This window comes from Streptomyces sp. NPDC056486 (genome assembly GCF_042795295.1).
Lineage (GTDB): Bacteria > Actinomycetota > Actinomycetes > Streptomycetales > Streptomycetaceae > Streptomyces.
The window spans coordinates 116,730-173,136 of the sequence record NZ_JBHTSF010000003.1 but is presented as its reverse complement, the minus strand read 5'-3'; the positions used below and the strand labels follow the sequence as shown (position 1 = coordinate 173,136).

Here is a 56,407-nt window from a genome sequence, read left to right as displayed (position 1 = left end):
CGACGTTCCGCCATCCGATGCTGATCATGAATCCGCGTTCCGGTGGCGGCAAGGTGCGCCGGTTCGCGCTGCGCGAGCGGGCGGGCGAGCTGGGGGCCGAAGTGGTGCTCCTGGAGTGGCGCGGCGAGACCGATGTGGCGGCCCTCGCCCGCAAGTGCGCGGCCGAGGGCGCCGATCTGCTCGGGGTCGCAGGCGGCGACGGCACGCAGGCGTTGGTCGCCGAGGTCGCCGCCGCCCTCGACCTGCCCTTCCTGGTGATACCGGCAGGCACCCGCAACCACTTCGCCCTCGATCTGGGCCTGGACCGCGAGGATCCGTCGAAGGCGCTGGACGCGTTGCACGACGGGGTGGAGCTGCGGGTGGATCTCGGCCGGGCCGGGGGGCGGCCCTTCGTCAACAACGTGTCGTTCGGCGCGTATGCCGAGGTGGTGCAGAGCCCGGCCTACCGGGACGACAAGACGCGCACCACGCTCAAGCTCCTGCCGGATCTCCTGGTGGGCCAAGGGGGCGCGCGGCTGACGGCGCATGCCGGGGGCCAGGAATTCTCGGACCCGCAGGCCCTGCTGGTGAGCAACAACCCCTACGGCACCAACGACGTCGCCGGGCTCGGCCGCCGGACGCGGTTGGACGGCGGGGTCCTGGGGTGCGTCGGCGTGCGGGTCACGAGTGCCGCACAGGCCGCCGGGCTGCTGCGTGGAGGGCAGGCCGCCGGACTGACCTGGGCGAGCGCCACCTCCGTGGTCGTCGACGCCGATCAGGAGGAGATTCCGGTCGGCATCGACGGCGAAGCGGTGCGTCTGGGCGTACCCGTGCATTGCGAGGTGCGGCCCGGGGCGCTGCGGGTGATCGTGCCCCGGCTGCGGCCCGGCACGTACCGGGAGCGGCCGCGGCTCGACTGGCGTCTGATCAGCAGGCTCGGGCTGACCTTCCGGCGCTGAGAGGGCGCTGAGGGGGGGTGTGGGGGGCTGACCTCCGGATGTAGAGGCTACAGAGGCGCCCCGTAGACCTTGTGCGCCTCGGGGTGGCCGTACATGGTCAGCGACCAGATCACCAGGATGTCGAGGGCGATGAGGATGGCCGACCACACCGGCTGGTACGGGGTGAAGAAGAAGTTCTGCACGGCGCTGAGCGCCGCGACGACGATCCCGACGACGCGGGCCCAGGTACGGCCGGTGAAGATGTTGAACGCCGCCGCGACGATGACGACACCGGAGAGCATCTGGATCCAGCCGCGGACGTTGACGTCGAAGTCGAAAGCGTAATCGCTCTGCGACTCGTAGTAGTTGTCGCCGAGGATCGCGGAGAGCCCCGCGATCGCGTTGAACGCGCCGACGATGCCAAGGACGCACACGGCGAAGACGACTCCGCCGACGGCGACCGGACTGATGTGGGGCTGCGGTTCGGGCGCGCTGGAACGCCCCTCGTCCGGCGAGATCTGCTCTGCCATGGCGAAACCTCCTCCTCGGTGGATCCGGAGCATCTGCCCGCCGCCGCATCGCCGGTTCACCCGCAACGGATGAGCCCGGGAGCCCAGGTGGGGGCACCGTCACCCGCGCAAGGTGATGCCGTCGGCCATGCCGCCACGAGAATGGCGGCCGGTGGCCAGGCCGTCGTACAGGAGGTGTCGCCATGGGCGGGGCACAGGAGGAATCGGGGCCCGGACCGGCCGGGACACCACCCGGCGGCGCCGACTTCGAGATCCGTGTCCGGGGCAGGATCGGCGAGGCCTTCCGGTCGGCGTTCGGAGAACTGACGGTCGTGCTGCGCCCCGCCGAGACGGTCCTTGTGGGCGCGGGTCTCGACCAGGCCGCGCTGTACGGGATCCTCGACCGCATCCAGGCGCTTGGCCTCGAACTCCTCGAGGTGCGCCGATTGCCCGGTGCAAGCACCTAGTCCGTCGAAAAGAGCCGACGGGCGTCTTCCGTAAGCGCGCCGGCCGCCCCAGGGTGTAGGGGTAATGCCCTGCACATGGGGAGGTGAGGGGCATGTCCGTGGCGCTGTGCGCGGAGCCGGGGAGCGGCTCGCGGGGAGTGGCGGGCGAAGTCTCCGTCCTGAACGGGCGGTTGCATGTGCTCAGCAGAGAGGAGCGGGCGGCCGATTCGTCCGTGACGACCTGGCTGGTCTGGGTCGCGGGCACCCTGGTACGGATCGCGGGGGACGTGGGTGATGTACGCAGCGCGGGCGTGCTGATGGGGGAAGCCGCGGCTGTGCTCGCGATGGTGCCCGCGCAGCCGGAGCGGCGGCCCGTGCCGCAGCCGACAGAGCCGTTGACGCAGTGTCAGCTGGCGGTGCTGTGCAGGCTGGAGCAGGAGGTACCGCTGCGGCAGATCGCCGACGACTTGTATGTCTCGGTCAACACGGTCAAGAGCCACGTCCGAGCCGTGTACCGGAAGCTGGGCGTGGGATCCCGGTCCCAGGCCGTGGAGCGCGGTCGATCGCTGGGGCTCGTCTAGGCGGTGGCTACAGGAGTTGGAGTTCGCGGGCTCGCCGGACAGCGGCCGAGCGCCGGGTCACGGCGAGCTTGCGGTAGACGCTCTTGAGATGTGTCTTCACCGTGTTCACCGAGAGGTACAGCTCCTCGGCGATCTCCTCGGTGGTCATCATCTGCGCCAGCCGGTCCAGGACGTCGCGCTCCCGCACGCTGAGCCGCTCCATGGGAGCCGACGGGACGGCGACGAGGGTCAGGGCGGACCGCGCGGCCGCGTGCTGCGGCAGGGCGGCGGCGGTGAACCTGCGGCGGGCGGAGTCGAGCAGGGAGGCGCAGGCCGGCACCACGGCCCGCAGCACGGGACGGGGCAGCCGGGACGCGGCCACCACATCGCCGATCGGCGCGGGCGCCGAACCACCTCGCTCCACCGCTGTAGCAAGCCCCGCCACCAGGGAGCCGACCTCGGAGAGGAACTCGTCGGGCAGGCTGTCCAACACGGCCCTGACCCTGGTGAGTTCGTTCCGGGCCCGGCCGGGTTCGGCACGCGCCAGTTCGACCCAGGCGCGCACGAGGTGCAGGGACGCCTGCGAGCGCTCCGCCGAGGACCAGGACGGCAGGGGCGGTTGGGTGGCCTGGGCGGTGAGTTCGTCGGCGCCCCGGAAGCGGCCGCGGAGCGCTTCGAGGAGCGCGAGCTCGACGAGGCAGTCCCGGCGCAGCGCGCCGTTCCCGGCGACGCCCGCGGCCTTGAGCCCTCCGGTGAGGGAGGCCTCGGCGGCCTTGAGACTGCCGGCCCGCAACTCGCCGCTGCCACGGATCGCCAACGTGAGCGCAAGGATCTCGGGGTGCTGCGCCAGAGCTGCCTGCGGCAGGTGAGAGAGGGCCGACTCCGCGTCGGCCGCGGCGGCGCGTGCCTCCTGAGGGTTCCGGGAGCGCAGCTGCTCCATGCGGATCACGGCATGGGCCAGACGGCAGCGGGCGATGCGGTCGTCGTCGGCCGTCAGGTCCGCGAGGAGCCGGTCGCAGAGGTCGAGATTCCGGCAGCACCCCGGGTCGTCGTCGCGGACCCGGGCGACCGCCGCGGCGAGCAGTACGGGTTCGGGGCTCTTCGGCGGCAGCTGCTCGGGCATGTGCCGGGTCAGCTCGCCCGGCAGCCGCAGTTTGGTCAGACCGAGCACCTGGCCGATCGCCAGACGGTCCACGATCAGCCGTCCTGCCTGGTCCCAGTCGCCCGCGGCGAGCAAGTGCCGTACGGCGTCGGCAAGGAGGCCGTGCTCGCCGAGCCAGGCCGCCGCGCGGCGGTGCAACGGCGCCACCAGGCCGGGCTTCTCGTGGCGCAGGCACATCCGCAGTACGTCGGCGAACATCTGGTGGCAGCGGTACCAGCCCTGGCCGACGGGTTGCAGGAACGAGTTCTCCCGGACGAGAGCGGCGAAGTGCCGGCCCGCGTCCTCGCCGGAGAGCTCGACGGCCAGTTCGGCGTTCACCTGGTCAAGGACACTCGTCGTCAGGAGCAGTCGGCGCATGCCGTCGGGCTGCAGGTCGAGCACTTCCTCGACGAGGTAGCTGGCGATGGCCTCGTCGTCACCGGCGAACTGCGCCACGAACCGCTCGGGATCGCGTCGCTTCTCCATGGACATCGCGGCAAGGCGCAGCCCCGCCGCCCAGCCGTCCGTCCGCCGCCGCAGCGCGCTCACCGTCTGCTTCGGCACGTCGATCCCGTGCTGGGCGAGGAGCGCCGTGGTCTCCCGGTCGTCGAAGGCCAGGTCACCGGTCCGCAGCTCGGTGACCTCGCTGGTGAGCCGGCCGCGGTGCAGATGCAGGGGAGGGTCCCGGCGTGCGAGCACCACCAGGCGCAACACCCCCGGCAGATGCCGCAGGAGGCTGCTGACCCCTTCCGCGATCGGGGAGCCGGGAGCGGGCTGGAAGTCGTCGAGGACAAGCACCACCGGCTCACCGTGCTGGTGCAGATCGGCGGCGAGCGCCGCCACGAGCAGCGGTTCGGTCTCCGAAGCGACGGGCTCCGACACGTCCACGCCGGCCTCGCGCAGCGCGCCGATCACGCGTGGCCAGAAGACGCAGGACTGCTCGGCCCGGCCGTCGCAGGTGACCCAGGCGAGCGGGCCCGGCAGGCGCCGGGTGTGCGCCCACTCCAGGGCGAGGGCCGTCTTGCCTGCGCCCACGGGGCCCACGATCACGGTCAGCGGTCCAAGGACACCTCGCGCCAGGCGGTCCGTCAGACGGGGCCTGGGTACGAGCCACGTGGGCAACGAGGGTGCCGTGTCGACGGACGCCATGGTGGGGCCGGTATCCCGTGAAGGGCTTGAGCACTCGGCCATGGGCGGCATGGGCGGCACCTCGCTCTCGGAGCAAAGTGTTGCGGCTGCGGCAAGTATGGGGTGGCCAGGACCGAGGGGGCACATGGCAAGCGCCATCTCACCCGGGTGAAATCCCGGTGGGAGACGGCGCCTGTCGCGGCGGCCAGGACCGGAGCGCCGGGCCGCCCGCGGTCACTTCTCCTGCAGGGCCTCGATCAGTTCCTCCTCCCGGTCCTTGGTGAGCGACGTACGGATCACGGTGGGGTTGAAGGGACGTACCGCGTCACGTACGCGGTCGGGTGTCGAACGCCGGACGAGGGCGAAGAGAGCCGCGCGTCCCGGTTCGAGCGTGCTGGCGATCTCCTTGACGAAGGCGTCGTTGATGCCGATGTCGGTGAGCTTTCCGGCGATGGCACCGGTGGCGGCGCCCACCGCGGCACCGAACACGGGCATCAGGAAGAGCATGCCGAACAGCGAGCCCCACAGGGCGCCGCCGGCCGCGCCGGTGGCCGTGGTGTTGAACGTCTGGTGCACATGGATCTTGCCGTCCATGGTCCGCCAGGCGATCGCCGCGTCCTCCAGGTCCAGCAGTTCCTGGCGGGACAGTTCCTTGGCGAGCCGCAGAACTCCCTCCGCCTTCTCCTTGTCCGAGAATCCGAGCACGACGAGATCGGCCATCAGGCCCTCCTCCGGGGGTTGCGGTTCTTCGGGTCCGGCCGGACTTCGGGTGTGACCGGGTCACCCAACTTCTGTGCCATCGCCGTGAGTTCGGCGAGTACGGGGGCCAGTGCCTCATCGGTGAGGAATCCCTCGGCGACAGGGACGGCACCGGCGTCGCGGAGGGCCTTGCGCAAGTACTTGGCCCATACGTGTTCCAGCAGGATGAAGGCCGCCGCGGCCCCCGGGTCGAGGGACTCGGCCATTTCCCGGATCTCGGCGGAGGTCAGGCCGAAGGCGTTGCCGTCGGCCAGGCTCGGGTACACCTCCTGCGCCGCCCTGACCTGCTCGCCCGAAATGCCGAGCAGCGCGGCGACCGTCTCGCCCATGCCCTCCGCCTGGAAGTCGAGGGCGAACAGATTCCCGCCGGGCTCCTTGCGGACGAAGAGCATGTCGAGGACGCGGATCTGTCCGTTCGCCTCGAGGATCGCCAGTTCCTCGATGATCCGTCCTTCGAACTTGGCGTCGGGTCCGAACTCGACCGTCAGGAGTTGTACCGGTCCGATCCCAGCCATCGTGTCTCCTCTCGGGAAAGTGCCGCCGTCACGCCGTCATCACAGCGTCGGCAGCCGGTGCGGCGCGTCACCCGCCGAAGGTGAGGGAACCCGGCGCGGGCGCCGTGACGGTGGGAGGCGGAGGTGCGACGCCCATGACGCATCAAGAGACACCGGAAGGGGACGCCGCCGGGCCCGCCCGTGCCGGCGCCGACGAGGCCGAACTGGAGCGCCTGCGTGCGGAGGTCGGTGAGCTGCGTGACCGGGCCGGGACCGAGCGGCGACGCCGGGCTCGTCTGCTGTCCGTACGGCGATCCGTCGCGGCCGTTCTGATCGCTCTGGTCGCCGTCCTCGCGGTCACCTCGGTCGTGGGCGTGTGGGGCGCGCGGACCACGCTGAACACGGACCGCTGGGCCGCCACGGTGGGGCCGCTGCCCGAGGATCCCGACGTGAACGCCGCCGTCTCCACCTATCTGACGCGCGAGATCTTCGACCGGGTCGACGTCAAGCAGCGGCTGACCGAGGCGCTGCCGCCGCGCGCGTCCTTCCTGGCGGCGCCCGCCACCGGGGCCGTCCACGACTATGTGCGGGACTCGATCTCCAAACTCATCGCCGCGGACCGGTTCCAGGATCTGTGGCGTGCGATGAACCGCCGCGCCCACGAGCGGATCGTCGAGGTGCTCGAGAAGGAGAATGAGAACGTGCGGGTGAGCGGCGACACGGTCACCCTGAACCTCCTTCCGATGGTCAACAACGTGCTGCGGTCCCTGGAGGAGCAACTGCCGACCATGTTCGGCAAGAAGCTCGATCTGCCGGCCCTCTCCTCCGGCGAACTCCCGCCGGGCCTGCACGACCGCATCGAGAAGGCGCTCGGCGTTTCGCTGCCCGCCGACTTCGCGCAGATCCGGATCTACAACCGGCACGAGCTGGGCCAACTGCAGGAGACCGTGCTGCTGTTCAAGCGCGCGGTGGTGGGCCTGGTGATCGCCGTGCCGGTGCTGTTCGTGCTCGCCCTGTGGATCTCGCCCCGGCGGCGACGCACCCTCCTCCAGTTCGGCCTGTGGCTGGTCGTGAGCGTCACGGTGCTCTCGACCGTGCTGAGGGCGGTCCGGGATCAACTCCTCGACCAGGTGCCGTCGGGCGTCTACCGCGACGGCGCACAGGCCGCGATGTGGACCGTGTTCACGACCCTGCGCGATCGGGGCGACCAGCTGCTGTGGCTCGGTGTCGGCATCGCCGTCCTGGCGTATCTCGTGGGGCCCGGACGCCTGCCGAAGGCGCTGCGCCGGTACGTGGCGCAGGGGGCGCGGGCCACCGGCCACCTGCTTGCCAAGGCCGGTGACCGGGTGGAGGGCGCGCGGGTGCGGCCGTGGCTGGCGCAGCACGCCGATGTGCTGCGGGTGGCGGGCGTGATCGTCGCGGCCGTGGTCGCGCTGCTCCTGTCGACGTGGACGGGCCTTTTCGTGGTCGGCGCGCTGCTTGCGGCGTACGAGATCGCGCTCACCCTCGTCGCCCGAGCGGAAGGTGCACCCGCGGAGGGCTCACCCCCGGTAGGTGAGGCGGGTCGACAGACCCCCGCGAAGACTGGCGCATCCGGTTGACCGAGGCAGGGAGACGCGCATGAAGACGCGGACGCACGCCGGGCGGATCGGACCGAAGGGGGACGGGAGTGGACGGTCGCGCCTGTGGGGCCCGTATCTGAGCGAGAGGCAATGGGGCACGGTCCGGGAGGACTACAGCCCCGGCGGCGACGCCTGGTCCTACTTCCCGCACGATCATGCGCGATCACGCGCCTACCGGTGGGGCGAGGACGGCCTCGGCGGCATCTGCGACGAGAAGCAGCGCCTGTGCCTGGCCCTCGCCCTGTGGAACGGCCGCGACCCGATCCTCAAGGAGCGCGCCTTCGGCCTGACCAACGGTGAGGGCAACCACGGCGAGGACGTCAAGGAGTACTACTTCTACCTCGACAGCACGCCGAGCCACTCCTACCTGCGGTACCTGTACAAGTACCCGCAGGCCGAGTTCCCGTACAACGATCTTGTGTCCGTCAACCGGGACCGCACGCGCCAGGAGTTCGAGTACGAGCTCATGGACACCGGTGTGTTCGACGACGACCGTTACTTCGACGTGACGGTGGAGTACGCCAAGGCGGACCACGACGACATCCTGATGCGGGTCACCGTCGACAACCGGGGCCCCGACGAGGCGACCCTGCACGTCCTTCCGACGCTGTGGTTCCGCAACACCTGGTCCTGGGGCGAGCACCACGAGGGGGAGCCCAGGCCGCGGCTGCGGGCGGCCGACGGGCCGGGCTCGACCGTCACGATCCGGGCCGACCACCCCGAGCTCGGCAGTTACGACCTGCGGTGCGAAGACGGGATTCCGCTGCTGTTCACGGAGAACGAGACCGACAACGAGCGGCTGTTCGGCTCGCCCAACGCAAGCCCCTACGTCAAGAACGCGATCGGCCGGTACGTCGTCGAGGGGGAGCAGAGCGCCGTCAACCCGGCGCGGGAGGGCACCAAGGCGGCCGCCCTCCACACGCTCGTCGTTCCCGCTGGAGGATCACAGACACTGCGGCTGCGGTTGGGCCCCACGGGCGGCAAGCTCTCCCTGTCCCGTGACTTCGACACGGTCTTCACGGACCGCATCGCCGAAGCGGACGACTTCTACCGGGAGTTGACCCCCGAGCGGGCGACCGAGGACGAGGCACGCGTCCTGCGCCAGGCCCTCGCCGGAATGCTCTGGTCCAAGCAGTACTACGGTTTCGATCTGGAGAGGTGGCTCGGCGAGCACGACATGACCCCGTGGAGCCCGCCGCGGCCGGGGATGCGCAACAACGAGTGGTTCCACATGGTGAGCGACGACATCGTCTCCATGCCGGACAAGTGGGAGTACCCCTGGTTCGCCGCCTGGGACCTGGCGTTCCACGCCGTGGGCCTGGCGGTCGTCGACGTCGGCTTCGCCAAGGAGCAGCTCGAACTGCTCCTTCGTGACGCCTACTTGCACCCCAACGGCCAGATCCCGGCGTACGAGTGGAACTTCGGCGACGTCAATCCGCCCGTGCACGCCTGGGCCGCGTACTTCGTGTACACGGTGGAGAAGGGCACGACGGGCCACGCCGACCACGCCTTCCTCGAGCGTACCTTCCAGAAACTGCTCACCAACTTCACCTGGTGGGTCAACCGCAAGGACCCCGGCGGCCGCAACATCTTCCAGGGCGGCTTCCTCGGCCTCGACAACATCGGCGTCTTCGACCGCAGCGCCCCGCTGCCCACCGGAGGCACCCTGGAGCAGGCGGACGGCACCGCCTGGATGGCGCTGTACTGCCAGTCGATGCTGCAGATCGCGATGGAACTCGCCGAACAGAACGAGGCCTACGAGGAACTGGTCCTGAAGTTCGTCGAGCACTATCTGTGGATCGCGGCCTCGATGGACCGGGTCGGGGACCTCCACGACGAGCTGTGGGACGAGGAGGACGGGTTCTACTACGACGTGCTGCGGCTGCCCGACGGGCAGGCGGTCCGGCTGAAGGTCCGCTCCATGGTGGGGCTCCTTCCGCTGTGCGCGTCGACGGTCTTCCAGCCGGAGCAACTTGCCCAACTGTCCGGTCTGCAGGACCGGTTGCGGCGGTTCGCCGAGCGTCACCCCTCGCTGTCCGTGACGCTGACCTCGGCGCAGTCAGGCACCGCGGGCGGAGCACGGCTGCTGTCCGTCCTCGACGAGAAGAAGCTGGTGCGTGTGCTCGCCCGGCTCCTGTCGGAGGACGAGTTCCTGAGCCCCTTCGGGATCAGGGCGCTCTCCCGCGTCCACGCCGAGCACCCGTACACGTTCTGGGTGCACGGCGAGGAGTACAAGGTCTCCTATCTGCCCGCCGAGTCGGACACCGGCATGTTCGGCGGCAACTCCAACTGGCGCGGCCCGATCTGGATGCCGATGAACGCCCTCGTCATCCGCGGGCTGCTCAACCTGTACGGCTTCTACGGCGACGACTTCACCGTCGAGTGCCCGACAGGATCGGGGATCCAGAAGAACCTGTACGAGGTCGCCGAGGACATCTGCTCCCGCCTCACCCGGATCTTCCTGCGCGGCGAGGACGGACGGCGGCCCGTGTACGGAGGCCAGGCGAAGTTCAAGGACGACCCGCACTGGCGTGACCTGGTCTCGTTCTACGAGTACTTCCACGGCGACAACGGCGCGGGCATCGGCGCCTCGCACCAGACCGGCTGGACCGGTCTCGTCGCGGCCCTGATGAAGATCTTCGGCACGTTCGAGCCGGACGACTTCCGCTCCGGCTCCGCGAGGAGGCAGAAACGATGACCGAGTTGCCCGCGCAGCCCGTCGTGCACGAGGTCAACACCCGCGTATGGCTGAGGGAGACGGCGCTGCGCACCGGCGGCCCCGCCTCGCTGGCGGACGTACCCAAGGACGTGTGGGACGAGATCACGCCCGCCGGGATCGACGCCGTCTGGCTGATGGGGGTGTGGGAGCGCAGTCCGCAGGGGCGCGCCATCGCCCTGGAGAACCCGGCGCTGCGCGGCGCCTTCGCCTCAGCCGTCCCGGACATCGGCGAGGAGGACATCGCCGGATCGCCGTACTGCATCCGCCGTTACGAGGTCGACGAGGCGCTCGGCGGCGCCGCGGGCCTCGCCGCCGCCCGGGCCGAACTCGACCGCAGGGGAGTCGGCCTGCTGCTCGACTACGTGCCCAACCACGTGGCCCCGGACAGCCCTTGGGTGAGCGCGCACCCCGAGTACTTCGTGCAGGGTGACGCCGAGGACGTGCGGCGTGATCCGGCCGGGTTCCTGGACACCGGGCGCGCCGTCCTCGCGCGGGGCCGCGACCCGTTCTTCCCGCCCTGGCCGGACGTCGTGCAGCTGAACGCCTTCGCCCCGGCTCTGCGGCGGGCGACCGAGGAGGTACTCGAAGGCATCGGCGGGGTCTGCGACGGAGTGCGCTGCGACATGGCGATGCTGATGATGAACGACGTCTTCGCGCGGACGTGGGGCGAGAGGGCGGGGGCCCGGCCGCAGGAGGACTTCTGGTCCGAGGTCGTGACCGCCGTCCGCCGCCGCCACCCTCACATGATCTTCGCCGCGGAGGCGTACTGGGACCTCGAATGGGCCCTGCAGCAGCAGGGGTTCGACTTCTGCTACGACAAGCGCCTCTACGACCGGGTGCTGAACGAGAGCGCCGAGTCCGTCCGGGGGCATCTGCGGGCCGACGAGGAGTACCAGCGCGGACTCGTCCGCTTCCTGGAGAACCACGACGAGCCGCGGGCCGCGCGGACACTGCCGCCGGCCAAGGAGCGGGCGGCGGCCGCCCTGATCGCCACGCTGCCGGGGGCGACCCTGTGGCACGAGGGTCAGTTCACCGGGCGCCGCGTCCACCTGCCGGTCTTCCTCGACCGCCGTCCGGACGAGCCGCCGGACCCCTCGCTGCGTGCGTTCCACGAGCGGCTGTTGTCCGCCGTGCGCCGCAGCGGCATGCGGACGGGGCGGTGGCAGCTCCTCGACTGCGAGGGCTGGCCCGACAACGACTCGGGGCGCGACCTGGTGGCCTCGTGCTGGTCCGGTGAGGCGGGCCGGTTCCTGACCGTGGTGAACCTCTCCGATCACCGGGCGCAGGCGCGTATCCGGCTGCCGTGGAGCGAACTGGGCGAGAAGGTCTGGGAGTTGGTCGGCCTCCTCGACGCCGAGCGGTACGAACGCCCGGGTACGGAGCTTACGGAGAGCGGGCTCTACGTCGATCTGCCGCCGTGGGGCACGCACCTGCTCTCGGTCGTCGCGACCTCGCCGTAGCCGGGCCCGAACGGACCCGGATCGGCCTCTCTGTTCAAGGGGGCCTGGTCACCGGTCACCCGGTGTTCCAGGGCCCCACTCCGCGCCGCTGTCCGACCGGAACGCCTCCACGGCGGCCTCCACGGTGGGATAGAAGCGGCGCGCGTCGAAGGTACGGGCAAGGCCGTAACGCTCGACCTTGCGCCGCACCGGGTCTTTGAGCTCGGCGAAGACCAGGCCCACGCCCAGCTCCTGGAGCGCCGCGTCCAACTCCTCCAGGATGTCCGCCGCGGTCGTGTCGACGTCGGTCACCGGTTCCGCCGCGATCAGTACGCGCCGCGGCGACTGTTCGGCGTGTGTGTACCGCAGAACTTCGTCGCGGAACGACTTGGCGTTGGCGAAGAACAGAGGCCCGTCGAACCGGAAGATCACCAGGCCCGGCAGGCGTTGCGCAGCCGGGTGTGACCGCACGTCGTGGTAGCCCTCCAGGCCGGCCACGCGACCGAGGACCGTGCTGTAGGGCCACCACGCGCGCCGGAAGACATTCAGGATGGACAGGCCCACCGCGACGGCGATCCCCGGCAGCACACCGAGCAGTGCCACTCCGAGCAAGGCGGCGATGGACAGCCAGCACTCCCCCTTGCGCTGGCGCCACAGCCGCGTAGTGCCCGCGATGTCGGCCAGGGACAGGGAGGCCGTGATGACCACCGCGGCGAGTGCGGGCTGGGGCAGATCGCGGAAAAGGCCCGGCAGCAGGACGAGCATGAGGAGAATGAGCGCCGCGCCGACGACCCCGGTGAGCTGGGTCTTGGCTCCGGCCCGCTCGGCGACGGCCGTGCGTGACCCGCTGGTGCTCACGGGGAAGCCCTGGAACAGGCCGGCGGCCACGTTCGCCGTGCCGATCGCGATCATCTCGTCGTTGCCGCGGACTTCCTGCCCGGTGCGGGCCGCGAAGGCGGAGGCGTTGGAGATGGTGTCGGCCAAGGACACCAGGGCGATCCCCAGCGCGCCGACGAACAGTGGCCCCAGATCGGCCAGGCCGATGTGGGGGACCGTGAACGGCGGAAGGCCTTCAGGGAGCCGCCCGACCGTCTTCACCCCGTGCTCGTCCAGATCGAGAACGACGGACGCGGTGATGGCAAGCACCACCATGACCAGGACGGCCGGGACCTTCGGCATCAGACGCTGAAGCAGCAGGATCAGGAGGATGCAGCCACCGCCGACCGCGATGGCGGCCGCCACCGTCCGTCCCTCCGCCACCGCCCGGACGAAGGCGTCCACCTCGCGGATGAGCCCGTCGGCATCGGTCGAGAAGCCGAACAGCTTCGGCAGCTGCCCGATGAGGATGGTCAGGGCCAAGCCGTTCATGTAGCCGATCATGGTGGGCTTGGAGATGAGATCGGCGACGAAACCGAGCCGCGCCACCCCCGCGAGGAGCGTGATCGCGCCGACCATCAGGGCAAGCATCGAGGCGAGCGCGATCGCGCGTGAGCTGTCCCCGTCCGCGGCGAGCAGCGGCAGGATCGTCGCGGCGATCATCGGGCCGAGCGAGGAGTCGGGGCCGAGCACCAGGACGCGCGAGGGCCCCGCCACGGCGTACGCGAGCAGACACAGCACGGAGGTGTACAGACCGGTGATCGGCGGCAGACCGGCCAGTTCGGCGTACGCCATGCCCTGCGGTACGAGCAGCGTGCTCAGGACGACGCCCGCGATCAGGTCCTTGAGCAGCCATTCACGGCGGTAGGTGCGCAGCGTCCTGATCCCGGGCGGCGTCCAGCGCACCGGCCTCTCACCTCTGCCCGGCGCCGGACGGCAGGTGACGGCGGCGGGTGACGAGCTTGCCCAGTTCCCACAGGGCAAGGAGTGCGAGGGGAGGGAGCAGGGCCCAGCCGAACTGACCGATGCCGAGCGGCGTGGTGTCGAGCAGCCGGTTGAAGGCGTCCATCTGGGTCACCAGGACGGCGAGCACGAACTCCCCGAACACCGTCCAGTTCAGCTGCTTGCTGTCGAAGGTGTCGGCCGTAAGGACCGTGTCCGTCTGGCTGCGGCATTCGAGGGCGGCCACGATCAGGCACAGCGCGAACGAGGTCAGGGCGATGGAATTGCCGACGCGGACGCTGTCGTAGCGGGTCGCGCCGATCTGGATCATGGTCAGGAGTCCGGTCGCCACCGCCGTCCCCGCGAGCCCGACCGTCAGCATCAGACCGCCGGTCATCACGGGCTCGCCGCGGGGCCGCGGGCGACGGGACATGAGGCCGGGGCTGACCCGGTCGAACCCGAGGGAGAAGCCGAAGGCGGCGTTGACAACGAAGTGGATCCACAGCACTTGGGCGGGTGTGAACGGCTCGCCGTCGGCGATGTCGAAGAGCGCGGCACCGAGGAACGTCAGGACGAACACGACGAGCAGCACCAGGACGAAGCGGATGTACTTGGTGAGGTTGTCGTAGATCTTGCGGCCCTGTTCCACCGCGTGGACGATCGTGGCGAAGTTGTCGTCGGACAGGATCATCCGGCCGGCGTTCTTGGCGACCTCCGTGCCCGATCCCATGGCGATGCCGATGTCGGCGGCCTTGATGGCCGGGGCGTCGTTGACGCCGTCGCCCGTCATGGCGACCACATCGCCCTTCTGCTTCAGGGTCTCGGCAAGCAGCACCTTGTGCTCGGGAGCCACCCGGCCGACCACACCGATGTCATCGATGCGGGCAAGGCGTTCGTCCTGCGACAGGGCCGCGAAGTCGGCGCCGAGGATCGCCTCGCCCTCGATGCCGACCTGTCCGGCGATGGCGGCGCCGGTGATGACGTCATCGCCGGTCACCATCCGTACGCGGATATGGGCGGCTTGGGCGGCGGCCACGGCGTCCCGGGACTCGGCGCGCGGCGGATCGGCCATACCGACCAGACTCGTCACGCACAACTCCGTGACCTGGGCGAGGAGATTCCCGTCCGGCGCGAATCCGGCGGGGTCGAGGTCGCGGGTGGCGGCCGCCATCACACGGCGGCCCGCCTGTTCCATCCGTTCGAGCTCGCTCTGGGCCCGCGTCCGCAGCGTGGTGTCGAAGGGGATGACCGAACCGTTCGCCAGGGCGGTGGTGGTGAGGGCCAGCACGGCCGGTGCGGCTCCCTTGACGAAGCAGCGCACGACCGGCAGGCCCTTCGCGTCACGGGCCGTGTGGAAGGTGGCCATGAGTTTGTACGCCGGGTCGAACGGCAGAGTGGCGAGCCGGGGGAGCCCCAGGCGTGTGGAGTCGACGTCGAGGCCCGCCTTGTGACCGAGCACGAGCAGTGCGCCCTCGGTCGGGTCGCCCACCACCCGTCCGTCCACGAGTGAGGCGTCGCTGGCGACGAGATACGGCAGGATCGCGTCCTCGATGCCGGGTGAGCTGCCCGCGGCATGGTGGATCCGGCCCTCCAGGGCGTAACCGGTTCCCGAGACCGTGTAGCGGTCGAAGGGGTCCACCACTTCGACCACGGTCATCTGATTCATCGTCAGCGTGCCGGTCTTGTCGGAGTTGACGGCCGAGGTGAAGCCCAGTGTCTCCACCGAGGGCAGGTCCTTGACGATCGCGTTGCGTCGGGCCAGGTCGAGACCGCCGCGCGAGAGGATCGTCTGCGTCACCGTGGGCAGTGCCTCCGGGACGGCGGCGATCGCCAGGGACACGGCGCTGACGAAGAGCGCGTCCCACGGCACACCACGCCCGCGCCCCAGGGCGAACATCAGGACCATGGTGATGCCGGCCGCCCCGACGATCCACAGCGTGAGGCGGTTCAACTCCCGGGTGAGCGGCGATTCCTCGCGCCGCGTGGCCGACAGCATCCCCGAGATCTTGCCCAGTTCGGTGGAGACGCCGGTGGCCGTGACCACGAGAACGCCGCTGCCGTGCGTGACCGGGGTGTTCATGAAGGCCATGTCCGTCTGGTCGGCAGGTCCGAGCCCGCTGACCCGTACCGGCGCGGAGTCCTTCGCGGCGGGAACGCTCTCCCCGGTGAGAGCGGACTCGTCGATCTGCAGAGCGCTCGTGGCGACGAGCCGTCCGTCGGCGGGCACCTCGTCCCCCGCGGTGAGCAGGACGATGTCCCCGACGACCACCTCCTCGGCGGGAATCTCGGCCTCCGTCCTTTCGCGCCGCACCCGCGCGGTGGCCTTCGTCATCTCCTTGAGGGCGTTCATGGCGCTCTCGGCCTTGCCCTCCTGCCGTATCCCGATGACCGCGTTCAGGACGGTCAGGCTGAGCAGCACCACCGCGGTGCCCCACTCCTGGATGGCGAGCGACACCGCGGCGGAGGCGACGAGGATGATCTGCATGTACGAGGTGTACTGACCGAGAAACCGGACCCAGCCGCCGGGCGTCCGCTCCTCCGGCAGGGAGTTGGGCCCGTCCTTGGCGAGCCGCGCGGTCACCCGCGCGGCGTCCAGGCCCACGGCCGGGTCGACATCGAGTTCCGCGGTCACCGAGAGGGCTGTGCGGGCGTACCAGGCGTCGGCCTGTGCGAGATGACCGCCGTGGTCGGGTGCCTGTGCGGTCATCGCACCCGCCTCCGCTCGCCGCCCGGTCGCCGGGCGCCCGCGGCGGCCCGTGCCGCGTACGGGTCCGAAGCCGCCCCGGCAGGCGCCTCGTCCTCCAACTTCCGCTTCTCGAGCTCCAGTGCGGCCCTGTTCTTGTCGTCGATCTCCGGATACTGCGGGTCGATGTCCAGCAGGGTGTGGACGAGCACCGCCGCCGCGCAGGTGCGTGCGAACCATTTGCGGTCCGCGGGCACGACGTACCAAGGTGCCCAGGACGTACTCGTCGCGGACAGCATCTCGGAGAATGCCGTCTGGTAGTCGTCCCACATGGTGCGTTCACGGGCGTCGGCCGCCGAGAACTTCCAGTTGCGCTCCGGGACGTCGATCCGTTTGAGGAAGCGGACGCGCTGTTCCTCTTTGGACAGGTTCAGGAACAGCTTGACGATCCTGAAGCCGTTGTCCGTCAGATACCGCTCCCAGTCGTTGATCTCCCGGTAGCGCCGGCGCCAGATCTTCTTCCCCTCGACCTTCCCGGGCAGCCGCTGACGGGTGAGGTGTTCGGGGTGCACCCGAACGACCAGGACCTCCTCGTAGTGGGACCGGTTGAAGATGCCGATCTCCCCGCGGCGCGGCAGGTCACGGGAGTATCGCCAGAGGTAGTCGTGGCTGAGTTCCGCGGCCGACGGCACCTTGAAGCCGGCCACGCGCACGCCCTGGGGATTCACCCCGCTCATCACGTGGCGGATCGTGCCGTCCTTGCCCCCGGCGTCCAGTGCCTGAAGGCACAGCAGGACCCCATGAGTGCCCTCGGCGGCCAGCCGCCGCTGGTAGTCGGCCAGCAGGGCGACGCCGCTGCGGAGCAGTTCCTGTCCGTCCTTCTTCTTCTTGATCCCCTTCTTGTGCGTGGGATCGAAGTCCTTGGACAGATCTACTTTCGAGCCGGGTTTGACCCGCAGCGGCGCGATGAACTCAGCGATCCGTTCCGCCCGATCGTCTGCCGTGTGCGCCCGTCCGTCCTTCATGGGCCACCTCGGCTAGTAGACGGAATCCTTCTCCACGACACACAGGGCCCAGATGATGAACCCGTCCATCGCGATCAGGGTGATGGACCAGATGGGGTGGTACGGGAGGGACAGGAAGCTGGCGATGATCATCAGTGACGTGATGACGATGCCTGTGACCCTGGCCCACGTCGCGGCGACGAACAGGCCGAAACTGACGACCACCGCGATCGTGCCGATGATGATGTGGATCCAGCCCCAGGTCGTCAGGTTGAACTCGAAGGCGTACCCGGGTGTGGTGACGAAGACGCTGTCCTTGAGGACGGCCATGAGACCCCGGCAGAAGTCCATGGATCCGGAGAGGAACAGCAGAACCCCGGCGAAGATGGTCAGCCCGGCGGCTGCCGTCTGTGTCGCGCCCGGGGTGTGGCGCCGAGTGGTCGAGGTGGCCATGACAGGACCTCCGTACTCAAGGCCGTACTCGATGAGGGTGCCGATCGCACCGCTGTGCCCCGAGTGTTGCCCCCGGCCGGTGCCCCCGGTCGTCACCCTCCGAGGGTGACGCCGCAGGGCGGGCCGCCCAGGAGGCTGGCCGTCGTCCGGCCCGCGAACGGGGGCGCAGGACCGCGAACGGAGGCAAGGCGATGACCGTGCCGTCCACCCCAGACGGAACAGGCGCCCAGGACGGAGCAGGCGCCCGGGACGGAGCAGATGCCCGGCAGGAGAAGCGCCCCTGGCCGCGTCAGGTGCTCGTGCCGCTGGCCCTCGCCCAGTTCGTCTGCAGTTTCGCGGGCTCGAACATGAACGTGATGATCAAGGACATCAGCAAGGACCTGGACACCACGGTGCAGGGCGTACAGACCACGATCACGCTCTTCCTGCTCGTCATGGCGGCGCTGATGATCCCGGGCGGCATCCTGACCGACCGTTACGGCCGCAAGCGCTGCCTCGTCATCGGCCTCGCCGTGTACGGAGTCGGCACCGTGCTCAGCGCGGTGGCACCCGGCCTCGGCATCCTCATCCTGGGCAACTCCATCTTCCAGGGCGTCGGTACGGCCCTGCTCATCCCGCCCGTCTACATCCTCACCACCCTCGTGTTCACGAACGTGGCCGACCGTGCCCGTGCCTTCGGGGCGATCATGGCGATGGGCGGGATCGGTGCCGCCGCGGGGCCGCTGATCGGCGGGCTCATCACCTCGGCGATCAGCTGGCGGGCCGCCTTCGTCTTCCAGGCCCTGGTGGTCGCGGTGATCATCGTCCTCACGCGCCGCATCGACGACCCGGTCCCGCCGGACCCCGACCGTGTATTCGACACCGGTGGCGCGGTGTTGTCCGCGACCGGTCTGGTCCTGCTCGTCATGGGCATCCTCGTCGCCGACGACAACGCCTGGCTGATGGCCGGTCTGCTGCTTGCCGGTGGGCTGACGCAGCTGGCCTTCTTCCGCTGGGTACGGGCGAAGGAACGCGCCGGGGCCCAACCACTGCTGCGGACCGAGCTGTTCCGCAACCGCACGTCCAACCTCGGTCTGATCACCCAGCACACCCAGTGGCTGATGCTCATGGGGGTGTCGTTCGTGGTCGCCGCCTACCTCCAGGTCGTCCGCGGGTACAACGCGATCGACACCGGCGTGATCTTCAGCGCGTCCACGATCGGCCTGCTCGTGTCCTCGCTGGGCGCCTCGCGCTTCGCGAAGAGGCGTGAGCAACGCACGCTGGTCATGGTCGGGTTCGCCACGACGATCTGTGGCATCGGTCTGCTGCTCACTTCGGCCCACGGTTCTCCGAGCGCCTGGATCTTCGTCCCCGGGCTGCTCCTCATCGGCCTGGGAATGGGGGTGATGCTGACCCCCTCGGTCAACGTGGTGCAGTCGAGCTTCCCCGAGGACCAGCAGGGTGAGATATCGGGCCTCTCGCGCAGTGTGTCCAACCTCGGTTCCTCGGTGGGCACCGCGATCGCGGGCACCATCCTCGTCGCGGACCCGTCCGCGGGGCCGTACGCCGTGGCGCTCGCGGTGCTCGGCGTCATCGGGCTCGGCGGGTTCGGCGCCGCCGCGATGCTGCCCCGGACCCCGCCCCCCACCCGGCACGGGTGAAAACGCGTGGGCCGTACCGCTGGACGGCGTCAATGCCAGTCGTAACGGACGGCACTGAGGACCACCAGGTCCTGGACCGACGCGCGGCGTCTGCTGAGCGGTATCCAGCACAGGCCCAACGGGAACGTCACGCACAGAGCGGCACGCACCAGGGAGCGCGGCCACCCGAGAAGCCGTCCTGCGCGGTCGGTGACGCGCAGCCCCATCAGCCGGTCTCCCGCCGTGCGCCCGATCGCGGCCCAGGAGCAGGCGAGGTACAGGACGGCGAGGGTCCAACCCGAGGCGCCGGAGAGCCAGACGGACGGATTGGGGAAGTGGAACGGAGGACCGGTGACGAGCAGTCGCACACCCCCGACGCCCGCCTGGATCGCGAAGCCGATGACGGCAAGGACCAGCGCATCGAGTACCGCGGCGATGCCACGCGAGACGATCCCGGCAGGATCGGGTGCGGGCCCGCCCGCCGGCACGGTCACCGGGCACGCCCGGGCGGCGGACCGGCCCCGTTGTCCTGAGGCGGCCCCGCACGCTTCAGGAGCCGGTCGCTGAACCGGTTGACGCTCCGGTCCCCGCGCTTGCCGAGCAGCCGGATCGCGTCGGCGGTCTCCGCGGCCATCCCACCCCCGGTGTCGCGGACGATCCGCCCGACGTCGATCTCGGACAGCACGTCACGGGTGAGCCCCACCAGATCGATCCGCACGATCACCGCGTCGACATCGACCCGATCGGCGACCTGGTCGACGTCGATCCGGTCGGCGACCCGATTGACGTCCACCCGTTCCGCGATGCCGTTCACGTCGACGCGGTCGGCGATCGCCTCGACGTCCACCCGGTCGGTGATCCGGCGTATGTCGATGCGTTCGGCGATACGGTTCACGTCGACGCGGTCGGCGATCGTCTCCACGTCCACCCGGTCGGCCACCCGCCGTACGTCGACCCGGTCCGCGATCCGGTTCACGTCGACACGTGCCACGAGGTCGTCAAGGTCGATGCGGTCGAGAACCACGGCAGTCAGCGCACGGATCACCGTGCCCGCCGCCTCATCCACGATGCCAAGGACACTCCGCGCCCGTCGGGCGACGAAGGCCACAGGGCCCCACGCGTTTTCATCAGCCATCCGGTGATCGCAGCGGTAACCGGCGGCTCTGGCATCCTCCGCCGCGGGTGAGTCGCCCGCGGCGGGGTGATCCATCAGTAGTGCGGGACGACGACCACCGGGCAGTCGGCTTGGTGGACGGCCGCGTGCGTGGTCCGTCCGAGGTGCGGCCCGACAGGTACACGGCGGCCGATGACCAGCAGCGCGGCGGTCGAGGTCGCCTTGACCAGGTGATGGCCGGCCAGACCGTGCACGAGCCGGTCGGTGACCAGCGTTCCGGGGAACTTCCGCCGCCAGGGGGCGAGTTCGGCGGTAAGGCGGTGCGCCTTCTCCGGCATGGGGTCGATGGCGTCGGCGGAAGGGATCAGCGGGGCGGTCCAGACGTGCACGACATGGAGGGGTGCCTGGCGGGACGCCGCCGCGTCGAAGGCGTACTCAAGGAGTTCGTCGCCGGGATGGGCGAGGTCGAGACCGAGCACGACCGGATGATCCGGGCCGACCGCGGGGTCCCGGTCCTCGGAGTGGTCCGAAGCCCGTACGAGAGCGACGGGACAGGAGGCACGTGCGGTGACGGCCAGCGCGACCGAGCCGACCAGGGCCCTGGCGAGCGCGCCGGAACCGCGTGAGCCGAGGACGAGCAGAGCCGAAGATCTGGCTGTCGCCAACAGCGCACCCACCGGTGATCCGGTGACCTGCTCGTCGAGGATCCTGAGGGTGGGGTGCGCGTTCGAGAGTTGCAGGACGGCGCGCCCGAGTGCTCCGCTCTCGCGCTGGGACGGGACGTCGATCTCCGGCAGCCGGCTGCGTTCCGCCGGCGGGTCGAAGGCTTGGACGAGGTGCAGGGGCAGGTCACGTCGTAGGGCTTCGTGGGCCGCCCAGGCGGCGGCGTCCAGGCTCTCGGGTGAGCCGTCGACGCCGGCGGTGATGGTCTGCTGCGCGGGCATGGTGCGCACCTCCGCGGTGTGGTCGGGGCGTCAGCCGATCCAGGTCCAGTCGGCGACCTCGGGGAGGTCGGTGCCGTGGGCGCGGATCCAAGTGTGGTGGCGGGAGCGGGTGTCGGCCATGGCCTGGCGGAGGGAAGCGGTGCGGACGGCGAGATGGGGGACCCGGTCGATGACGTCCATGACGAGGCGGTACCGGTCGAGGTCGTTGCGTACGACCATGTCGAACGGCGTGGTGGTGGTGCCCGCCTCCTTGTAGCCGCGTACATGCAGATTGCTGTGCCCGGTGCGGCGGTACGCGAGGCGGTGGATCAGCCAGGGATAGCCGTGGTACGCGAAGATCACCGGCTTGTCGGTGGTGAAGAGAGCGTCGTACTCGGCGTCGGGCATGCCGTGCGGATGCTCCTCGTGGGGGAGCAGGCGGGTCATGTCGACGACGTTGACCACGCGGACGGCGAGTTCGGGCAGGTGCTCGCGCAGAAGACCGGCCGCGGCCAGGACTTCCAGCGTGGGCACATCGCCCGCGCAGGCGAGCACCACGTCGGGCTCGCGCCCGCCGGCATCGGATCCCGCCCACTGCCAGATGCCGGCGCCGCGCGCGCAGTGGACGCGCGCCTCGTCCAGGGAGAGCCAGTCGAAGCAGGGCTGCTTGCCCGCGACGACGACGTTCACGTAGTCACGGCTGTGCAGGACGTGCTCGGACACGGAGAGCAGGGTGTTGGCGTCCGGCGGCAGATAGACGCGGACGACCTCGGGGCTCTTGTTGAGTACGTGATCCACGAACCCGGGGTCCTGGTGCGAGAAGCCGTTGTTGTCCTGGCGCCAGACGTGCGAGGTGAGCAGGTAGTTGAGGGAAGGCACCGGTGCGCGCCACGGCAGCAGCCGTGAGGTCTTGAGCCACTTGATGTGCTGGTTGACCATCGAGTCGACGATGTGGACGAACGCTTCGTAGCTGGAGAACAGGCCGTGGCGGCCGGTGAGGGTGTAGCCCTCCAGCCAGCCCTGGCAGAGGTGTTCGGAGAGGACCTCCATGACGCGCCCGCTGCGGGAGAGGTGCTGGTCGGTGTCGAGGATCTGTGCCTGCCAGGCCTTGCCGGTGACGTCGTACAGCGCGTCGAGGCGGTTGGACGCGGTCTCGTCGGGACCCACGACCCTGAAGTCCCTGCGCTCGGACGTGTCCGCCATGATCCGGGCGAGCAGAGAGCCGAGGACCCGCGTGGGCTCGTGCTGGGTCGTACCCGGCTTGTCTACGGGGACAGCGAAGTGTTCGAGCGGCTCCACGGGCAGATCGCGGGTGAGCAGGCCGCCGTTGGCGTGCGGGTTCGCCCCGAGCCGTCGAAGGCCGTCGGGGACGCAGTCGAGAACCTGCGCGCGGGGGCGGCCGTGCTCGTCGAAGAGATCCTGCGGCCGGTAGGAGCGCAGCCACGCCTCCAACTGGGCCAAATGGTGGGGGTCTTCACGTACGAGAGCGAGCGGCACCTGGTGCGAACGCCAGGTGCCCTCGACCGGTTCTCCTTCCACCGTCGTCGGACCGGTCCAGCCCTTGGGAGTGCGCAGCACGATCACGGGCCAGCGCGCCCGGCCGTGCGCGCCGCCGCTCCGGGCGGCCCGCTGGATCGCGACGATGCGCTCCAGGGCCTGGTCCATGGCCCTGGCCAGCGACTGGTGCACCTTGCGCGGGTCGTCGCCGCTCACGTGCAGCGGCTCGTGGCCGTACCCCTTGAGCAGGGAGTCGAGTTCGGCCTCCGGGATCCGGGAGAGCACGGTCGGGTTGGCGATCTTGTAACCGTTGAGGTGGAGGATCGGCAGGACCGCGCCGTCGTGGGCGGGATCGAGGAACTTGTTGGAGTGCCAGGAGGCCGCAAGGGGGCCCGTCTCCGCCTCGCCGTCGCCGATGACACACGCGACGAGCAGCCCGGGGTGGTCGAAAGCGGCTCCGTAGGCGTGCGCGAGGGAGTAGCCGAGCTCGCCGCCCTCGTGGATCGAGCCGGGCGTCTCGGGAGCCACATGGCTCGGCACACCGCCGGGGAACGAGAACTGGCGGAAGAGCTTCGCCATGCCCGCCGCGTCCCTCGTGACATCGGGGTACGTCTCGCTGTACGAGCCCTCCAGCCAGGAGTTGGCGAGTACTGCCGGGCCGCCGTGCCCCGGCCCCCACACGCACAGAGCGTTGAGGTCGTGCTCTTTGACGACGCGGTTCAGATGCGTATGGATGAGGTTGAGGCCGGGCGAGGTGCCCCAGTGGCCGAGGAGGCGTGGCTTGATGTGTTCGGGTCGCAGCGGTTCGGTCAACAGAGGATTGCCCAGCAGATAGATCTGACCGGCGGCCAAGTAGTTCGCCGCGCGCCAATGGGCGTCGAGGGCCGCTGTTCGTACGAGTGCCACGGTGCCTCCTGCGTCGGGGTGTTCGGAGGTGTTGCGTGAGCGATCAGGCGTGCGCGGGCGGGGCCATGCCCCGGCAGGGGCCGTGCTTGGGACGGTTCCACCGAGGAGGCCGGTCGGGGAGGGGCGAACCGGCCTCGGTGGGCGGCCGCGGATCGCGGCGCATCGCCGTACCGGCATATCGAGGTACCCGGCGCATCGCCGCCCACACCTCGTCGGAGCCCGGTCCAGGCGAGTGGCCACAGTGGCTGACAGACACCTGTTCGATGTTGTCGAGTCCCTCTATGGTGGCGAATGCCCCAGACCTCGGCGTTCTACCTTTTCGTGTCGATTTCAATTGACAGCGGGGGAGCCGAGATGTCGCGCCTTGGGGCAGAGCACCTGCAGAGCGCCGCGGACGGCAGCAGACCGTCCGGCCCGGCGTCCATGCCTCACGTCGCCACCACAACGCCTCGCCCGGCGATCGCCCATGGCGCTTGCCCGCCGGTGCGAGGGCGGCGGCCTTTCCCGGTCCGGAGAGCATCTTCGATGTTCCGAAATCCCCGTGCGGCTCCCGGGAAAGGCCGTACCTCGGTCTCAAGGTCACGCCCTGGAACCGGCGCGTGTCCACGTCACGGAAGAGGAGCTATGGAATGAACATCCTGGTCGGCTACACCGGGGTGCACGGCTCGACGCACGGCATCGCGGAGCGCCTCGCGACCCGGCTCGCGGAGTGCGGGCACGTCACGGTCGTCGTGCCGTTGGCGGCGGAGCAGAAGACGGGGGGCTATGACGCCTTCGTGCTGGGCAGCGCGGTGCATCACGGGGCCTGGCTCGGGCAGGCCACCGACTTCATCCGCAGCCACCCCAGCACCCTCGCCACGCATCCGACCTGGCTGTACAGCGTCAGCGTGCCGCCCCACGCGGGACACTGGCCCGTCCGTCGCAGCGTCGAGCCCCGGCAGCTGGCCGGGATCCGCTCCCTCATCCGCCCCTGGGAGCACCAGATGCTGGCCGGAGCCGTCTACCGCGATCATGTTCCGGGGTGGCGGCATCTGGCCTTCCGGGCGCGCGGCGGACGTTACGGCGACCACCGGGACTGGAAGGCCGTCGACAACTGGGCGGAGCGTATCCACCGCGGGCTCGCCAGTGCCGACGCCGCCGACACGGGCCTGTGACTCCGCGGAACACGACTGGTCGACGCGGACCGGGCTCGCCGGGCCCCGCGGGACACGGCGAACTCGCGGACCCCTCCCTGGGCGGCACGCGCAGCCTGTTGGAGGCGGTACTGCGGGAACTCAACCAGGGCCTGCACGGCTGCCAGGCCCGAACGCCGCTGATACCACGCACAAGGCCATGCGACAACAGGTCTGACACCAGCGGCAGTTGACGGCGTTGTGGCGGCCGTCGCCATTCTGCCCCGGTTGTGGTGGCTCCTACGGTTGCCGGCACCCCGGCGTCCCGGCCCGCAGCAGGAGCGGACGGTCTCCGGGGTCGCGTGATCCGCCCCGGAGACCGCGTAGCCCTCCGTCGGGAGCCGCCATGCCGTCGTACGAGAGACATGTGAATCCGCAGTCGTCCGAAGGGCCGCTTGCCCGGGCGAAGGGAAGGGGGCGGTGGCGCCGGGCCCTGGGGCGTGTGACCGCCGTCGTGGGCCTGGTCGTGGCCGGAGCGGTGTTCGCGCCGTCGCCCGCCGCACAGGCCGCGCCGACAGCCGTCGCCCTGGAGAAGGTCGCCGACTTCGGCGCCAATCCGGGCAGCCTGAACATGTACGTGTACCGTCCGGCCACCCTGGCGGCGAACCCCGCGGTGGTGGTGGCCATGCACGGCTGCAGTCAGAGCGCGCAGCTGTACGCCGACAACGCGGGCCTGGTGAAATTCGCCGACCAGCACGGCTTCCTGCTCGTCTTCCCCGAGCAGACGTCCGCCAACAACAGCAGCAAGTGCTTCAACTGGTTCCAGCCAGGGGACACCCGACGCGGGCAGGGCGAGGCCGCGTCGATCCGTCAGATGGTGGCGCACGCCGGTTCCGCGTACGACGCCGATCCGGAACGTGCGTACGTCACCGGTCTGTCGGCCGGTGGCGCCATGACGTCGGTGATGCTCGCCACCTACCCGGACGTGTTCAAGGCGGGCGCCGTGATCGCGGGCCTCCCGTACGACTGCGCCGACGACGTGCTTTCGGCGTACAGCTGCATGAACCCCGGCGTCGACCGCACCCCAGCGGCCTGGGCACAAGGCGTCCGTGACGCCCACCCCGGCTATGGCGGCCCCTGGCCGCGGGTGGCGATCTGGCAGGGCGACAACGACCCCACCGTCGCCAAGAGGAACGCCGACGAACTGCGTGACCAGTGGACCGCCGTCAACGGCCTCGACCAGAGCCCGGACCGCACCTCCACCATCGGCCCCAATTCGACGCGCAGGGAGCAGTACCTCGGGACGGACGGGAGCGTCGCCGTAGAAGTCGACCGCGTCCCCTCCATCGCCCACGGCACCCCGGTCGACCCGGGAACAGGCGCACAGGAGTGCGGTGCGACCGGAACGGCGAACTTCATCGACTCCATCTGTTCCAGCTACTGGATCACCGGCTTCTTCGGCCTGGACGGCTCCGCCCCGGCCCCCGGCGGCCTGCCCGCCCCGAGCGGCCTGGCCACGACCGGCGCGAGTGACACGTCCGTCACTCTGAACTGGAGCAGCGTCGAGGGCGCCGCGTCGTACGCCGTGTACAGGGACGGTGTCCGGGTCGCCACGCCGACAGGGCCTCCGTTCACGGACGCCGGTCTCAGCTCCGGCGCCAGCCACACGTACAGCGTCGCCGCTCGCGATGCGGCCGGCACAGCAGGTACGCGGTCGGCCCAGGTCACCGCCTCCACCACGGGCTCCGCCGCCAAGTGCTGGACCGCGAACAACTATCAGCAGGTCCAGGCCGGGCGGGCCACCACCAACGGCGGCTACGTCTACGCCAAGGGCTCGAACCAGAACATGGGCCTCTACAACACGGCCGTCACGCACACCCTCAAGGAATCGCCAATCGGCCATTACGTCATTGCCGACGGCACCTGCCCCTGACGAACTCCCACAGCACCTGACAGCGGTGGCGCCGGACTTCGGTCCTGCCACCGCTGCTCCACGTAGCCGCCGTACGCGTTCACGACCACCGGAGGTACCACCCGTGCCCGTCATGGATCCGCCCAGACCTCTGCCCCGTAAGGTGCGCCCCGCCCTCCCGCTCCGCAGTGCCATCGCCTTGACGGCGATGCTCGTCACGCTCGCCGCGGTCCCTGCGGCGGCCGAACAGCGTGGCGGAGGCCAGGGCGGCAGTACAGGGCAGCATTGCGCGTCGTCGGCGCGCCTGAAGGTGCCCGGCGCCGAACGTCAGGAGAAGTCCTGCCTGGCCGAGTTGACCACCGCGGGGACGATCACCTCCGGCCACACGGACCCGGCCGACTGGGCGGGACTGACCCCCGCCGCTCTCACGACGCCTCGCGGTGTGTCCGGCATTCAGATCGACGGCTACTTCCCCGACACCTCGGCGACCAACACCAACCACGGTGGGAAGCACGACGCGCAGTTCGTCATCCGCCTGCCCGACCGGTGGAACGGCGGCCTGGTGGTCGCGGGCACCCCCGGGGTCCGCGAGCAGTACGCCAACGACCGGGCGATCGGCGACTGGGTGCTCTCCCGGGGCTACGCGTTCGCCTCGACCGACAAGGGCAACACCGGCGCCGCCTTCTACCGGGACGGGGACGGTCCTGGCGACGCGATCGCCGAATGGAACGAACGCGTCACCCAACTCACCCGCGCCGCCCGGACAGTGGTCGCGCAGCGATACCACCGGGCTCCCGCGCGTACGCTGGCCACCGGCATGTCCAACGGCGGGTATCTGGTGCGCTGGCAGTTGGAGAACCATCCCGACCTCTACGACGGGGGAGTGGACTGGGAAGGCACTCTGTGGAAGGCCAAGGGCCCGAACCTGCTCGACTTCCTGCCGCCCGCGCTGCGCGCCTACCCGATCTACGCGGCGGGTGGCGAAGGAGCAGGCAGAGCCCATCGGGAGATGGTCGCCGCAGGCTTCCCGGCCGGTTCGGAATTCCTGTGGCCCTACCACCACCAGGTCTACTGGGACCTGACCCAGCGGATCTACCGCGAGGAGCTGGACCCGGCCTACGACGGTGCGACGGAGGCAGGCACCCCCTTCTGCGCACCGGGGACACCGGCATGCGACGCCGACTACGCGTACGCGTCCCGGCCACGCGAAGTCCGCGCCGCCGTACGGAAGATCGCTCTGACCGGACGCATCGGCAAGCCGCTGATCACCGTGCACGGCACCCTCGACGTCCAGCTGCCCATCAGCAAGGACTCGGACGTCTACGCGAAGATGGTCCGCGGCGCGGGCCGCGGCGACCTGTTCCGCTACTACCGCGTCGAAGGCGGTACGCACGTCGATTCGCTCTTCGATACGTTCCCCGACAAGCTGCGGCCCCTGGTGCCCTGCCACCGCTCCGCCTTCATGGCGATGGAGACCTGGCTCGACCGGGGAGAGCGGCCGTCGCCCAGCCGTACCGTGCCGCGTCCGGACGCGGCCGACCCGGCGGATCTGCTCGCCCGGTGCCCCCTTGCCGGGTAGGGAATTCGGACAACGATGTCGCACAAGTCCGGGCAGGGCGATGCGTGCCGGAAGGTCGGCTTCCTGAACGGGAAGCCAAAAGGCGCGAGTTAACCTAAGATCGCCACGCTCCCCATTCGTAAGGGAGTTCGGTGCGCTCGGGGAGGTTTCGTTCGTTGTGGTGAAGGTGTACAGGGTCGCCGGGGCGAGTACGCCGTGGTGAGCCGTCTCAAGCGCGGTTCCGTGGGCCGTGAGGCCTTGGTCTGGCTGATGGCGGTGGTCCTGGCGGCCGCGGGCGCGGTGCTCGCCGCACTGGACGCGGCAGCCGAGTGGCGGCGGGTCCTGGCCGGCGGCTGCGCCGCGGTCGCGGTACTGCTGCTCGCCTGGGTCCTGGTGCTGATCCGGCAGTTGTCCGCCGAGCGGGCAGACCGTGCCCGGCAGGCGCGCCTTGCCGCGGTCCGCGAAGCCGAAGTGGAGCACCTGGCCGGTGTGAGGCTCCCGGCGATCGCGGAGCGGGTGCGCGCCGGGCAGCGACTGGAAGGTGTGCCGGGCCCGTTGGCGCCGCCGGGGGACACCGGCGAGGAATTCGCGCGGGCACTCGCCGCCGTTTCCGGGGCCCTTGGATCGGACGAGGCGGTGCGCCGCGAACGCGGCCTGCGCGACTCGGTGCAGGCCGCCTTCGAGTCCGTCGCACGCACCATGCACGCGATGGCCACGGTCCAGCAGCAGGTTCTCGACCGGGTCGAGCGCTCCATCGACGACCCGCACCTCATGGCCGAGGTCATGAAGGCCGACCACGCGGCCGCGCAGATGACCCGCAAGGCCCAGACACTCCTGGTGATGTGCGGGATCTGGCCCGCCCGCAGGGAGACACGGCCGGTCTCGCTGTACGACTGCGTACGTGGCGCACAGTCGCGGATCGTGGAGTACGGCCGGATCGAGGTGCACGGCGGACAGACGCTGTACGCCGTGCCGCCCGCGGTGGAGGGGCTGATGCACGCCATCGCCGAACTCCTGGAGAACGCCACGGTGTTCTCTCCCTCGCGCTCCCAAGTCGTCGTCACCATCCGCGAGGTGGGCGCCGGAGCGGTCCTCGAGATCGACGACGCCGGGCTCGGAATGCCGCCGGACGTACTGCACCGGGCGATGGGCCAGCTCCGCGACGACCAGGACCTGGCCCGCCTGGGCGCGGTGCCCCGCCTCGGTCTGGCCTGTGTGGGCCGCTGGAGCCGGGAGCTGGGTTTCAACGTGGAGCTGAGCGGGGCCTCGGCCTACGGCGGCACGCGTGCGGTGACGTTCGTGCCGTTCCGGCTGCTGACCGAACCTCCCTCGCGCCTCACGGGATCCCACCGGGTGAGCGCCACCACGGCGCCCCCGCAGCCGATACCCGAACCCGGGCCCGCTCCCGCGCAATTGCACGAACAGCATGAACGGCTCGATCCCGCCGAGCACGCGGAACTGCCCTTCCGGACCGCCCCGAGCGCGCCCCCGGCCCCGCTGACCCCTGCGAGCGAGACGGCGGTCGGCCTGCCCCGGCGGCGCAACCGGCGCCACGCCGCCCCGGGCGCGACCCGCCCCCCTGCGCCGGAGCGTCGGCAGGCACCCCCGGCCACGCCTGGGGCCCCCTGGACGCCGGAGGCGGCGCGCGCGTCGATCGCCAGCGTGGTGTCCGGTTCGCTGCGCGGCCGCGCGGCCCTGGACGCGGACCGGTCCGCGGCGCAGGACGCGAACAGTCCGGCGGAGCCACCACAGACCGCTACACCGTCCCAACCCCCCACCCCTGACGAGCATGACGGAGGCCGGCAGTGACCGGAATAATCACCCCCCTTCCCGACCTGGGCTGGATGCTCCGCCCGCTGATCGAGATCCCCGGGGTCCGGCACAGCGTGGTGGTCTCCGAGGACGGGCTGCGGCTCGGGCACGCGTCCGCGGAGAACCTCACCGGTCCTGTGGCCGACCTGAGCGTCGCCGAAGCCGAGTCCCTCTCCGCGGCCTGCGCGGCGATGACCATGACGGGCAGGTCCACGACCGCGCTGCTTTACGGTTCGGGCGCCGACGTACGGCAGTTGATGCTGGAGACCGACCACGGGTTCGTGCTGTTCACCCACGCCGGTGTGGGCGCGCACCTGGGGGTCGCCACCGACCTGAGCGCCGATGTCGGCCTGGTGGCCCAGCAGATGCAGCTGCTCGTGGTGAAGATCGGCTCGCATCTGAGCAGCCTGCCGCGGGATCCGGCCGCTTCGGCGTCATGACGACCCCGCGGCCGGAGGAGCCGACGGCCTCGGCGATCCGTCCGTACGTGATCACTCGCGGGCGGTCGGCATCCGACACCGAGTCCCTGGCCTGGGAGTCCCTGGTGATGGCGACCGACGCGGCGTTCCCCGCGTCGCTCCAGCCCGAGCACCAGATCATCCTGGCGCACTGCCAGGGACTCCTCTCGGTGGCCGAGGTGGCCGCCCACATCGGCCAGCCCCCCTCGGTCGTACAGGCGTTGCTCTGCGATCTCCTCGAATGGGGACTCATCGTGACGCGCCCGCCCGTGCCTCCAGCCGAACACACCGATGTGACCATGCTCAGAAAGGTCCTCCATGGTCTCGAAAGCCGCCTCTGACGCGCCGTCCGAGGCCTCGCAGTCATCCGGCTCCGGGAAGTACCTCACTTCCAGCGTCGTGGGCGCCGCCAAGATCCTGGTCGTCGGACCGCTGGGGGTCGGCAAGACCACCCTGATCGGCACCGTCTCGGAGATCAAACCCCTGTCCACCGAGGCCGTCATGACGCAGGCGGGCGCCCGGGTCGACACCGTCGTGACCGGCGGCAAGACGACCACGACCGTGGCCCTCGACTTCGGCCGGATGACCATCGACGGGGACCTGGTCCTCTACCTGTTCGGGACCCCCGGCCAGCAGCGGTTCCTGCCCGCGTGGCGGGACCTGGCCAAGGGCGCACTCGGTGCCCTGGCCCTGGTGGACACGCGTGACCTGGAGGCGTCCTTCGACGCCCTGGGCAACCTGGAGGACCTCGGACTGCCCTTCGCGGTGGCCGTCAACATCTTCCCCGGCAGCCCCCAGCACAGCGCCGACGATCTGCGCGCGGCCCTCGACCTGCTCCCCGGCACCCCCGTGGTGACCTGCGACGCACGTGACCCCGCGTCCTCGGTCCGGGCCCTGATCGCCCTCGTCAGCCACCTCATCCACATCGCCACGGAGACCTCATGACCTCGCCCTACGCCGCGGCCGGGCCGCCCGACCGCTGCCCGGTCACCGGAGCCGCGGCACCGGTGACCGCGCTGTACGGATCCGACCTCGACGGCGACGCGTTGCCCGCCCTGTACGAGCAACTGCGCGGCGACCATGGTCCGGTGGCACCCGTTGCCATCGCCCCGGGCGTCGACGCCTGGCTGGTCATCGGCCACCGGGAAATGCTGCAACTGACCCGCGACGAGCAGGACTTCTCGCACGATCCGCGCCGCTGGAGCCTGCTGCGGGAGGGCCGGGTGCCCGCCGACTCGCCGATCCTGCCCATGGTCGGCTGGCGGCCCGCCCTGCTGTTCGCCGACGGACAGCAGCACCGCCGGATGCGCGCCGCCGTCTCCGCCGCCCTTGCCGGGATCAACGGCCACGAACTGCGGCGCTCCGTGCGGGCCATGGCCGAGGAAGTGATCGTGTCGTTCGCCGGGCGCAGCGAGGCCGACCTGGTGGCCGACTACGCGCGCAAGCTGCCGATGCGCGTCATCACCGCACTGCTCGGCCTCGACGACGAGACCGGCCGTCACCTGGTGGAGGCCCTCGCCGGAACGGCCGCCGCCACCGGCGGTTCCGCGGACGCCAGCAAGCGGATGGGCGCGATCCTGCTCCAGCTGATCGAGGAGAAGCGGCGCCACCGCGGCAACGACATCACATCGGCCCTGCTGCACCACCCCGCCGGACTCACCGACGAAGAGGTCCTGCACAACCTCGTGGTCATGTTCGTCGCGGGAAACCAGACCTCCGTCAACTGGATCGCCACCACCCTGCGCATCCTGCTGTGCGACCCGCAGTTCCGCTCCTCGCTGACCGGCGGCCACCTCAGCGTGGACGACGCGCTCGACCTGGTCCTGTGGCGCTTCCCGCCCACGCAGAACTTCCCCGCCCGCTACGCCACCCGTGACATGACCTTCGGCGGGCAGCACATCCGCACCGGCGACATGCTCATCCTCGGTCTGGCCGGCGCCAACGCGGACCCGCAGATCCTCCCCGACGACGGTTCACCGGTCGTCGGCAACCGCTCCCACCTGGCCTTCGGCGCCGGTCCGCACATCTGCCCGGCCCAGGACCCGGCCAGGCTCATCACCCGCACCGCCGTGGACACGATCCGCCACCGCCTGCCCGACCTCGAGCTGGCCATCCCGCAGAGCGAACTGCAGTGGGTCAAGTCGCCCTGGAGCAAGGGACTCGCCGCACTCCCGGTCCGCTTCACCGCTCCTGTCCTGCCTCAGCATCCCGCCCCCTTGCCGGAGCCCAAGCCCGTGCTGTGACCGGACACACCGTCAGCGCCTCGCAGCATGCCCATGCCGCAGCCGACCCGCCCCTCACCCAGTCGTCCAGGAGAGCCCGTTGAACACGTCACAGGTGAACACCGCAGCCAGCCAGCCGCACCGCTTCGACCCGGCGGGCGGCTGTCCGCACGCCGACAACGCCCGGCTCCTCGCGCAAGGCGCCGTCACGCCGGTGGTCCTGCCCGGTGATGTACAGGGCATGGCGGTCCTCGGTCATGACGCGCTCAAAGAGTTCCTCTCGCACCCCGACGTCGCCAAGAACGCGCAGCACTTCGCCGCCCTGCAGGCGGGCGAGATACCCGACGGCTGGCCGCTGAAGACGTTCGCGACGGTGCAGGGCATGACCACCGCCGACGGCACGGACCACCGCAGGCTGCGTTCCCTGATGGGCAAGGCGTTCACCCCGCGCCGGGTGGCGGAACTGCAGCCGCGGATCACGGCTCTGACGGCCAGGCTGCTCGACGACCTGGACCAGGCGGCCGCCACGGGCGACGGCGTCGCGGACCTGCGCAGGCACTTCGCGATGCCGCTGCCGATGGGGGTCATCTGCGAACTCCTGGGCGTGGACGCCGAATACCAGGACCGCCTGCACCACCTGTCGAACCAGATCGTCGCCACCGACATCGGCCCCGCAGAGGCGATGGCGGCCAACCGGGAGATGATCGAGGTCCTCGGCGCGGTCGCCGCAGGCCGTACCGCGAACCCGGGAGACGATCTCACCAGCGCCCTGATCGCGGCCAGGGAGGAGAACGGCGACCGGCTCAGCCCGCAGGAGTTGATCGGCACCCTGATGCTCACGATCATCGCCGGGCACGAGACCACCCTCAACCTGATCACCAACGCCGTACGCGCCCTGTGCACCCACCGCGATCAGCTCGCCCTCGCCCTGTCCGGCAAAGTGACGTGGGCCGACGTGGTGGAGGAGACCCTGCGCTGGGACAGCCCCGTCAGCTACTTCCCCTTCCGGTACCCGACCCGCGACCTCACGCTCGACGGCACCGTCATCCCCCAGGGCACCCCCGTACTGGCCGGCTACTCCGCGGCGGGCCGCGACAAGCAGGCCCACGGCCCCGACGCCGACCAGTTCGACATCACCCGCGACAACACCACCACCCGGCATCTGTCCCTGGGCCACGGCGCGCACTTCTGCATGGGTGCACCGCTGGCCCGCATGGAGGCCACCATCGCCCTGGAGCAGCTGTTCACGCGCTTCCCCGACCTCGACCTCACCATGCCGGAGCCCGAACTGCCCCGCCACGCCTCCTTCGTGGGCAACAGCGTCCAGAAGCTGCCTGTGCGCCTGGGTGCCCTGCGGCCGTAGCCGGTCAACCCCGCGCTGCGAGGCGGTACTCGGCGCGGTCCTGCCAGTGTGAACCGTCCCAGACGATGAGGTGCACCGACCGGACGCGGCAGCTCAGTGGCAACAGAGGCTCCAGTTCGGCCTGCAGCGCGTCGTACGCGGCGTCCTGGGTCGCGGGACCCTCGCTGTTCGCCAACGTCAGATGCGGGGCCAGCGGGGGCTCGAAGATCCCCCGGTAGGGCACGGCATCGGGCCAGCGCCGGGTGAGGTCCTTGGCCAGGGCCGTGACCGGGGTGCGCGGCCACGGGTCGAGGTAGAGGACGCCGGGATAGCGGGCGAACTCGGCAAAGGTGAGGGTGAAGGCATCGTGCCCGGCGAAGAGAGCGGACAGTTCGTGGCGGGCCGCGGCGTCGAGCCGGCTCTCGTGCACGAAGGGGTAGAGCACCGTCACGTGGGCCGGGAACCCTGCCCGTACCAGCGGGTCGGCCTCGGGGACCTTGATGGTGAGCGCGGTGTCACCCGGTACGTCCGGCCACCCTTCCGTCGCGGGCTCGCTCCGGGCACACTCCTCATCGGCGTTCATCACGCGCCATGATCGCACCGGCGGGGGACTGCCTCCGTCCCGGCGAACAACTGCAGAAGGGACGAAGGACATGGCGAACAACGCCCTCCTCGTGATGGACGTCCAGCGGGACATCGTGGACCTCGCCGACGACGGCTCGGGATATCTCCCGCGCCTGCGCCGCGCGATCGACGGTGCCCGCGCGGCGGCCATCCCCGTGATCTACGTGATCATCGCGTTACGGCCGGGCTATCCGGACGTCAGCGCCCGCAACAAGGCGCTCACCGCCGTGATACGGGCGGGCCTGCACGTCGAGGGCGAGCCCGGCACCGAGATCCACCCGGACATCGCGCCCGAGGCGGGCGACACCGTGGTCACCAAGCGGCGCGGGAGCGCGTTCTCGGGCAGCGACCTGGACCTGGTGCTCAGGGCGCGCGACATCGACAGCCTCGTTCTGACCGGCATCGCCACCAGCGGCGTAGTGCTGCACACCGCGTGTCACGCCAACGACCGGGACCTGGGACTCACCGTCCTGTCGGACGCCTGCCTCGACCTGGACCCCGAGGTGCACGAACTCCTGACGGGGAAGCTGTTCCCGCAGTGGGCGGAGGTCGTCTCGGTCGAGGAGTGGCTCAAGGCCGTCGCACAGGGTTAGCGCCCCGGTTCAGATGCCGGTGACGGCGGTCAGTACGACGGCCGAGTCGTCCAGGGCGGTCAGGCTGTGGCGCTCGTGCGGGATGGGCGCGAACTCGCCCTCGCCCAGTTCGAGCGGTCCGCCCGCCGTGGTGAGCCCGACCCGGCCGCGCAGGACGAACAGGGTCGCGGCCGTGGGCGTGTCGTGCTCACCGAGCTCGGTTCCGGTGGTGAGCACGATCAGGCTCTGCCGCAGCGGACCGTCGTGCAGGAGCAGCTCGGCGCTGCGACCGTGTGCGGCGGTGCGGGCCTTCTCGAGGTGCTCTCCGACAAGGGCGTAAAGATCGGCCACGGCGGTTCCCTCCGACGAAGAGTGGGTGCGTACGCGCGGGCACGCGTCACCCAGTCTTCCCGTCACCCGCGCAGGCCGCATCCGGCAGCCGGAACCCGATCACCCGATGGCGGCGTCCTACCGGGCACATCGCGCTCACGACCGGGAAAGCGCGGAAGGCGAGGGACTGGGTGGAGCAGGTCGTGGACGGTGGCGCGGTGCCGGGAGCGCGGACCGCGCGGCTACGGCGGTGGCTGCGATGGGGTGTGGTCTCGACAGGGCGCTCGCCCTGGGCGCGCGGCCGGATTCTCGCGTCGCTCGCCGTCCTGACAGCTGCCCTGCTGGCGTTCCACTCCGCCGTGCCCAACACCGTGGGCCGCTTCGGCAGTCTCCTCGAGACATTCCTGCCGTGGCTGGGCCTGGCCGTTCCCCTGCTGCTCGCCCTCGCCCTGCTGCGCCGCTCGGCCATCGCCCTGGTGGCGCTGCTCCTGCCCGCCGCCGTCTGGGGGAGTCTCTTCGGCGGACGGGTGGTGGCCGGGGACCATGGCGCCCACGACGTCATGGCGGTCCAGCACAACGTCAGCGACGTGAACGCCGACCCTTCCGGCACCGCCCGCGCCCTGATCGGCTCCGGACCGGATCTCATCGCCCTTGAGGAGCTGACGCCCTCCGCGCTGCCGGTGTACGAGCGAGAGCTGGCACCGGAGTATCCCCACAGGGCGGTGCGGGGCACGGTCGGACTCTGGTCGAAGTATCCGCTGACGGACGTCCGGGCCGTGGACATCAGGCCGGAGGGGGTCGGGCATGACTGGAACCGCGGGGTACGGGCGAGCGCTCGTACGCCGTGGGGCGATATCGCTGTGTACGTCGCCCACTTGCCCTCGGTCCGCGTGCGGTGGAACGGCTTCAGTTCCGGGCGGCGGGACGAGAGCGCGGGCCTCTTGGGCGCGGCGCTCGCCGCCGAGAAGCTGGACCGGGTGATCCTGCTCGGCGACCTCAACAGCACCGTCGACGACCGCGGCCTCGCCCCGGTCACCACACGCCTCGACTCGACGGGACGGAACTCCGCCTTCAGCTGGCCCGCGGCCTTCCCCGTGTCCCGGATCGACCACATCATGACCCGCGCGGCGACCGTCACGCACGTCCGGACGCTGCCCGCCACCGGCAGCGACCACCTACCGGTAGCCGCCGGTATCACGCTGGACCCCTGATGCCCCCGATGCCCCCCCCCGATTCCCTCTGATTCCCTCTGATTCCCTCTGATCAGGAGTTCAGCTGCTTCCAGTCGGCCTGCGCGGTGTTGAGCTGGTCGGCGAGGTCGTCCAGGAAGTCCTTGGCGCTGGTCTTACCGAGCATGACCTTCTGGAAGGCGGGTTCGTTGTCGGCCTTGGAGATCGTGTTCCAGTCCGGCAGGTAGTACGGCAGCTGAACGATCGTGGTGGCAGGGGAGTTGAGTGCTTCAGCGGCCAGGCGTGTCGGCTCCGACTCACCGACCCAGGCGTCCTTGACCGCCTTGGTGTTGGCCGGGATCAGACCGGCTGACTCATTGAACTTGGAGCTGGCCTTGTGGGACGAGGCGAACTCGATGAACTTCCAGGCGGCCTTCTTCTTGGTGCTTGTCTTGAAGATCGAGAGCCCGTCGATCGGGTTGGACACCTGGACCCGCTTGCCGCCGGCCGTCTTCGGGTTCGGCAGGCCGCGGAACTTTCCGGGGCCGAGGGCTTTCACGTGGTCCTGGTAGGAGCCCAGGTTGTGGTTCAGCATGCCGATACGGCCGCCGTCCCATTGGGCGACCATCTGCGTGAAGTTGTTGTTGAGGTCGGCGGCCGGGGTCGTCTTCTTGTAGAGGGCCGTGTACCTCTCCAGGGCGGCGATGTTCTTGGGGTCGTTGACCGTGGTCTTCGTCTCGTCCGCGTTCCAGAAGGACTTGATGCCGCTCTGCCCGTACACCGCGTCCAGGGCCTGAGCGATGGACCCCACGCCACCGCGGATCGTGTAGCCGAACTGGTTGCTGTCCTTGGCGGTGAGGTGGTCCGCCGCCTCGTAGAACTTGCTCCACGTGGTCGGCGCGTCCAGACCGGCGGACTTGAAGAGGTCGGTGCGGTAGTACAGGACACCGTTGTTCGCGGACGTCGGGACCATGAGCAACTGCGACGTCCCGCCCGCCGAAGTCGTCGAATCGAGCATGTTCTTGCTGAGCTCGCCGTCCAGCGGACTGTCGGCCAGCCGGTCCTCCAGCGGCTCAAGGGCGCCCTGGGCCGCGATCGCGGCGAGCATGGCGGCGCCCACGCCGCCGACGTCCGGCAGACCGCCGCCCTGGATGGAGTTGTCGTACTTCGACTGGGCGTTCTCGGCGGGGACACCGACGTAATCGACCTTGATGGCGGGGTACTTCTTCTCGAAGTCCTTGATGATCTCCATCCAGATGTCGCGGCGGACGGCCGTGTTGTTGTCCCAGAAGGTGATGGTCCCCTTGCCGGAGCCCTCGCTGCCCTCCTCGCCCGCGATACCGGAACCGTCGTCCCCGCATGCCGTGGCGGTGATGCCGAGGAGGAGGGACAGGGCTATGGCTGCTGGGGCCGCTCGACGGGGACCCCTGCGGATGCGGGAACTCATGGGTTCTCTCTCCTCTGAACTATGGCTCGACACGCCAACGCGAGGCGTGCGTACACCGCGTATGACATACCGCGTCTCGTATATGACATACGAAGCGCGGCGAACACGAAGCTAGGAGGAGGTAGTTGGTTCGTCAACGCATCTGACAAAAGTCGCCGCGGAGTACCCGACGGCGATCGGACTGGACGCCGCCGTCTCACGTCGATCAAGCTCGTGCCCGCTCGGCGCGAGGGAGCTTCCTCGTGCCGAGCGCAGGCGATCCGCCTACGTCGGGCACTACGGAGTACGCATGGCTTCCACCGTCGGTGAGGGCGGCGCCGCCGTCTTCGTCATCGACCTGGCCGAGCAGGACTGAACTGAACCGCATTGGATCTAGAACACGTCGCGCAGGGTCTCCAGGAGGCGGGCGATGTTCGCCTCGTCGCGGCGGTAGTAGGTCCACTTGCCTCGCCGGGTGGCGACCACCAGCCCTGCTTGCCGCAGTATCGCGAGGTACTGCGAGGTGGTTGACTGCCCCAGACCCGCACGCTGCTGGATGTCGGTCACGCAGACACCGATCTCGACGTGGTCGGGCTCCTGGCCGGGGAAACTCATCGGCTCCTTGAGCCACACCAGCATCTGACGGCGGGCCGGGTTGGACAGGGCCCGGAACACAGCCAGCAACTCTTCCTCCGAGAACACGCGGTGATCGTAACGCATATACGTATTGAGAATTCGCGATATACCGATCTAAGATCGCCGCATGTCGACTTCGATGCGTGTGATGGAACTCGTCCGCTTCGGTGACGCGGACACCGCGTTCGCCGCCCGAGAGCTGCCAAGACCCACTCCCGGACCCGGCCAGGTGCTGGTGCGCGTCCTTGCCACGTCCGTGAACCCTCTCGACCTGCAGACCCGGCGCGGCGACTACCGCGACCAGGTGGCGCTGCCCGCGGTGATCGGCAACGACGTGTCCGGCGTGGTGGTCGAGAGCGGCCCTGGGGCAGGCGACTTCCAGCCGGGCGACGAGGTCTGGTACCTGGCGCCGATGTTCGCCGGGCAGGGAACCTACGCCGAGTTCCACGTGGTCGACCAGGCCCTGGTCGCCCGCAAGCCCGCACGGTTGTCGCACGTCGAGGCCGCCGGTCTCGCGCTCGTGGGCGTGACGGCGTGGGAGGCGCTGGTCGAACGCGCCGGGGTGCGGGTCGGGGAACGGGTCCTGGTGCACGGCGGAGCGGGCGGGGTCGGCTCGGCCGCCGTCCAGGTCGCCAGTGCGATGGGAGCCGAGGTGGTAACCACCGCGCGGGCAAGGGATCACGAGTTCGTCACCGGACTGGGGGCCGACATCGCGATCGACTTCTCGGCCGGTGACTATGTGCCGCAGGTCCGCGCCCTTGGTGGGGTGGACGTCGTGCTGGACACGGTGGGTGGGGGCACCCTCGCCCGCAGCCCGGAGGTCCTCGCAGACCGAGGCCGCGTGGTGTCCATCGTGGACATCCCCGAACCTCAGAACCTGCTCGCCGCGTGGGGCGTGAACGCGACCTACCACTTCCTCTTCGTCAGCCCCGGCCGGGCGAAGCTCGAGGCCCTGGGCCGGCTGGTCGACCAGGGCAGACTCCGGCCGGTGATCGGCGCCGTGCTACCGCTGGCCGACATCGCACAGGCGCACACACTGTTGGAAGGTGGCTCTGCCGGTGAGGGCCGCGGACGCCCACGCGGCAAGATCGCCGTCGCTGTGCACCCCCTGGACGAGCCACCGCGCCGGACAACGTCCTTGCCTTAGCTTGACTCGGTCGGGGATCTCGGACGGCCTGTCCTCGGCAGCGGCAGCGGCAGCGGCACATGCCGTGTCCGTGGGCGCACTCGTTGATGGTGTCGGCGGCCCTTAGAGGAAGCTCACGTTCTGGGCCAGGGCGAGGCGGCCGGAGTAGTTGATGGTGTTGGTGGCCGGGCGCATGTACGCGCGCCAGGCGTCGGAGCCGGACTCGCGTCCGCCGCCGGTCTCCTTCTCGCCGCCGAACGCGCCTCCGATCTCGGCACCGGACGTGCCGATGTTGACGTTGGCGATGCCGCAGTCGGAGCCCTCGGACGACAGGAAGAGCTCGGCCTCCTGCTGGTCGCGGGTGAAGATGCTGGAGGAAAGACCCTGCGGGACGCCGTTGTGCAGCGCGATGGCCTCCTGAAAGGTGTCGTACGTGAGGACGTACAGGATGGGGGCGAAGGTCTCCGCACGTACTACGTCGGTCTGCTCGTCGACCCGGACGACGACCGGCTCGGCGTACGCGGCCCGGGGCGCCGCGTCCGCCAGGCGCCGGTTGCCACCGGCGAGGATCTTGCCGCCCTGTGCCTGTACGCGGGCCAGCGCGTCCTGCATGCCGTCCAGGGCCGCGGGGGAGATGAGCGGGCCGACGAGGGTGTTCTCGTCGAACGGGTCTCCGATGGGGAGCTTGGTGTACGCGGCCGTCAGGCGCGCCACAAGGGTGTCGGCGATGTCGCGGTGGACGATCAGGCGGCGCAGCGTGGTGCAGCGTTGCCCGGCCGTGCCCGCGGCGGCGAAGACGATGCCCTGCACCGCGAGGTCGAGATCGGCGGACGGCGCCACGACCGCGGCGTTGTTGCCGCCGAGTTCGAGCAGGCTGCGCCCGAACCGGGCCGCCACGCGCGGGCCGACCTCGCGACCCATGCGGGTGGATCCGGTGGCGCTGAGGAGTGCGACGCGCGGGTCGTCCACAAGCCGCTCACCCACCGAGCGGTCGCCGAGCAGGAGACGGTGTACGTCGCGGGGGGCGCCGACCTCCTCCGCGGCCCGGGCAAGCAGCCGGTCGCAGGCCAGCGAGATCAGCGGGGTCAGCTCGGACGGCTTCCAGACCACGGTGTCGCCGCAGGCAAGCGCGACCGCGGTGTTCCACGACCACACCGCGGCGGGGAAGTTGAACGCGGAGATCACCCCGACCACGCCCAGCGGGTGCCAGGTTTCGGCGAGCCGGTGGCCGGGACGCTCGGAGGCGATGGTGCGGCCGTAGAGCTGGCGCGAGAGGCCGACCGCGAAGTCACAGATGTCGATCATCTCCTGGACCTCGCCGAGCGCCTCCGAGCGGATCTTGCCCGCCTCTATGGTGATCAGGTCGGCCAGGTCGATCTTGTGGTCCCGCAGCAACTCGCCCAGACGGCGCACAAGTTCGCCCCGGCGCGGCGCCGGGGTGGTGCGCCAGGTGAGGAACGCCTCGTGGGCAGCGGCGACGGCGTCCTCTGCGTCGGCGGGCCTCGCCCCGGTCAGGCCGAACAGCTCCTCGCCGGTGATGGGCGTACGCGCCTGGAAATCGCTGCCCTCCGGAACGCTCACGCCGACGCGCCGCATGCTCGTGAGGGCACGGCTGCGCAGGTCGCCGGTGGTGGGCAGGGCGGTGGTGCCGGTCATGGTGCTCCCTGGGTGAGGTGTGTGGGTGGGGGCAGAGGGGTCAGCTGGGCCTGCCGTCGAGGCGCAGGCCCAGTTCGCGGCCGACCCGGGTGATCGAGAGGCTCTGCTGGTGCTCGTACAGGGCGTACGGGTCGAGGACCTCGCGCTCGATGGCGCCGGACAGCCAGTCGCTGTCGTACGCGGCACCTTCCTGCTCGGTGTTCCGGGAACCCTCGCCGCTGAGGTTGGACTGGAAGATGCCGGCGGCGGAGCGTGGCAGGAAGTCCTCGTAGACGACGGGTTCGGCCCGCACCCAGCCTCGGTCCTCCAACTCGGCGACGGTGGAGGGTGGTTCGGTGCCGTCGCGTGGGCGATCGGGTGCGGCTCGGTAGGTGAAGTAGGCCAGCTCCTGCGTGGCCAGCTCGCGCTCGGTGGCCGGGACGTGCGCGGCCCACAGAGTGCGGGCCAGTTCGGTGCGGTCGGCTGCGGGGTGCAGGGCGGCCTGGTCGTCGACGAGGGTGAGAAGGCGGTCGTAGAGCGCGCGGCCCGCGGGGGTGAGGGCGATGCCACGGGCCTCGACCTCGCCGAACCGCACTCGCAGGGCGCCGCGGGTGACGCTGCCGTCCGGGCGGCGCATGGCGCGCGGTTCGGCCAGGGCGCGGAAGGACGTCTGGCGCAGCAGCAGGTCGGGGCCCTTCAAGGCGGGCGGGCCCTGGATGGTGTCGATCATCTCGATGCCGCGGTCGGTCATCCGCCGGTACAGCTCGTCGATGTCCAGGACGCGCGGGGTGAGGTGGTTGATGTGGGTGGAGCGGACGCCGCCGATGTCGGCGGCGACCGCGGAGACCCTCTCCAGTTCCTCGTACCAGGCCTGGTCGATCGGTTCGTCGGACAACTCGAAGGCCTGGACGGCGAGATGGAGGAAGCGCTCCGCGTCCGCCTCGGAGAGTTCGTGCTCGGCCTCGGCCCGGTCGGCCAGGGCGAGCAGCTCCGGAGGGAAGAGTTCACGCCCGGCCAGGAACGTCTCCAGGCGCGATCGCAGGTCGGCGTCGAAGAAGCGTGGGTCCGCGGGCGTGAGCAGTGAGGTGAAGACACGGAAGGGATTGCGCGCCAACTCCTCGGCGTCCACCGGGCGAAAGGCCGTCGACACGACCGGCACCGCGCTGGCGGCCGCCTCCCGCAGGTCGTAGAAGCCGACCGGGCGCAGGCCGAGCGCGCCGAAGATCCGTGCGACGTGGCCCAGCTCGGCCGGGGTGCCCACGCGGATGGCGCCGTGCCGCTCCGCGGTGACCCGGCTGATGGATCCGAGCCGTTCGGCGTCGGCGCCCTGCGCGCGCAGGGTGTCCTCGTTGACCTCGTGCGAGACGTCCACGAGCGTGTTGTAGGCGGGGACTTCCCGCCCGTACATCTCCGAGAGCCGTGCGGCGAAGGCGGCCCGCAGCTGCCACTGGCTGATCATGGAAGGTCTGCCTTTCGGACTGTCGGACTTGGAAGAAGTCGAATGGTCATACGACATGGGTCTCTGGGCGGAACGCGGCCCCGGTCCGGAAGCGGTCGGCGCTCATCGGCGCGATGTCGACGCACGGCTCGCGTTCGAGGTGCAGGTCGCGCACGATCTCGCCGACGGCGGGGGCTTGAAGGAAGCCGTGTCCCGAGAACCCGGTGGCGTAAAGGAAGTTGGGCAGGTCGCCGGAGCGGCCGATCAGCGCGTTGTGGTCGGGCGTGACCTCGTACAGGCCCGCCCAGCCGTCGGCGAGCGGCATCTCGGCGAGGGCGGGGGCGCGATGGCGTACGACGTCCCGGAAGAGGTCGAGCCACCCCGGGGTCCACGTGGTGTCGAAGCCATCTGCCTGGCGGGGGTCGGCGAGGCCGAACAGGAGCCCGTCGTCGCTGTTGTGGAAGTACGCCGACGACGTGAAGTCGATCGTGAAGGGGATTCGCGGGGCAGCCGGCGAAAGGCGTTCGGTGAAGGCCAGTTGGCGGCGTACCGGCCGGACGGGCAGATCGACGCCGACCATGGCGCCGATCTGACCGGACCAGGCGCCCGCCGCGCAGATCACGGTGGAACAGGTGACGGAGCCGCGGTCGGTGTGCACGGCGCTGACCCGGTCGCCCGTGGTGTCCATGCCGGTCACGCGGGTGTGGGTGGCGAAACGGACGCCCGCCAGGGCCGCCGCGTCGGCGTATCCCCGCACGGCCAGACCGGGGCGGGCGTGCCCATCGGTGGGGGAGTGGACTGCGGCCACGAGGCCTTCGGCGCTCAGATACGGGCAGAGACGCCGGGCCTCGTCGGCATCGATCATGCGGCTCGGCACGCCCATGCTGTTCTGGAGCCGGACGCTCTCGGCGAACTCCACGGCCTGCCGCTCACTGGTGAGCACGAAGAGATAGCCCACGGTGTCGAGGCGGATGTCCGCGCCGGGCCGCTGCGGGAAGTCCCGGTAGGCGCGCAGACTCCGGTTGCCGAGCTCGATGTTGAGCGGGTCGGAGAAGTGGGCGCGTATGCCGCCGATGGGTTTGCCCGAGCTGCCGCAGGCGAGCTCGCCGCATTCGACGACGACGATGTCACGTACTCCGGCCTCGGCGAGGTGGAAGGCGATGGAGGCACCCATCACGCCCCCGCCGACGATCACCACATCGGCGACCGGCGGGAGAGTACGGAAGGCGGGGGCGGTGGACGGGCGCGATGAGAAGGACAAGAGACCGATCCCTTCCAGAGGCCGGCGCCAGAACCGACGTGCCTGAAGAGGCGTCAGTTCGCGGGCGTGGCATGGGCAGTCGGTAACGTACGGGACGCCGATCAGTGAGCTGTACGTCATCGTGACGCAACCCGACCGTTGACGTCCATGAACGGTTACTGCTCCTGATCTTTGACGATCTCTATAAGTTCGCCTCATGGATTGGACGAGTTCGCAGCTGCGGTCCTTGGTCGAGCTGACCCGGCGCGGCACCATCACCGCCGTCGCACACGCTCTGGGCTACACCCCGGGCGGCGTCTCCCAGCAGATCGCCGCGCTGGAGAAGGCCGCGGGCACCCCACTCCTGCGCCGGGCGGGCCGCCGGGTGGAACTCACCGACGCCGGGACCACGCTGGCCCGGCACGCCGAGCGGATCCTGGCCACGGAGGCCGAAGCCGTCGAGGAGCTGGAACGCGGCTGCGGCGCGGTCTCCGGCACCCTGCGCGTGGGCCTGTTCGCCACGGCCGCCGCCGAGATCCTGCCGCCCGTCCTGCGCCGGGTGCACGCGGCCCACCCCGAACTGGGCGTGCACAGCCGCGACATGGACGTAGACGAGGTGTACGACGCCGTCGCATCCGGAGGCGTGGACCTGGCACTCGGCCTGGACTACCCGGACGTGCCCATCCCGCGCGACGCCGCCTTGCGGGTGACCCGGCTCTACTGCGAGCGCTTCGCCCTCGCGGTGCCCACCGGCTGGATGGAGGGCCGCGAAAGCGCCGCTCTTGCCGACACCCGGGATCTGGCGTGGATCCTGCCGTCGGCCGACAGCTACTACGGCCGCGCCGTGCGCACCGTGTGCCGCCGCGCGGGCCTCGAACCGAACGTTCGGCACGAAGTCACCGACACCGCCGCGACCCTGGCCCTGGTCGAGGCGGGCATCGGCGTGAGCACGGTCACCGAGCTGATGCTCGGGCTGCGCGCCTCGCGCTTCGACGTGGTGCGGCTGCGCGAGCGGATGGAGCGGCACATCGTCGTGGTGTGCCGCGCCTCTGCCGAACGGCGTCCGGCGGTGGCCGCGCTGGTCGACGTATTGCGGACTGTTGCCGACCAGCGCGGTTCCTGACCTCGACCTCGTCACTCCTGACGCAAGGTCAGGACCAGGTCGCTCGGCAGACCGTGGGTGTCATGGAGATAGTGGAAGTCCTCCTCGTTCAGCGGGCCCTTGAACCGGGGCCTGGCCAGTACTTGCCGCCCCCGCTCCAGGAGCCGCCTGAACCGCCGCTCCTCATCGAGCAGCACCCGGCGCACACCGTCGGGATCCACGTCCTGACGAAAGTGATCCAAGGTGTGCAGGACCAACTCCACCGGCAGATCGACCAGTTCGCGCGAGGGATCCTCCCGCCACAGCACGGTGAGCAGCCGTCGCACGAGTCGGCGCAGCACGTAGCCGCGGCCGGTGTTGGCCGGGTGCACCCCGTCGCCGATCACCACCGTGGCCGAGCGGAGGTGGTCGCAGACCAGCCGCAGTGACGGTTCGTCCAGCTGCCACAGGCCCGGCACGAGGTGTCGCCAGGGGTCGAAGAGGTCGCATTCGAAGACCGACGTCCGCCCCTGCAGCAGCGAGGCCAGTCGCTCCAGGCCGAGTCCGGTGTCGATGTTGCGCTGGGGGAGCGGCACGAGGGAGCCGTCGATCAGCCGACGGTGACGCATCATCACGTGGTTCCACAGCTCCACCCAGCGGTCGTCACCGGTCGGCGTCGACTCGGGCGGGGTGTCACCGGTCCACATAAAGATCTCCGAGTCGGGACCGCAGGGGCCGGTCGGCCCGTTGGACCACCAGTTGTCCTGCACGGTGAGTTCCACCGGCAGCCCGCGCTCCTGCCACAGCTCCAGGGAAGCGGTGTCGGGCCCGACCTGGTCGTCACCGCCGAAGACGGTGGCGTGCAGCAGACTCGGGTCGATGCCGAACCCGTCGGTGAGCAGCCCGTAACCCCAGTCGAGGCTCTGGCGACCCTCGTAGTCGCCGAGCGACCAGGTGCCGAGCATTTCGAAGACGGTCAGATGGGTGGAGTCACCGACCTCCTCCAGGTCCGTGGTGCGCAGACAGCGCTGCACATTGACAAGACGCCTGCCGAGCGGATGAGGCTGCCCCTCCAGGTACGGAGTGAGCGGGTGCATGCCCGAGGTGGTGAAAAGGACCGGGTCACCGGGTGGCGGCATCAGCGTCGAGCCGGTGATCCGGCGGTGGCCCCGCTCCTCGAAGTACTCGACGAACGTACGGACCACGTCTTCGGTGCTCAACCGGGTGTGCGTTCCGGGGTGAGTTCCGGTGTTCTCTTCGGTGTTCATGGGGTGGCTCCTTCGCATACGCAGCGGGGAGGCACCGGACAGTGGGTCCGCACACCGGGACCGGGGTGTGAACACCACGGAAAACCACCGGCGGACCGTGTCCGGTCGCCGGTGGGAACGGGGAAGTGCGTCAGGCGGCGGCAACCGGCGAGCTGGTCGCTCGCGCGGTCGCGGTGGTGAGGGGGCCGGTGACGTTCATAGGTCCGACGGTAACGCGCGCAGATCTTGGGTGCACGGGAATTTCCGCCGGGTGACCTCTACCTTGGCTACAGGGCGCCGCTGTACGTGGGCGCCGCGGTCGTTGCCGTCGGTCTGATGGCCTCACGGGCGGCGGCCCCATGCGGAGATCATCGGGGCAGTGGTGAGATCGAGGCGGCCCGAAGTGACGCTCGCGAGATGCCGATCGATCTCCTCGTCGGTCGCGAGCCCTGCCGCGATCAGCCTGTCCCGCACTTGCCGGACCGTTGCCGCCTCCAGGACGTCGCAGGCCGCGGACGTGATCGGGAAGTAGGCATCCGCGGTGACATCGGTCAGCCCCGCCTCCCGTAGCAGCCTGGGGACCTTGCGTCCGTAGGCCAGGTCGGCACCGCGAGCCGCGAGGAGGGAGCGGAATCCGGCCCGCAACTTGTTGGCCAGTGCCTGCTCGGGCCCGTACTCGTCCAGGCAGATCAGTGGCTGCGACGCCGGATCGGCGTCTTCCACGAGCAGCCAGCCGCCGGGCCGCAGCGCGCCGACCATCGCGCGCAGGGCCCGTTCCCTGTCGGCCACATGCACCAGCACCAACCGGGCGTGAACGAAGTCGAAGCCGTTCACCGGCGGTTCGTCCCGGCCCACGTCGTGGTGCAGCACCTCGATGACCCCTCCCGCCGCCCGGGAGGCCCAGGAAGTGTCGATGTCGGTCGCCAGGACCCGACCGGTCGGCCCGACCCGGTCGGCCAGCCAGGTCACCACCGAGGGGCCGCCCGCCCCGACCTCCCAGCACTGCCACCCCGAGGCGATCCCCAGGGCCTCGATGTGCCGGAAGGTGGTGGGGTCGAAGAGCTCGCCGAGCGCATCGAAACGGATGCCCGCCTCGGACTGTGCATTGTCGAGGAGATAGCCGCCGCCGTCGCGGGACTCCTGTGCAGGGTGCGTCATGGGGAGATTGTCCCTCTCCCCGCACGCCCTCCCTGAAGTCGCCGCTTCCGGCCCCCACACACCCCGGAATCGAAGTTTTCAGGAGCGTCCGCTCGCGTCGATCGTCACTTAGTGACATGCTGTCGTTTGGGGACACTGGAGGAGAAGGGTGACGAGGCGTCATGGCGACGGAGAAGCGCGGCAGCGGGGGAGGGATGAGCGAGCAGCGGCGTGCGCGGCTGCGGCTCGAGATTTCCCGGGAAGCGGCGCGCCTGTTCTGGGAGCAGGGAGTGGCAGCCACGAGCGGAGATCAGATCGCGGAGGCCGTCGGCCTGTCCACGCGCACGATCTGGCGGCACTTTCGCAGCAAGGAGAGCTGCGCCGAGCCGGTCGTCATGCAAGGGGTCGTCACCCTGCTGAGCGTGCTGCGCAGCTGGCCCCGGCAGAGCTCCATCGAAGACCACCTGGCCACGGAACTGATCAGGCTCCGGCACGAGAAGCCGCCCGTCGATCTTGCCGACGAGATGCTGGCGATGAAGATGATTCGGCTCGCCGACACCGAGCCGGCGCTCCGCACGGCATGGCTGATGGCCTGTGATCAGACGGAACGGGAGATGTGCGTGATTGTCGGCAGCCGTCTGGGGCTGTCTGCCGGTGATCTGGATGTGCGGGTGCACGCCGCGGCCGCCGCCGCGGTCGTGCGGCTCCTTGACGAGCACATCGGCGCCGCCCTCCTCACCGGCGCCGATCTCACGGAGTTCAACGACGTGGCGGCCGTCTCCCGGCGTTACGCCCATGCGATCCGCACGGCGACCGGCGGATTCGTCGGCGACCCCGTCGCCTGAGGGCATCGGGCCCCGAGTGACGCAGTTCAGCAGTGACCGAACCGAGGCGAACTCAGGAGGAGTTTCCGCATGTCCGTCATACCGCGCGAGGTCCCGCACCTCACCGTCGAGGACTTCTTCGGCCCACCCGTCCGCGCCGGCGCATCGATATCGCCCGACGGCACCAGAATCGCCTACCTGGCACCGTGGCAGGAGCGGCTGAACGTATGGGTGGAGAGCGTCGATTCGGATGAGGAGGCGCGCTGTGTCACCGCCGACGGCAACCGCAGCGTGCACACCTTCCACTGGACCGACGATCCACGCTGGCTGCTCTACGAACAGGACGGTGACGGCGACGAGAACTGGCACGTCTACCGGGTCGACCTGGAGAGTGTCGACGTAAAGAACGCCGACGTAGAGAACCCCGACGTAGAGAACGTCGAATTGGCGAACCCGGGGGCCGAGGCCGTCGATCTCACCCCCTTTCCCGGAGCCACGGTTGCGGGATTCGAGCTGTCCGTCTCCCGGCCGGGTAAGGCGCTCCTGCATCTGAACCGAAGGAACTCCGCCGAGTTCGACCTCCACGAAGTCGACATCGCCACAGGCGAGTTGACGATGCTGGCTCAGAATCCCGGGCAGGTCGCCGGTTGGCTGTACACGCCCGGCGGCGACCTGTACGCCCAGACCTGGATGGCTGACGGCGAGATCGAGCTGGCGCAGTGGGAGACCGGGACGGGCAAACTGCGCGTGGTCACCACGTTCGACGGCTCCGACTACCCGTTGGGCGTCGCACCGTTCCAGCTCACCCCGGACGGTTCCGGCGTGTGGGTCGGCTCCAACCGGAACACCGACCGGACCCGGCTCGTCCGGCTCGACCTGGCCACCGGCGAGGAGACCGAGGTCGACAGCCACCCGGACTTCGACCTCGACACGCGTTCCACCGTCTTCACCACCCTGCCGTCGCCGCTCATCCGCGACCGGCACACCGGAGAGCTGATCGGCGCGCGCTACCTCGGCGAGCGACAGGTGATCCACCCACTGGACCCGCACTTCGCCGCGGTCCTTGAGAACCTGGAGGAGCTGTCCGACGGGGATCTGTCCGCGGTGTCGTCCGACGCGAGCGGGCAGCGCTGGGTCGTCAGATTCACCCACGACCGTGACCCGGGTGCCACCTACTACTACGACCACACCACCGGTGAGAGCCGACTCCTTTTCCGGCCGTTCCCGCACCTGGACCCCGAGGTCCTCGCCCCGATGGCACCGGTCACGATCCGGGCACGCGACGGCCTTGATCTCCCCTCGCACCTGACCCTGCCCGTGGGAGTCGAACCGGCGGGGCTCCCGTTGGTCCTGCTGGTCCACGGCGGCCCGTGGTCCCGCGACAGCTGGGGCTTCAACCCTGTCGCGCAGCTGCTTGCCAACCGCGGCTATGCGGTGCTGCAGGTCAACTTCCGGGGCTCGACCGGATACGGCAAGGCGTTCCTCAAGGCCGGCATCGGGGAGCTGGCCGGGAAGATGCACGACGACCTCATCGATGCCGTCGACTGGGCCGTCGACGAGGGGTACGCGGACCGGGAGCGCGTCGCGATCTTCGGCGGTTCGTACGGCGGTTACGCCGCCCTGGTCGGGGTCACCTTCACCCCGGACGTCTTCGCCGCCGCCATCGACGCCTTCGGCATCTCGAACCTCGTGACCTACCTGGGGACCCTGCCGGAGTTCGTGAGGCCGCAGCTGGTCAACAACTGGCTCCTCTACGCCGGTGATCCGAGCGACCCGGAACAGCGGGCGGACCTCCTTGCGCGCTCACCCCTGAGCCGGGTGGACCAGATCCGTACGCCGTTGATGGTGGTCCAGGGTGCCAACGACATCCGCGTCGTCAAGGCCGAGTCCGACCAGATCGTCGACGCGCTGCGCGCCCGAGGTGTCGAGGTCGAGTACATGGTCAAGGACGACGAGGGCCACGGCTTCGTGAACCCGGAGAACAACATCGACCTGTACCGCGCGGCCGACCGATTCCTCGCCCTCCACCTCGGCGGGCGATCCGACTCTGAGAAGGAGACATGCGCCTGACGCTGCTCACCAATCCCCAGGGGCGCGGACAGTTGCTGTGTGCCGCGGCGCTGACCGAGCTGACCCTCGACGGGCTGCCCGGCGCCGAGGGAGGAGAGGTCGTCCAGCTTCCCACCGGGCTGGGCGCGCGGACCTGACACCGCGCGCCCACAGGTGTGAGTTCGTCCGTTCATATTCCTTGACACGAATATTCTCCATGGAGAATACTTGGCTCATGGACGCAATGGACGCACTCCTCTCCGCGCTGGCCGACCCGGCCCGTCGGCGGCTCGTGAGTCTGCTGGCCGAGCGGCCCCGCTCGGTCGGGGTCCTCGCCCAGCTCGCCGAGGCCCGCCAGCCGCAGACGACCAAGCACCTGCAGGTCCTGGAGCGCGCCGGCGTCGTCACCTCCCAGCGCACCGGCCAGCGCCGCGTCTACGCGCTCCGGTCCGCTGCCCTGCGGGACCTGGCAGCCGCGCTCAACCGGTTCGCCGACACCGCCGATGCCGCAGACCAGGACGGTGGCCCGCGTGCGACCTTCGACAGGTACGGGGCCGGCCTTCACGAGGAGCGGCTCGCCGCGGGGGATTCGGGGTGGGCCGACGGCCGTTCGTTCAGGTTCCTCCGGTCCCTTGCGGTCCACCCCGAGCTGCTCTGGAGCCACCTGACCGAGGCCACCCTGCTCGCCCGGTGGTGGACGCCCGACGACCTCCGCGTCTCCGAGCTCGTCTTCGAGGCGCGACCGGGCGGACGGATCGTCCACGAGTACCGCGATGTCGAGGACACCGACGGCTCCGACCTGGTCGTCGGGCGCGCGCAGGGCATTGTCGACGACGTTCGCCCCGGTGAGCGCCTCGCCTACCGGCTCTCCCCGCTGCTTCCCGACGGCTCTCTCGCCTTCACCGCCCACGTCGACCTCGGCCTGAAGCCCACCGGCGCAGGCACGGACCTCGACGTCCACTGGCGGATCACGGACAGCACAGTCGACTCCGCCGACTTCATCGCGGGCATCGAGATCGGCTTCGGCCAGAGCCTCGACAAGCTCGCTGCGGCACTCGCCACGGATTCGCACGACACCCACAGTGACACCGACACCCACAGTGACACCGACACCAGGAGCGCGAAATGACGGAGCAGAAGCAGACCGCAGGCCGCCGGGTCGTCACCAACATGAGCCTCTCCCTGGACGGCCACTACGCGGCGCCGGACAACCCGCAGAACATGAGCTGGGTGATGCCGTACGCCCACACCGATGTCGCCCGTGACCTCCTGACCAGCCTCTGGGAGCCGGCCACGACGGCCCTGCTCGGGCGGGTCAACGCCGAGGGCTTCCTCGGTTTCTGGCCCACCGTCATCGGCATGGAGGGAGCCGACCCGCGTGACGAGGCCTTCGCGAAGTGGCTCGTGGAAACCGACAAGGTGGTTCTCTCCTCCACCCTCGGCAAGGCGCTGTGGGAGCGGACGACGATCGTCGACAAGCCGACGGCCGAGGCGGTCGACGACCTGAAGGCGACCGAAGGCGGCGACATTCTCGTGCTCTCCAGCGCGAGCGTCATCAAAGCGCTGCTGGCGGCCGACAAGGTCGACCGGCTTGCGCTGACGATCTTTCCGCTCTTCCTCGGCGGCGGTCCGCGCCTCTTCGACGACGGCCTGCCCGCCGGGAAGTGGGAGCTCGTCAGCCAGACCGCGGGCGAGCACGGCACGTTGGCTCTGGTCTACGACCGAGTCCGCTGAGTCGGGGATCGCTGTCGGTACCCGGGGCACCGCGCGGCTGATCATGCGGCGCCCCGGGCGGTGTGCGGCGTCAGTCCTGGTGGACCACGTTCCGCCCGGGCCCGCCGGAGAGGGTGTCCGCGCCGGAGCCGCCGTACAGCTCGTCGTCGCCGCTGTTTCCGTAGATCGTGTCGTTACCGCTGTTGCCGTACAGGACGTCGTTGCCCTTGCCGCCGTACAGATAGTCGTCGCCGGCCGCGCCGCGGATCGTGTCGTTGCCGTCGCCGCCGGACAGGTTCTGCCTCTCGGCTCCGCCCTGGATCACGTCGTCGCCCGCGCCGCCGTCGACGGCACTCTCGTCGCCGTCCGAGTAGATCGTGTCGTTGTCGTTCCCACCCTGCGCGATGCTGCCTCCGGCAGCGTGGATGGTGTCGTTGCCGTCACCGCCGCTCACCACCCCGGCCACCCCCACCGTGAGGTTGTCGTCGCCCGCCCCGCCCTTGACGGAGTTGCCGTCGACGGAGCCGGTCCGGGTCAGGGTGTCCTTGCCGTCACCCAGGTCCGCCGAGGCGAAGTAGTACGTCTGGTCGGTGGCGTTGTCGTAGGCGACGGTGTCATCGCGGTCGCCGAGGACCAACTTCAAAGTGGCGTACGGATCCTGGGTCTCCAGGGTGGCGACCGTGCAGGAGACCTTGGTGCGGTCCGCGCCGTCGGGGTAGGAGCAGCCATCTCCCGCGCTGACCGGAACGGCGTCATCGATCTCATAGGTGATCTGTTCGGAGTCTTCGGATATCGACGCGGTGACGGTCACCTTGTTGGTCTGGCCGGAGGCGGCGGTGTAGAGAATCCCGTGATCGCTCGGGCTGAACGCGGCGGTGGCCTCCGGCACCGCTGCACCGGCGGTGCCGGCCAGGAAGAGCGGAGCGGCCAGCGCCGTGCCGAGGGCCAGCGTCATCGCCGACGTAGTACGGAATACCCGGCGGCTGACGAGTTCAGAGGGCATTGCATAACCTCCATGAGGCGTACGTGGTCCTTGCAACTACGTGTGACTGCCGGGGTTTTCGGTTGGTTGTAATCCGAATCGCGAGGGCATGCGTTCGTGGATTCTCGATGCGGGCGGCATAAGTACCGGCTGGCCAGCGGTGTTTGGTCGCTCATCCGCGGCGCGACAATTCCCTGTAAGGCGCGGTTCGGCGGAAATTCATGATGGCGGAATGGTCGAACTTCCCTCGCAGGTAGCGCCGTATGGAATTTTCTCGTACGGCGGTCTCACGGAATCGCTCTGCTGGTTCCTCCCCCCTGCTGGTTCCTTCCCCGCCCGCCGCCGCGACGGCCCGCGGTCGGCGGGCGGGATGCAAAGGAAGGGCAGGTACGTCAGCTCTCCCGCAGCCTGCTCACTGATCAGAATCAGTGGCCGACCTGCGGTGGCGCAGGTGCAGGACGGTCCCGCCGGCCAGGACCACAGCGCCTGCGCCTGCGAGGGCGCCGACCAGGCCGAGGCCGGGGGAGGCCATGGGTGAGTCGGAGGCGGTGTTCTCGATGTCCGGGGTGATGTCGGCAGCGGAGCGGGACCCCGCTGACGAGTCGCCGCCGTGCCCCTCGTGGCCTTCGTGCCCCTCGTGAACCGCTGCCGCCTCGGTGTTCTTTTCGCCCGCGCCGAGCGCGGTCACCGCCGCACCGGACCGTTCGCCGCCGGTCAGTCCGGTGACCTCGCCGTTGCCTCCGTCGAAGACCACGTCCGAGCAGGAGAAGAAGTTCTCCTGGCTGTCGGAGCGGATCCACTGGACGAACAGAATGTGCTGACCGGTACGTTCAGGCAGCCGCAGGTCCCAGTAGTAGTGGCCCGCCTCGCTGCCCGGACCACCCTCCTGCGGCGGGTTCTGGACGGTCTGTACGTTCTCCAGGTCCGACCAGCCCAGTGGCTGCTGCGGGTCGAAGCCTTCCTTGGTGATGTACACCTTGAACGTGCCCGGATGGTGCGCCCAGTTGCTGTAGTTCACCTCGATGTCGGCGCCTGCGGTGAGATGGGTGACGGGCCAGTCGGTGCGGGCGGTGTTGTACGGGGAGAAGTCGTAGGGGCTGCGGTCGCCCGCGCTGCACAGCGTGCCGTCCTCGACATAGCCCTCGCCGCGGCCGCCCGCGTTGGAGTCGAGTACCGCGAACCAGTTGTACAGCGGCGTGGTACCCGCGTCCTGCACCGCCGCCTTGCAGGCGGGGTTGGTCGGCATCTGGGTGGAGGAGTTGGCGAGCAGGTCCTTGTAGCACAGGTAGGTGCGCGACCCGGGCATCATGGCCACGCCGTGTGCGGCGGCCGTACCCGGGACGGCCAGTACGGCCGCGGCGGCGATGCCCGTGGCGCCGGCGAGGGAGGCCAGGCGTCTGGCGCGCATCGAGTCGCGTACGCGGGATCGGACGCCGACAAGCGTGGAGGAGCGACGGGGTCGAGGAAGGGTCATGGGAACGTCTCCTTCGGGGAGTTTCCGATGAGCGGCTCGCCTCGTAGTCGGCGCCGGGCCCGAAATGGTTGCCGCGTCGGGCCGAGCGGTGTGAAAGTCAGTCCGCACTGTCGGCTGGCCTTTGAGATCGCCGCCCCGGCGTGCTTCGAGGCAGTGGCGCCGTCCCCCGGCTGCCGATCCTGATGGGGCGCGTGGGCCTGTGGCCCGAGGAGGCCGGGCACCCCGTTCAGTGCGGTGGCGGCATCGGGTCCAGGGCGTTGCCGACGGTGCAGCCGCCCTCTCCGGGCATTCGCTGGATCCGGGGCGGCGTCCACACCTCGGTGGCGCCTGGGGCCACGCGGGCAAGAAGGCAGTTCTGCGCGTCGAAGCCGTTGCCCTTCACCGACAGGAGAACGCCGACCCGGCCGCCGTCCGCCTTCACTTCGGTACGGATCGCCGGATGCAGATCCAGGGCGGCGAGCCTGCGGCGCACCTCTGCCTCATCCACCCGGCCGCCCTCCGGCACCCGGGGAAGTTTCGCGCGGAGCTCCTCGTACGGCAGCCGGGGCGGCTCGGGTGGCGGGGAGAAGGTCAGCGGAGGGCCGTCCGGGCAGTCCACGTCGCGGGGTTCCGCGCGCCACTGCGACTTGGGTGACACCCGCACCGCGAAACAGCGCTGCACGGTGACCTCGTCGGCGTCGACCCATTTGTTGTACGCCGAGCCGGACGTGCGGACGATCACGTCGATGCCGTCCCCGTCGTGTGTGGAGGTACCCGTCACCTGCAGTACCTCCACCCCGTCGATGCCGGAGGCGGAGCGCCCGACCTCCTCCGCCGTGCGCTGACGCTGGCCGTAGAGCCGCTCGCCCGCCTTTTCGGCCACCTCCCGTGCAGCATCCGTCGCCCCGTCCTCGGAGGACTGCACCACCGCGCAGCCGACGGTGAACAGCAACAGCGATGTGAGCAGCAGCAGTCGGCGCATGTGTCCACCCTTCCGGCGCCGCGCGCGGCGGGCACCCGCTCGCGTACTCGGACCGGCACAGGGGATCGTACTCAGCCGGCGGCCATGAGAAGTGAACTCCCTTGATGTGGGGGGTGGTTGCGTGGTGTTGCGGTGGTGTGGCTGTTGGGCGGAGTGCGTCTCCGCCGGGCTCCGCCGGACATCGACCGACGGGGCCGCCCGAGGCCACCGGTGACGGCGCTGCTCCTGCTCAGTCCAGGTCGGACATGTCGAGGACGAAGCGGTAGCGGACGTCGTTGCGCCGGAGTCGGTCGAGTGCCTCGTTCACGCGGGCCGAGGGGAGCAGCTCGATGTCGGCGGTGATGTCGTGCTCGGCGCAGAAGGCCAGCATGGCGGCGGTCGCGGGCCTGCCGCCGCTCCCCGCGGAGCTCAGCCTCTTCCGCCCGATGAGCAGGTCGGTGGTCTCCAGGGTGATGGGGCCGAGGTGCCCGAGGTGGCTAAGCGTCCCGTCCATCGCGACCAGGTGCAGATAGGGGCCGATGTCGTGCGGGACGGCGATGGTGTCGATGACGACGTCGAACCGGTCGCGGGCGGCAG

Annotated in this window: 50 protein-coding genes (2 of these 50 only partly in view); 25 read left to right on the top strand and 25 right to left on the bottom strand. The window is 70.1% G+C overall.

All coding sequences use genetic code 11. The features are described from left to right. A protein-coding gene (locus tag ACFQ7F_RS03215; RefSeq protein WP_383265236.1) for a diacylglycerol/lipid kinase family protein crosses the window boundary here: on the top strand, nt 1-938 show its 3' portion. The gene continues 367 nt to the left of window position 1, outside the view; the window shows 938 of its 1,305 coding nt (coding positions 368-1,305); the start codon falls outside the window, past its left edge; it ends in the stop codon at nt 936-938. Between the two features lie 47 nt (nt 939-985). Here ACFQ7F_RS03215 and ACFQ7F_RS03210 read toward each other — a convergent pair whose 3' ends face one another. Continuing rightward, complete coding sequence (locus tag ACFQ7F_RS03210; protein ID WP_383265233.1) at nt 986-1,447, bottom strand: hypothetical protein; 462 nt, start codon at nt 1,445-1,447, stop codon at nt 986-988. A gap of 182 nt (nt 1,448-1,629) precedes the next feature. Between ACFQ7F_RS03210 and ACFQ7F_RS03205 the strand changes: the two genes are divergently transcribed. Both ACFQ7F_RS03205 and ACFQ7F_RS03200 read left to right on the top strand, forming a co-directional pair. After that, nucleotides 1,630-1,893 (top strand): hypothetical protein, encoded by a 264-nt coding sequence (locus tag ACFQ7F_RS03205; protein WP_383265230.1) that lies wholly within the window; start codon nt 1,630-1,632, stop codon nt 1,891-1,893. Nucleotides 1,894-1,985: 92 nt separating this feature from the next. Next, on the top strand, nt 1,986-2,453 hold the full coding sequence (locus ACFQ7F_RS03200; RefSeq protein ID WP_383265227.1) for a LuxR C-terminal-related transcriptional regulator: 468 nt from the start codon (nt 1,986-1,988) through the stop codon (nt 2,451-2,453). 7 nt (nt 2,454-2,460) lie between these two features. Here the strand turns inward: ACFQ7F_RS03200 and ACFQ7F_RS03195 are convergent, their stop codons facing one another. From ACFQ7F_RS03195 to ACFQ7F_RS03185, 3 genes are all read right to left on the bottom strand, one after another. After that, nucleotides 2,461-4,722, bottom strand: coding sequence for a LuxR C-terminal-related transcriptional regulator (locus ACFQ7F_RS03195; protein ID WP_383265225.1), 2,262 nt, complete (start codon nt 4,720-4,722; stop codon nt 2,461-2,463). Nucleotides 4,723-4,935: 213 nt separating this feature from the next. Then, complete coding sequence (locus ACFQ7F_RS03190) at nt 4,936-5,421, bottom strand: DUF1269 domain-containing protein (RefSeq protein ID WP_383265221.1); 486 nt, start codon at nt 5,419-5,421, stop codon at nt 4,936-4,938. Further along, complete coding sequence (locus ACFQ7F_RS03185) at nt 5,421-5,975, bottom strand: DUF1269 domain-containing protein (protein ID WP_383265220.1); 555 nt, start codon at nt 5,973-5,975, stop codon at nt 5,421-5,423. The genes ACFQ7F_RS03190 and ACFQ7F_RS03185 overlap by 1 nt, the downstream gene beginning before the upstream one ends. A 134-nt stretch (nt 5,976-6,109) precedes the next feature. Between ACFQ7F_RS03185 and ACFQ7F_RS03180 the strand changes: the two genes are divergently transcribed. Genes ACFQ7F_RS03180 through ACFQ7F_RS03170 form a run of 3 tightly spaced genes read left to right on the top strand, consistent with a single transcriptional unit; the run spans nt 6,110 to nt 11,755 of the window. Then, complete coding sequence (locus ACFQ7F_RS03180) at nt 6,110-7,555, top strand: hypothetical protein (RefSeq protein WP_383265217.1); 1,446 nt, start codon at nt 6,110-6,112, stop codon at nt 7,553-7,555. Nucleotides 7,556-7,574: 19 nt separating this feature from the next. Further along, nucleotides 7,575-10,274: a glucosidase gene (locus ACFQ7F_RS03175; protein ID WP_383265214.1), complete on the top strand. Its 2,700-nt coding sequence runs from the start codon at nt 7,575-7,577 to the stop codon at nt 10,272-10,274. After that, the gene (locus tag ACFQ7F_RS03170; RefSeq protein ID WP_383265211.1) at nt 10,271-11,755 is read left to right on the top strand and encodes an alpha-amylase; all 1,485 of its coding nucleotides are present in this window, start codon (nt 10,271-10,273) and stop codon (nt 11,753-11,755) included. The genes ACFQ7F_RS03175 and ACFQ7F_RS03170 overlap by 4 nt, the downstream gene beginning before the upstream one ends. Nucleotides 11,756-11,803: 48 nt before the next feature. Here ACFQ7F_RS03170 and ACFQ7F_RS03165 read toward each other — a convergent pair whose 3' ends face one another. The 4 genes from ACFQ7F_RS03165 to ACFQ7F_RS03150 are packed head-to-tail and all read right to left on the bottom strand — an operon-like array spanning nt 11,804 to nt 17,692. Further along, complete coding sequence (locus ACFQ7F_RS03165; RefSeq protein ID WP_383265208.1) at nt 11,804-13,516, bottom strand: SulP family inorganic anion transporter; 1,713 nt, start codon at nt 13,514-13,516, stop codon at nt 11,804-11,806. 7 nt (nt 13,517-13,523) lie between these two features. Next, entirely contained in the window at nt 13,524-16,259 is a 2,736-nt protein-coding gene (locus ACFQ7F_RS03160; RefSeq protein WP_383265206.1) for a cation-translocating P-type ATPase, read from the bottom strand. Continuing rightward, the gene (locus ACFQ7F_RS03155) at nt 16,256-17,260 is read right to left on the bottom strand and encodes a polyphosphate kinase 2 family protein (protein ID WP_383265203.1); all 1,005 of its coding nucleotides are present in this window, start codon (nt 17,258-17,260) and stop codon (nt 16,256-16,258) included. The genes ACFQ7F_RS03160 and ACFQ7F_RS03155 overlap by 4 nt, the downstream gene beginning before the upstream one ends. 12 nt (nt 17,261-17,272) lie before the next feature. After that, nucleotides 17,273-17,692, bottom strand: a complete 420-nt coding sequence (locus ACFQ7F_RS03150) for a hypothetical protein (protein WP_383265346.1) — start codon at nt 17,690-17,692, stop codon at nt 17,273-17,275. Nucleotides 17,693-17,883: 191 nt separating this feature from the next. Here ACFQ7F_RS03150 and ACFQ7F_RS03145 point away from each other — a divergent pair, with 191 nt between their 5' ends. Then, nucleotides 17,884-19,332 carry an MFS transporter gene (locus tag ACFQ7F_RS03145; RefSeq protein WP_383265200.1) on the top strand — a complete coding sequence of 483 codons (1,449 nt, stop codon included), beginning with the start codon at nt 17,884-17,886 and terminating at the stop codon, nt 19,330-19,332. A gap of 29 nt (nt 19,333-19,361) precedes the next feature. Here ACFQ7F_RS03145 and ACFQ7F_RS03140 read toward each other — a convergent pair whose 3' ends face one another. The 4 genes from ACFQ7F_RS03140 to ACFQ7F_RS03125 form a co-directional block, all read right to left on the bottom strand. Then, nucleotides 19,362-19,805 (bottom strand): RDD family protein, encoded by a 444-nt coding sequence (locus tag ACFQ7F_RS03140; protein ID WP_383265197.1) that lies wholly within the window; start codon nt 19,803-19,805, stop codon nt 19,362-19,364. Then, nucleotides 19,802-20,446, bottom strand: coding sequence for a hypothetical protein (locus tag ACFQ7F_RS03135; protein WP_383265195.1), 645 nt, complete (start codon nt 20,444-20,446; stop codon nt 19,802-19,804). Before ACFQ7F_RS03135 ends, ACFQ7F_RS03140 begins: the two co-directional genes overlap by 4 nt. Nucleotides 20,447-20,520: 74 nt before the next feature. After that, a complete protein-coding gene (locus ACFQ7F_RS03130; protein WP_383265192.1) occupies nt 20,521-21,369 on the bottom strand; it encodes a universal stress protein in 849 nt (282 codons plus the stop codon). Nucleotides 21,370-21,399: 30 nt separating this feature from the next. Beyond that, the gene (locus ACFQ7F_RS03125; RefSeq protein ID WP_383265189.1) at nt 21,400-23,751 is read right to left on the bottom strand and encodes a phosphoketolase; all 2,352 of its coding nucleotides are present in this window, start codon (nt 23,749-23,751) and stop codon (nt 21,400-21,402) included. Between the two features lie 629 nt (nt 23,752-24,380). Between ACFQ7F_RS03125 and ACFQ7F_RS03120 the strand changes: the two genes are divergently transcribed. The 9 genes from ACFQ7F_RS03120 (at nt 24,381) to ACFQ7F_RS03080 (ending at nt 34,188) form a co-directional block, all read left to right on the top strand. Further along, nucleotides 24,381-24,905 carry a flavodoxin domain-containing protein gene (locus ACFQ7F_RS03120; protein ID WP_383265186.1) on the top strand — a complete coding sequence of 175 codons (525 nt, stop codon included), beginning with the start codon at nt 24,381-24,383 and terminating at the stop codon, nt 24,903-24,905. 364 nt (nt 24,906-25,269) lie between these two features. Beyond that, a complete protein-coding gene (locus tag ACFQ7F_RS03115) occupies nt 25,270-26,796 on the top strand; it encodes a PHB depolymerase family esterase (RefSeq protein WP_383265183.1) in 1,527 nt (508 codons plus the stop codon). Nucleotides 26,797-26,908: 112 nt separating this feature from the next. After that, a complete protein-coding gene (locus ACFQ7F_RS03110; RefSeq protein ID WP_383265343.1) occupies nt 26,909-28,354 on the top strand; it encodes a tannase/feruloyl esterase family alpha/beta hydrolase in 1,446 nt (481 codons plus the stop codon). Nucleotides 28,355-28,603: 249 nt separating this feature from the next. Further along, complete coding sequence (locus tag ACFQ7F_RS03105; protein ID WP_383265340.1) at nt 28,604-30,142, top strand: ATP-binding protein; 1,539 nt, start codon at nt 28,604-28,606, stop codon at nt 30,140-30,142. Beyond that, on the top strand, nt 30,139-30,585 hold the full coding sequence (locus ACFQ7F_RS03100) for a roadblock/LC7 domain-containing protein (protein WP_383265180.1): 447 nt from the start codon (nt 30,139-30,141) through the stop codon (nt 30,583-30,585). The genes ACFQ7F_RS03105 and ACFQ7F_RS03100 overlap by 4 nt, the downstream gene beginning before the upstream one ends. After that, nucleotides 30,582-30,944 carry a DUF742 domain-containing protein gene (locus ACFQ7F_RS03095; protein WP_383265178.1) on the top strand — a complete coding sequence of 121 codons (363 nt, stop codon included), beginning with the start codon at nt 30,582-30,584 and terminating at the stop codon, nt 30,942-30,944. Before ACFQ7F_RS03100 ends, ACFQ7F_RS03095 begins: the two co-directional genes overlap by 4 nt. Beyond that, on the top strand, nt 30,922-31,548 hold the full coding sequence (locus ACFQ7F_RS03090; protein WP_383265176.1) for an ATP/GTP-binding protein: 627 nt from the start codon (nt 30,922-30,924) through the stop codon (nt 31,546-31,548). The genes ACFQ7F_RS03095 and ACFQ7F_RS03090 overlap by 23 nt, the downstream gene beginning before the upstream one ends. Further along, nucleotides 31,545-32,846 (top strand): cytochrome P450, encoded by a 1,302-nt coding sequence (locus tag ACFQ7F_RS03085; protein ID WP_383265173.1) that lies wholly within the window; start codon nt 31,545-31,547, stop codon nt 32,844-32,846. Before ACFQ7F_RS03090 ends, ACFQ7F_RS03085 begins: the two co-directional genes overlap by 4 nt. 79 nt (nt 32,847-32,925) lie before the next feature. Then, the gene (locus ACFQ7F_RS03080) at nt 32,926-34,188 is read left to right on the top strand and encodes a cytochrome P450 (protein WP_383265171.1); all 1,263 of its coding nucleotides are present in this window, start codon (nt 32,926-32,928) and stop codon (nt 34,186-34,188) included. A 4-nt stretch (nt 34,189-34,192) separates the two neighbouring features. On the opposite strand, the gene ACFQ7F_RS03075 is transcribed toward ACFQ7F_RS03080, so the two are convergent. Next, nucleotides 34,193-34,750 (bottom strand): 2'-5' RNA ligase family protein, encoded by a 558-nt coding sequence (locus tag ACFQ7F_RS03075; protein WP_383265168.1) that lies wholly within the window; start codon nt 34,748-34,750, stop codon nt 34,193-34,195. Between the two features lie 70 nt (nt 34,751-34,820). On the opposite strand from ACFQ7F_RS03075, the gene ACFQ7F_RS03070 reads away from it, so the two are divergent. Next, nucleotides 34,821-35,384, top strand: a complete 564-nt coding sequence (locus ACFQ7F_RS03070; protein ID WP_383265166.1) for a cysteine hydrolase family protein — start codon at nt 34,821-34,823, stop codon at nt 35,382-35,384. Between the two features lie 9 nt (nt 35,385-35,393). Here the strand turns inward: ACFQ7F_RS03070 and ACFQ7F_RS03065 are convergent, their stop codons facing one another. Continuing rightward, nucleotides 35,394-35,714 carry a cupin gene (locus ACFQ7F_RS03065; protein ID WP_383265164.1) on the bottom strand — a complete coding sequence of 107 codons (321 nt, stop codon included), beginning with the start codon at nt 35,712-35,714 and terminating at the stop codon, nt 35,394-35,396. A gap of 245 nt (nt 35,715-35,959) precedes the next feature. On the opposite strand from ACFQ7F_RS03065, the gene ACFQ7F_RS03060 reads away from it, so the two are divergent. Further along, complete coding sequence (locus ACFQ7F_RS03060; RefSeq protein WP_383265337.1) at nt 35,960-36,904, top strand: endonuclease/exonuclease/phosphatase family protein; 945 nt, start codon at nt 35,960-35,962, stop codon at nt 36,902-36,904. Between the two features lie 52 nt (nt 36,905-36,956). Here ACFQ7F_RS03060 and ACFQ7F_RS03055 read toward each other — a convergent pair whose 3' ends face one another. Both ACFQ7F_RS03055 and ACFQ7F_RS03050 read right to left on the bottom strand, forming a co-directional pair. Beyond that, the gene (locus tag ACFQ7F_RS03055) at nt 36,957-38,309 is read right to left on the bottom strand and encodes an ABC transporter substrate-binding protein (protein ID WP_383265161.1); all 1,353 of its coding nucleotides are present in this window, start codon (nt 38,307-38,309) and stop codon (nt 36,957-36,959) included. 372 nt (nt 38,310-38,681) lie between these two features. Next, a complete protein-coding gene (locus ACFQ7F_RS03050) occupies nt 38,682-38,990 on the bottom strand; it encodes an ArsR/SmtB family transcription factor (protein WP_383265159.1) in 309 nt (102 codons plus the stop codon). 61 nt (nt 38,991-39,051) lie between these two features. Between ACFQ7F_RS03050 and ACFQ7F_RS03045 the strand changes: the two genes are divergently transcribed. Further along, on the top strand, nt 39,052-40,071 hold the full coding sequence (locus tag ACFQ7F_RS03045; RefSeq protein WP_383265156.1) for a zinc-binding dehydrogenase: 1,020 nt from the start codon (nt 39,052-39,054) through the stop codon (nt 40,069-40,071). A gap of 102 nt (nt 40,072-40,173) precedes the next feature. Here the strand turns inward: ACFQ7F_RS03045 and ACFQ7F_RS03040 are convergent, their stop codons facing one another. From ACFQ7F_RS03040 to ACFQ7F_RS03030, 3 genes are read right to left on the bottom strand one after another with little or no spacing between them, the layout of a single operon-like run. Then, nucleotides 40,174-41,706, bottom strand: a complete 1,533-nt coding sequence (locus ACFQ7F_RS03040; protein ID WP_383265153.1) for an aldehyde dehydrogenase family protein — start codon at nt 41,704-41,706, stop codon at nt 40,174-40,176. Between the two features lie 40 nt (nt 41,707-41,746). Then, the gene (locus ACFQ7F_RS03035) at nt 41,747-43,144 is read right to left on the bottom strand and encodes a 2-oxoadipate dioxygenase/decarboxylase family protein (protein ID WP_383265150.1); all 1,398 of its coding nucleotides are present in this window, start codon (nt 43,142-43,144) and stop codon (nt 41,747-41,749) included. A 46-nt stretch (nt 43,145-43,190) separates the two neighbouring features. Further along, nucleotides 43,191-44,384: an NAD(P)/FAD-dependent oxidoreductase gene (locus tag ACFQ7F_RS03030; RefSeq protein WP_383265147.1), complete on the bottom strand. Its 1,194-nt coding sequence runs from the start codon at nt 44,382-44,384 to the stop codon at nt 43,191-43,193. A gap of 196 nt (nt 44,385-44,580) precedes the next feature. On the opposite strand from ACFQ7F_RS03030, the gene ACFQ7F_RS03025 reads away from it, so the two are divergent. Beyond that, entirely contained in the window at nt 44,581-45,486 is a 906-nt protein-coding gene (locus ACFQ7F_RS03025; RefSeq protein WP_383265145.1) for a LysR substrate-binding domain-containing protein, read from the top strand. Nucleotides 45,487-45,497: 11 nt separating this feature from the next. On the opposite strand, the gene ACFQ7F_RS03020 is transcribed toward ACFQ7F_RS03025, so the two are convergent. Beyond that, nucleotides 45,498-46,712, bottom strand: coding sequence for an alanine--tRNA ligase-related protein (locus tag ACFQ7F_RS03020; RefSeq protein ID WP_383265143.1), 1,215 nt, complete (start codon nt 46,710-46,712; stop codon nt 45,498-45,500). Nucleotides 46,713-47,033: 321 nt separating this feature from the next. Continuing rightward, nucleotides 47,034-47,849 (bottom strand): methyltransferase domain-containing protein, encoded by an 816-nt coding sequence (locus tag ACFQ7F_RS03015; protein ID WP_383265140.1) that lies wholly within the window; start codon nt 47,847-47,849, stop codon nt 47,034-47,036. A gap of 161 nt (nt 47,850-48,010) precedes the next feature. On the opposite strand from ACFQ7F_RS03015, the gene ACFQ7F_RS03010 reads away from it, so the two are divergent. The 5 genes from ACFQ7F_RS03010 to ACFQ7F_RS02990 all read left to right on the top strand — a co-directional run bounded on the left by ACFQ7F_RS03010 (nt 48,011) and on the right by ACFQ7F_RS02990 (nt 52,435). Next, nucleotides 48,011-48,673 (top strand): TetR/AcrR family transcriptional regulator, encoded by a 663-nt coding sequence (locus ACFQ7F_RS03010; protein ID WP_383265137.1) that lies wholly within the window; start codon nt 48,011-48,013, stop codon nt 48,671-48,673. A gap of 69 nt (nt 48,674-48,742) precedes the next feature. Beyond that, nucleotides 48,743-50,722 carry an alpha/beta fold hydrolase gene (locus ACFQ7F_RS03005; protein ID WP_383265134.1) on the top strand — a complete coding sequence of 660 codons (1,980 nt, stop codon included), beginning with the start codon at nt 48,743-48,745 and terminating at the stop codon, nt 50,720-50,722. Next, a complete protein-coding gene (locus ACFQ7F_RS03000) occupies nt 50,713-50,859 on the top strand; it encodes a hypothetical protein (protein WP_383265131.1) in 147 nt (48 codons plus the stop codon). Before ACFQ7F_RS03005 ends, ACFQ7F_RS03000 begins: the two co-directional genes overlap by 10 nt. 86 nt (nt 50,860-50,945) lie before the next feature. Then, nucleotides 50,946-51,830 (top strand): metalloregulator ArsR/SmtB family transcription factor, encoded by an 885-nt coding sequence (locus ACFQ7F_RS02995; protein ID WP_383265335.1) that lies wholly within the window; start codon nt 50,946-50,948, stop codon nt 51,828-51,830. Further along, nucleotides 51,827-52,435, top strand: coding sequence for a dihydrofolate reductase family protein (locus tag ACFQ7F_RS02990; RefSeq protein WP_383265128.1), 609 nt, complete (start codon nt 51,827-51,829; stop codon nt 52,433-52,435). The genes ACFQ7F_RS02995 and ACFQ7F_RS02990 overlap by 4 nt, the downstream gene beginning before the upstream one ends. Nucleotides 52,436-52,505: 70 nt before the next feature. Here the strand turns inward: ACFQ7F_RS02990 and ACFQ7F_RS02985 are convergent, their stop codons facing one another. The 4 genes from ACFQ7F_RS02985 to ACFQ7F_RS02970 form a co-directional block, all read right to left on the bottom strand. Next, on the bottom strand, nt 52,506-53,417 hold the full coding sequence (locus ACFQ7F_RS02985; protein ID WP_383265125.1) for a calcium-binding protein: 912 nt from the start codon (nt 53,415-53,417) through the stop codon (nt 52,506-52,508). Nucleotides 53,418-53,808: 391 nt separating this feature from the next. Then, a complete protein-coding gene (locus ACFQ7F_RS02980) occupies nt 53,809-54,804 on the bottom strand; it encodes a lytic polysaccharide monooxygenase (RefSeq protein ID WP_383265332.1) in 996 nt (331 codons plus the stop codon). Between the two features lie 292 nt (nt 54,805-55,096). Further along, a complete protein-coding gene (locus ACFQ7F_RS02975) occupies nt 55,097-55,831 on the bottom strand; it encodes a translation initiation factor IF-2 (protein WP_383265122.1) in 735 nt (244 codons plus the stop codon). A 229-nt stretch (nt 55,832-56,060) separates the two neighbouring features. Continuing rightward, nucleotides 56,061-56,407: the final stretch of an NAD(P)-dependent alcohol dehydrogenase gene (locus tag ACFQ7F_RS02970; protein ID WP_383265119.1), read on the bottom strand. The gene runs 691 nt beyond the window's last position; 347 of the gene's 1,038 nt are visible here — the last part of the coding sequence; the start codon falls outside the window, past its right edge; it ends in the stop codon at nt 56,061-56,063.

Bases quoted from the DNA above. Each gene is read 5' to 3' on its own strand.
- ACFQ7F_RS03210 (WP_383265233.1), bottom strand. From the start codon at position 1,447: ATGGCAGAGCAGATCTCGCCGGACGAGGGGCGTTCCAGCGCGCCCGAA.
- ACFQ7F_RS03205 (WP_383265230.1), top strand. From the start codon at position 1,630: ATGGGCGGGGCACAGGAGGAATCGGGGCCCGGACCGGCCGGGACACCA.
- ACFQ7F_RS03200 (WP_383265227.1), top strand. From the start codon at position 1,986: ATGTCCGTGGCGCTGTGCGCGGAGCCGGGGAGCGGCTCGCGGGGAGTG.
- ACFQ7F_RS03195 (WP_383265225.1), bottom strand. From the start codon at position 4,722: ATGGCGTCCGTCGACACGGCACCCTCGTTGCCCACGTGGCTCGTACCC.
- ACFQ7F_RS03190 (WP_383265221.1), bottom strand. From the start codon at position 5,421: ATGGCCGATCTCGTCGTGCTCGGATTCTCGGACAAGGAGAAGGCGGAG.
- ACFQ7F_RS03185 (WP_383265220.1), bottom strand. From the start codon at position 5,975: ATGGCTGGGATCGGACCGGTACAACTCCTGACGGTCGAGTTCGGACCC.
- ACFQ7F_RS03180 (WP_383265217.1), top strand. From the start codon at position 6,110: ATGACGCATCAAGAGACACCGGAAGGGGACGCCGCCGGGCCCGCCCGT.
- ACFQ7F_RS03175 (WP_383265214.1), top strand. From the start codon at position 7,575: ATGAAGACGCGGACGCACGCCGGGCGGATCGGACCGAAGGGGGACGGG.
- ACFQ7F_RS03170 (WP_383265211.1), top strand. From the start codon at position 10,271: ATGACCGAGTTGCCCGCGCAGCCCGTCGTGCACGAGGTCAACACCCGC.
- ACFQ7F_RS03160 (WP_383265206.1), bottom strand. From the start codon at position 16,259: ATGACCGCACAGGCACCCGACCACGGCGGTCATCTCGCACAGGCCGAC.
- ACFQ7F_RS03155 (WP_383265203.1), bottom strand. From the start codon at position 17,260: ATGAAGGACGGACGGGCGCACACGGCAGACGATCGGGCGGAACGGATC.
- ACFQ7F_RS03150 (WP_383265346.1), bottom strand. From the start codon at position 17,692: ATGGCCACCTCGACCACTCGGCGCCACACCCCGGGCGCGACACAGACG.
- ACFQ7F_RS03145 (WP_383265200.1), top strand. From the start codon at position 17,884: ATGACCGTGCCGTCCACCCCAGACGGAACAGGCGCCCAGGACGGAGCA.
- ACFQ7F_RS03135 (WP_383265195.1), bottom strand. From the start codon at position 20,446: ATGGCTGATGAAAACGCGTGGGGCCCTGTGGCCTTCGTCGCCCGACGG.
- ACFQ7F_RS03130 (WP_383265192.1), bottom strand. From the start codon at position 21,369: ATGCCCGCGCAGCAGACCATCACCGCCGGCGTCGACGGCTCACCCGAG.
- ACFQ7F_RS03120 (WP_383265186.1), top strand. From the start codon at position 24,381: ATGAACATCCTGGTCGGCTACACCGGGGTGCACGGCTCGACGCACGGC.
- ACFQ7F_RS03115 (WP_383265183.1), top strand. From the start codon at position 25,270: ATGCCGTCGTACGAGAGACATGTGAATCCGCAGTCGTCCGAAGGGCCG.
- ACFQ7F_RS03110 (WP_383265343.1), top strand. From the start codon at position 26,909: ATGGATCCGCCCAGACCTCTGCCCCGTAAGGTGCGCCCCGCCCTCCCG.
- ACFQ7F_RS03105 (WP_383265340.1), top strand. From the start codon at position 28,604: ATGGCGGTGGTCCTGGCGGCCGCGGGCGCGGTGCTCGCCGCACTGGAC.
- ACFQ7F_RS03095 (WP_383265178.1), top strand. From the start codon at position 30,582: ATGACGACCCCGCGGCCGGAGGAGCCGACGGCCTCGGCGATCCGTCCG.
- ACFQ7F_RS03090 (WP_383265176.1), top strand. From the start codon at position 30,922: ATGGTCTCGAAAGCCGCCTCTGACGCGCCGTCCGAGGCCTCGCAGTCA.
- ACFQ7F_RS03085 (WP_383265173.1), top strand. From the start codon at position 31,545: ATGACCTCGCCCTACGCCGCGGCCGGGCCGCCCGACCGCTGCCCGGTC.
- ACFQ7F_RS03075 (WP_383265168.1), bottom strand. From the start codon at position 34,750: ATGAACGCCGATGAGGAGTGTGCCCGGAGCGAGCCCGCGACGGAAGGG.
- ACFQ7F_RS03070 (WP_383265166.1), top strand. From the start codon at position 34,821: ATGGCGAACAACGCCCTCCTCGTGATGGACGTCCAGCGGGACATCGTG.
- ACFQ7F_RS03055 (WP_383265161.1), bottom strand. From the start codon at position 38,309: ATGAGTTCCCGCATCCGCAGGGGTCCCCGTCGAGCGGCCCCAGCAGCC.
- ACFQ7F_RS03045 (WP_383265156.1), top strand. From the start codon at position 39,052: ATGTCGACTTCGATGCGTGTGATGGAACTCGTCCGCTTCGGTGACGCG.
- ACFQ7F_RS03040 (WP_383265153.1), bottom strand. From the start codon at position 41,706: ATGACCGGCACCACCGCCCTGCCCACCACCGGCGACCTGCGCAGCCGT.
- ACFQ7F_RS03035 (WP_383265150.1), bottom strand. From the start codon at position 43,144: ATGATCAGCCAGTGGCAGCTGCGGGCCGCCTTCGCCGCACGGCTCTCG.
- ACFQ7F_RS03025 (WP_383265145.1), top strand. From the start codon at position 44,581: ATGGATTGGACGAGTTCGCAGCTGCGGTCCTTGGTCGAGCTGACCCGG.
- ACFQ7F_RS03020 (WP_383265143.1), bottom strand. From the start codon at position 46,712: ATGAACACCGAAGAGAACACCGGAACTCACCCCGGAACGCACACCCGG.
- ACFQ7F_RS03015 (WP_383265140.1), bottom strand. From the start codon at position 47,849: ATGACGCACCCTGCACAGGAGTCCCGCGACGGCGGCGGCTATCTCCTC.
- ACFQ7F_RS03010 (WP_383265137.1), top strand. From the start codon at position 48,011: ATGGCGACGGAGAAGCGCGGCAGCGGGGGAGGGATGAGCGAGCAGCGG.
- ACFQ7F_RS03005 (WP_383265134.1), top strand. From the start codon at position 48,743: ATGTCCGTCATACCGCGCGAGGTCCCGCACCTCACCGTCGAGGACTTC.
- ACFQ7F_RS03000 (WP_383265131.1), top strand. From the start codon at position 50,713: ATGCGCCTGACGCTGCTCACCAATCCCCAGGGGCGCGGACAGTTGCTG.
- ACFQ7F_RS02995 (WP_383265335.1), top strand. From the start codon at position 50,946: ATGGACGCACTCCTCTCCGCGCTGGCCGACCCGGCCCGTCGGCGGCTC.
- ACFQ7F_RS02990 (WP_383265128.1), top strand. From the start codon at position 51,827: ATGACGGAGCAGAAGCAGACCGCAGGCCGCCGGGTCGTCACCAACATG.
- ACFQ7F_RS02985 (WP_383265125.1), bottom strand. From the start codon at position 53,417: ATGCCCTCTGAACTCGTCAGCCGCCGGGTATTCCGTACTACGTCGGCG.
- ACFQ7F_RS02980 (WP_383265332.1), bottom strand. From the start codon at position 54,804: ATGCGCGCCAGACGCCTGGCCTCCCTCGCCGGCGCCACGGGCATCGCC.
- ACFQ7F_RS02975 (WP_383265122.1), bottom strand. From the start codon at position 55,831: ATGCGCCGACTGCTGCTGCTCACATCGCTGTTGCTGTTCACCGTCGGC.